Annotated in this window: 47 protein-coding genes (1 of these 47 running past the window's edge); 16 read left to right on the top strand and 31 right to left on the bottom strand. The window is 46.0% G+C overall.

Translation table 11 applies throughout. The annotated features are described in order from the left end of the window. The 4 genes from KNP88_RS11920 to KNP88_RS11905 form a co-directional block, all read right to left on the bottom strand. Positions 1-118, bottom strand: partial view of an ABC transporter ATP-binding protein gene (locus KNP88_RS11920; protein WP_214893928.1) — the 5' portion only. 1,751 nt of this gene lie to the left of the window's left edge; the window shows 118 of its 1,869 coding nt (coding positions 1-118); the start codon lies at positions 116-118; its stop codon lies off the left edge, out of view. Continuing rightward, entirely contained in the window at positions 115-1,839 is a 1,725-nt protein-coding gene (locus tag KNP88_RS11915; protein ID WP_214893926.1) for an ABC transporter ATP-binding protein, read from the bottom strand. Before KNP88_RS11915 ends, KNP88_RS11920 begins: the two co-directional genes overlap by 4 nt. Continuing rightward, positions 1,832-2,320, bottom strand: a complete 489-nt coding sequence (locus KNP88_RS11910) for a MarR family winged helix-turn-helix transcriptional regulator (RefSeq protein ID WP_214805559.1) — start codon at positions 2,318-2,320, stop codon at positions 1,832-1,834. Before KNP88_RS11910 ends, KNP88_RS11915 begins: the two co-directional genes overlap by 8 nt. 208 nt (positions 2,321-2,528) lie before the next feature. Further along, positions 2,529-3,398 carry a cation diffusion facilitator family transporter gene (locus tag KNP88_RS11905; RefSeq protein ID WP_088838402.1) on the bottom strand — a complete coding sequence of 290 codons (870 nt, stop codon included), beginning with the start codon at positions 3,396-3,398 and terminating at the stop codon, positions 2,529-2,531. Positions 3,399-3,704: 306 nt separating this feature from the next. Here KNP88_RS11905 and KNP88_RS11900 point away from each other — a divergent pair, with 306 nt between their 5' ends. Beyond that, a complete protein-coding gene (locus KNP88_RS11900; protein WP_214893924.1) occupies positions 3,705-4,028 on the top strand; it encodes a thioredoxin family protein in 324 nt (107 codons plus the stop codon). A gap of 43 nt (positions 4,029-4,071) precedes the next feature. Here KNP88_RS11900 and KNP88_RS11895 read toward each other — a convergent pair whose 3' ends face one another. The 8 genes from KNP88_RS11895 to KNP88_RS11860 all read right to left on the bottom strand — a co-directional run bounded on the left by KNP88_RS11895 (position 4,072) and on the right by KNP88_RS11860 (position 13,533). Next, positions 4,072-4,371, bottom strand: a complete 300-nt coding sequence (locus tag KNP88_RS11895; RefSeq protein WP_088836165.1) for an excalibur calcium-binding domain-containing protein — start codon at positions 4,369-4,371, stop codon at positions 4,072-4,074. A 327-nt stretch (positions 4,372-4,698) separates the two neighbouring features. Beyond that, complete coding sequence (locus tag KNP88_RS11890) at positions 4,699-5,172, bottom strand: hypothetical protein (protein ID WP_214893922.1); 474 nt, start codon at positions 5,170-5,172, stop codon at positions 4,699-4,701. 127 nt (positions 5,173-5,299) lie between these two features. After that, complete coding sequence (locus KNP88_RS11885) at positions 5,300-7,687, bottom strand: carbohydrate binding domain-containing protein (RefSeq protein ID WP_214893921.1); 2,388 nt, start codon at positions 7,685-7,687, stop codon at positions 5,300-5,302. A gap of 64 nt (positions 7,688-7,751) precedes the next feature. Further along, positions 7,752-9,098 carry a GH1 family beta-glucosidase gene (locus tag KNP88_RS11880; protein WP_214893920.1) on the bottom strand — a complete coding sequence of 449 codons (1,347 nt, stop codon included), beginning with the start codon at positions 9,096-9,098 and terminating at the stop codon, positions 7,752-7,754. 26 nt (positions 9,099-9,124) lie between these two features. After that, a complete protein-coding gene (locus tag KNP88_RS11875) occupies positions 9,125-10,045 on the bottom strand; it encodes a carbohydrate ABC transporter permease (protein ID WP_214808707.1) in 921 nt (306 codons plus the stop codon). Between the two features lie 3 nt (positions 10,046-10,048). Beyond that, positions 10,049-10,945, bottom strand: a complete 897-nt coding sequence (locus KNP88_RS11870; protein ID WP_214893919.1) for a carbohydrate ABC transporter permease — start codon at positions 10,943-10,945, stop codon at positions 10,049-10,051. Between the two features lie 60 nt (positions 10,946-11,005). After that, positions 11,006-12,313 carry an ABC transporter substrate-binding protein gene (locus KNP88_RS11865; protein WP_088836159.1) on the bottom strand — a complete coding sequence of 436 codons (1,308 nt, stop codon included), beginning with the start codon at positions 12,311-12,313 and terminating at the stop codon, positions 11,006-11,008. Between the two features lie 206 nt (positions 12,314-12,519). Continuing rightward, positions 12,520-13,533 carry a LacI family DNA-binding transcriptional regulator gene (locus tag KNP88_RS11860; protein WP_214846009.1) on the bottom strand — a complete coding sequence of 338 codons (1,014 nt, stop codon included), beginning with the start codon at positions 13,531-13,533 and terminating at the stop codon, positions 12,520-12,522. Between the two features lie 213 nt (positions 13,534-13,746). Between KNP88_RS11860 and KNP88_RS11855 the strand changes: the two genes are divergently transcribed. Beyond that, a complete protein-coding gene (locus KNP88_RS11855) occupies positions 13,747-14,175 on the top strand; it encodes a VOC family protein (RefSeq protein WP_214893918.1) in 429 nt (142 codons plus the stop codon). A gap of 208 nt (positions 14,176-14,383) precedes the next feature. Here the strand turns inward: KNP88_RS11855 and KNP88_RS11850 are convergent, their stop codons facing one another. Continuing rightward, a complete protein-coding gene (locus KNP88_RS11850; protein ID WP_214893917.1) occupies positions 14,384-15,256 on the bottom strand; it encodes a hypothetical protein in 873 nt (290 codons plus the stop codon). 345 nt (positions 15,257-15,601) lie between these two features. On the opposite strand from KNP88_RS11850, the gene mntA reads away from it, so the two are divergent. From mntA to KNP88_RS11825, 5 genes are all read left to right on the top strand, one after another. After that, complete coding sequence (gene mntA, locus KNP88_RS11845) at positions 15,602-16,003, top strand: type VII toxin-antitoxin system MntA family adenylyltransferase antitoxin (protein WP_214893916.1); 402 nt, start codon at positions 15,602-15,604, stop codon at positions 16,001-16,003. Between the two features lies 1 nt (position 16,004). Further along, a complete protein-coding gene (hepT, locus tag KNP88_RS11840; protein ID WP_214893914.1) occupies positions 16,005-16,412 on the top strand; it encodes a type VII toxin-antitoxin system HepT family RNase toxin in 408 nt (135 codons plus the stop codon). Between the two features lie 6 nt (positions 16,413-16,418). Then, the gene (locus tag KNP88_RS11835) at positions 16,419-16,742 is read left to right on the top strand and encodes a GmrSD restriction endonuclease domain-containing protein (RefSeq protein ID WP_214893912.1); all 324 of its coding nucleotides are present in this window, start codon (positions 16,419-16,421) and stop codon (positions 16,740-16,742) included. A gap of 237 nt (positions 16,743-16,979) precedes the next feature. Continuing rightward, positions 16,980-18,194: a hypothetical protein gene (locus KNP88_RS11830; protein WP_214893910.1), complete on the top strand. Its 1,215-nt coding sequence runs from the start codon at positions 16,980-16,982 to the stop codon at positions 18,192-18,194. Between the two features lie 168 nt (positions 18,195-18,362). Next, entirely contained in the window at positions 18,363-22,547 is a 4,185-nt protein-coding gene (locus tag KNP88_RS11825; protein ID WP_214893909.1) for an AAA domain-containing protein, read from the top strand. Positions 22,548-22,649: 102 nt separating this feature from the next. Here KNP88_RS11825 and KNP88_RS11820 read toward each other — a convergent pair whose 3' ends face one another. Next, entirely contained in the window at positions 22,650-26,315 is a 3,666-nt protein-coding gene (locus KNP88_RS11820) for an immunoglobulin-like domain-containing protein (protein WP_214893908.1), read from the bottom strand. Positions 26,316-26,640: 325 nt separating this feature from the next. Here KNP88_RS11820 and KNP88_RS11815 point away from each other — a divergent pair, with 325 nt between their 5' ends. Both KNP88_RS11815 and KNP88_RS11810 read left to right on the top strand, forming a co-directional pair. Beyond that, positions 26,641-29,700, top strand: coding sequence for a hypothetical protein (locus tag KNP88_RS11815; RefSeq protein ID WP_214893907.1), 3,060 nt, complete (start codon positions 26,641-26,643; stop codon positions 29,698-29,700). Beyond that, positions 29,697-34,367: a DEAD/DEAH box helicase gene (locus KNP88_RS11810; RefSeq protein ID WP_214893906.1), complete on the top strand. Its 4,671-nt coding sequence runs from the start codon at positions 29,697-29,699 to the stop codon at positions 34,365-34,367. Before KNP88_RS11815 ends, KNP88_RS11810 begins: the two co-directional genes overlap by 4 nt. Before the next feature lie 61 nt (positions 34,368-34,428). Here KNP88_RS11810 and KNP88_RS11805 read toward each other — a convergent pair whose 3' ends face one another. From KNP88_RS11805 to KNP88_RS11780, 6 genes are all read right to left on the bottom strand, one after another. After that, positions 34,429-37,590 carry a type I restriction endonuclease subunit R gene (locus KNP88_RS11805; RefSeq protein WP_214893905.1) on the bottom strand — a complete coding sequence of 1,054 codons (3,162 nt, stop codon included), beginning with the start codon at positions 37,588-37,590 and terminating at the stop codon, positions 34,429-34,431. Positions 37,591-37,614: 24 nt separating this feature from the next. Continuing rightward, positions 37,615-38,871: a restriction endonuclease subunit S gene (locus KNP88_RS15835; protein ID WP_214893903.1), complete on the bottom strand. Its 1,257-nt coding sequence runs from the start codon at positions 38,869-38,871 to the stop codon at positions 37,615-37,617. Continuing rightward, a complete protein-coding gene (locus tag KNP88_RS11795; protein ID WP_214893901.1) occupies positions 38,861-40,453 on the bottom strand; it encodes a type I restriction-modification system subunit M in 1,593 nt (530 codons plus the stop codon). Before KNP88_RS11795 ends, KNP88_RS15835 begins: the two co-directional genes overlap by 11 nt. A 161-nt stretch (positions 40,454-40,614) precedes the next feature. Next, on the bottom strand, positions 40,615-41,100 hold the full coding sequence (locus KNP88_RS11790; protein WP_214893899.1) for a type II toxin-antitoxin system HicB family antitoxin: 486 nt from the start codon (positions 41,098-41,100) through the stop codon (positions 40,615-40,617). A 54-nt stretch (positions 41,101-41,154) separates the two neighbouring features. Continuing rightward, positions 41,155-43,467 carry a DEAD/DEAH box helicase family protein gene (locus tag KNP88_RS11785; RefSeq protein WP_214893897.1) on the bottom strand — a complete coding sequence of 771 codons (2,313 nt, stop codon included), beginning with the start codon at positions 43,465-43,467 and terminating at the stop codon, positions 41,155-41,157. After that, entirely contained in the window at positions 43,464-43,787 is a 324-nt protein-coding gene (locus KNP88_RS11780; RefSeq protein WP_214893895.1) for a nucleoside triphosphate pyrophosphohydrolase, read from the bottom strand. The genes KNP88_RS11785 and KNP88_RS11780 overlap by 4 nt, the downstream gene beginning before the upstream one ends. A 111-nt stretch (positions 43,788-43,898) precedes the next feature. On the opposite strand from KNP88_RS11780, the gene KNP88_RS11775 reads away from it, so the two are divergent. After that, entirely contained in the window at positions 43,899-44,288 is a 390-nt protein-coding gene (locus KNP88_RS11775) for a RidA family protein (RefSeq protein ID WP_214893893.1), read from the top strand. A 35-nt stretch (positions 44,289-44,323) separates the two neighbouring features. Here KNP88_RS11775 and KNP88_RS11770 read toward each other — a convergent pair whose 3' ends face one another. Together KNP88_RS11770 and KNP88_RS11765 are read right to left on the bottom strand one after the other, a co-directional pair. After that, entirely contained in the window at positions 44,324-44,707 is a 384-nt protein-coding gene (locus KNP88_RS11770) for a hypothetical protein (protein WP_214893891.1), read from the bottom strand. Beyond that, positions 44,704-45,078, bottom strand: coding sequence for a hypothetical protein (locus KNP88_RS11765; protein WP_214893889.1), 375 nt, complete (start codon positions 45,076-45,078; stop codon positions 44,704-44,706). The genes KNP88_RS11770 and KNP88_RS11765 overlap by 4 nt, the downstream gene beginning before the upstream one ends. 146 nt (positions 45,079-45,224) lie before the next feature. Between KNP88_RS11765 and KNP88_RS11760 the strand changes: the two genes are divergently transcribed. The 3 genes from KNP88_RS11760 (at position 45,225) to KNP88_RS11750 (ending at position 47,649) form a co-directional block, all read left to right on the top strand. Further along, complete coding sequence (locus KNP88_RS11760) at positions 45,225-45,938, top strand: Type 1 glutamine amidotransferase-like domain-containing protein (protein ID WP_214893887.1); 714 nt, start codon at positions 45,225-45,227, stop codon at positions 45,936-45,938. After that, positions 45,881-46,291, top strand: a complete 411-nt coding sequence (locus tag KNP88_RS11755; RefSeq protein ID WP_029332442.1) for an NUDIX hydrolase — start codon at positions 45,881-45,883, stop codon at positions 46,289-46,291. Before KNP88_RS11760 ends, KNP88_RS11755 begins: the two co-directional genes overlap by 58 nt. 254 nt (positions 46,292-46,545) lie before the next feature. Continuing rightward, complete coding sequence (locus tag KNP88_RS11750) at positions 46,546-47,649, top strand: DNA/RNA non-specific endonuclease (protein WP_214893886.1); 1,104 nt, start codon at positions 46,546-46,548, stop codon at positions 47,647-47,649. Between the two features lie 40 nt (positions 47,650-47,689). Here the strand turns inward: KNP88_RS11750 and KNP88_RS11745 are convergent, their stop codons facing one another. Then, entirely contained in the window at positions 47,690-48,781 is a 1,092-nt protein-coding gene (locus tag KNP88_RS11745) for a GGDEF domain-containing protein (RefSeq protein WP_214893884.1), read from the bottom strand. Positions 48,782-48,946: 165 nt separating this feature from the next. Here KNP88_RS11745 and KNP88_RS11740 point away from each other — a divergent pair, with 165 nt between their 5' ends. After that, complete coding sequence (locus tag KNP88_RS11740; protein ID WP_239456898.1) at positions 48,947-49,126, top strand: hypothetical protein; 180 nt, start codon at positions 48,947-48,949, stop codon at positions 49,124-49,126. A 66-nt stretch (positions 49,127-49,192) separates the two neighbouring features. On the opposite strand, the gene KNP88_RS11735 is transcribed toward KNP88_RS11740, so the two are convergent. Further along, positions 49,193-49,720: an NUMOD4 domain-containing protein gene (locus KNP88_RS11735; protein WP_214893882.1), complete on the bottom strand. Its 528-nt coding sequence runs from the start codon at positions 49,718-49,720 to the stop codon at positions 49,193-49,195. Positions 49,721-49,857: 137 nt separating this feature from the next. On the opposite strand from KNP88_RS11735, the gene KNP88_RS11730 reads away from it, so the two are divergent. Together KNP88_RS11730 and KNP88_RS11725 are read left to right on the top strand one after the other, a co-directional pair. Next, a complete protein-coding gene (locus tag KNP88_RS11730; protein ID WP_214893880.1) occupies positions 49,858-50,445 on the top strand; it encodes a DEAD/DEAH box helicase family protein in 588 nt (195 codons plus the stop codon). Between the two features lie 15 nt (positions 50,446-50,460). Continuing rightward, positions 50,461-50,757: a hypothetical protein gene (locus KNP88_RS11725; protein WP_214893878.1), complete on the top strand. Its 297-nt coding sequence runs from the start codon at positions 50,461-50,463 to the stop codon at positions 50,755-50,757. A 52-nt stretch (positions 50,758-50,809) separates the two neighbouring features. On the opposite strand, the gene KNP88_RS11720 is transcribed toward KNP88_RS11725, so the two are convergent. From KNP88_RS11720 to KNP88_RS11690, 7 genes are all read right to left on the bottom strand, one after another. Further along, positions 50,810-51,139 (bottom strand): hypothetical protein, encoded by a 330-nt coding sequence (locus KNP88_RS11720; RefSeq protein WP_214893876.1) that lies wholly within the window; start codon positions 51,137-51,139, stop codon positions 50,810-50,812. A gap of 2 nt (positions 51,140-51,141) precedes the next feature. Then, entirely contained in the window at positions 51,142-52,185 is a 1,044-nt protein-coding gene (locus KNP88_RS11715; RefSeq protein ID WP_214893874.1) for a DNA alkylation repair protein, read from the bottom strand. Continuing rightward, complete coding sequence (locus KNP88_RS11710) at positions 52,172-53,230, bottom strand: bifunctional transcriptional activator/DNA repair enzyme AdaA (protein WP_214893872.1); 1,059 nt, start codon at positions 53,228-53,230, stop codon at positions 52,172-52,174. Before KNP88_RS11710 ends, KNP88_RS11715 begins: the two co-directional genes overlap by 14 nt. 171 nt (positions 53,231-53,401) lie before the next feature. Further along, on the bottom strand, positions 53,402-53,653 hold the full coding sequence (locus KNP88_RS11705; RefSeq protein WP_214893870.1) for a hypothetical protein: 252 nt from the start codon (positions 53,651-53,653) through the stop codon (positions 53,402-53,404). Between the two features lie 251 nt (positions 53,654-53,904). After that, on the bottom strand, positions 53,905-55,275 hold the full coding sequence (locus KNP88_RS11700; RefSeq protein WP_214893869.1) for a copper amine oxidase: 1,371 nt from the start codon (positions 55,273-55,275) through the stop codon (positions 53,905-53,907). Positions 55,276-55,400: 125 nt separating this feature from the next. After that, the gene (locus KNP88_RS11695) at positions 55,401-55,853 is read right to left on the bottom strand and encodes a hypothetical protein (protein WP_214893868.1); all 453 of its coding nucleotides are present in this window, start codon (positions 55,851-55,853) and stop codon (positions 55,401-55,403) included. After that, positions 55,850-57,223 carry a PepSY-associated TM helix domain-containing protein gene (locus KNP88_RS11690; RefSeq protein ID WP_251137208.1) on the bottom strand — a complete coding sequence of 458 codons (1,374 nt, stop codon included), beginning with the start codon at positions 57,221-57,223 and terminating at the stop codon, positions 55,850-55,852. The genes KNP88_RS11695 and KNP88_RS11690 overlap by 4 nt, the downstream gene beginning before the upstream one ends. Positions 57,224-57,671: the final 448 nt, after the last annotated feature.

Below are 57,671 nucleotides of genomic sequence, written 5' to 3'. Positions count from 1 at the left end.
GGAACGTCGCTTTGAAGTCTTTCGGTTTCTCCCCCATCATCATCATGTTTCCACCGCCGGGACCGCCACCCGGTCCACCCGGAGGTCCGCCGGCAGGTCGTTTCGTTGTCTGACTCATGCGATTTCCTCCTCTGACAGTTGGGATTTGACGATTTCTTGATAGACATCGTTTGTTGCGTACAGTTCGTCGTGCGTGCCGATTCCTGCGACGCGCCCTTCTTCAAGAACGATGATTTGATCCGCATCCATGACCGTACTGACACGTTGGGCGACAATCAGAACGGTCGCTTGACGCGTTTCTTCTTTTAATGCTTTTCGGAGTGTCGCGTCCGTCTTGAAGTCGAGGGCGGAGAAGCTGTCATCGAACACATAAAGGTCGGGTTTCCGGACGAGCGCCCGGGCAATCGAAAGCCGTTGTTTTTGGCCACCGGAAACGTTTGATCCGCCTTGTTCAATCACGGAATCGTACCGGTCCGGCATCCGTTCGATGAAGTCGTTCGCTTGGGCGACACGCGCTGCATGTTCGATTTCTTCTAATGATGCATCCTGTTTTCCGAAACGGATGTTGTCCGCAATCGATCCCGTGAACAATAGGGCTTTTTGTGGCACGAAGCCGATTTTCGAACGTAATTCCTCTTGCGGGACGTCACGACTGTCGACGCCGTTGACTTGGATGCTGCCACTCGTTACGTCGTAAAAACGGGGAATCAAATTGACGAGCGTCGATTTCCCGGCACCGGTTCCGCCGATGACAGCGGTGATTTCACCAGGACGTGCTTTGAAGCTGATATCCGACAGCACCGGCGCTTCCGCACCCGGATAGCTGAACGTCACGTGATCGAAGACGAGCGTGCCCGGCTCACGGTCTGCTGAAGCGGTTCCTTCATCGACCATCGTCGGTGTCATCTCGAGGACTTCATTAATCCGTTTCGCCGAGACCGCAGCACGGGGAATCATGACGAACATGACGGATGCCATGACGAGGGCGAACATAATTTGCATGACGTATTGGATGAACGCCATCAGGTCACCGATTTGCATGCCGCCGTTATTAATCCGGATCCCACCGAACCAAATGACGCCGACGACCGTCAAGTTCATCACGAGCATCATTGTCGGCATCAAAAATGCCATGATCTTATTGACCTTAATCGAGACGTCCGTTAAGTCCGCATTGGCTTGCGTCAAACGGACTTTTTCTTCTTTCTCCCGGTTGAAGGCACGAATGACACGTATGCCTGTCAAATTCTCGCGTAAGACGAGATTTAACCGGTCGAGTCGTTTTTGGACTTGTCCGAACAGCGGCACCCCTTTCCATAAAATCAACAAAATCGAGACAACGAGGACGGGCATCGCGGCGACGATGACGAGTGATAGTTTCGCATCCTTTGAGACCGCCATGATTAGACCACCAATGAACATGATTGGTGCACTGACGACCATCCGTAACATCATGATGACGACTTGTTGGACTTGTGTGATGTCGTTCGTCGTCCGTGTAATCAGCGACGCTGTTCCGACCTGGTCGAACTCTTGCAGTGAAAAACGTTCGACGTGGTTAAAGACTTTCCGGCGAATGTCACGCCCAAGTCCCATCGCCGCTTTTGATGAATAATAACTTGCGGCAATTGCAGCTGTCGCACCGAGTGCCGTGATGCCCAGCATGACCGCACCGATTTTCCAGATGTAGCCTGTATCCCCGACGACAACGCCTTTATCGATGATGTCTGCCATCAAAGTCGGTAAATACAAATCGGACATCGACTGGGCGAAGACGAGGACCAATACGGCGAGGACCGCCCATTTATAGACTTTTAGATTTTTGAGTAACTTAATCACGTGTACAACCTCCGTTTCCTGGCGGGAGAATCTCTTTCATGCCACGGGCAATGATGTCATGGGTCGCAAGCATCTGCTCGAAGGCTTCCGGATCAATCGTTTCCAAAATTTTCTCGAGGCGTTGTTGCATCCCGGTTTCTTGTTGTTTCATCTCTTGAACGAAACGTTCTCCTTGTTCACTAAGCGACAAAATCACTTCGCGCCGATTTTGTTCGTTCGTCTCGCGGATAATCCAGCCGGACTGCACCAGTCCTTCGATCGATTGACTGAGCGTACTTTTCGGTAAGTGGGTCTGTGCTGCCAAATCTTTTTGGGTAATCGGTCCGCGCGGTGCAATCGTCATTAAACTATGAAATTGCGGCATACTGAGTCCATTTTCCTGTGCCGTCTGATGGGCAAAACGCATCAAGTGACGCTGGATGTTCCAAAACGATCTCATCATCGTTGCCGATCGTAAATTTTCCTGCTGTTCTGTTTCCATGGATTCAACTCCTTTGTTCAATTTCGAATCGTTCCATTTGGAATGATTATCTATGTAAACTAAACTACGCCGATTCATTCGTAAAGTCAACTAAATAACAATGTGAAAATGCACATAATATTTTTAGCAAATTCAACGAGTGACCACAGATTATGAATACACAAAAAAACGACCATTTCTCTACCTAGAAATGGTCGTTCTCTATAGTTCACTCCGGCTCCACATGGACATGAATGTCGTAGACGCCATATTCGTCCGTCAACGTATCTTCGACTCGTGTCGCGATATCATGGGCTTGGTGGATGTTGAGTGTCGAATTGACGAGAATCACGACATCGACGACTTCATTATTGCCGTAGTTCCGTCCTTTAATCGACTTGATTCCTTTGACACCTTCGAGGTCAAAAATCACGTCCTCATACATCTTCAGCTTTTGTTCATCAAAGCCGTCCGTCAGTTCGTGGGAAGCTTCCGAGAAAATGTCCCATGCCGTTTTACAGATTAAGAAACCGACGATGATCGCCGTCACGATATCAAGCCACGGCATCCCGAACTGGGAACCGATGATTCCAATCGATGCTCCGATACTGACCCAGGCATCCGACCGATTATCTTTCGCCGCTGCCATGACAGCCTTGCTGTCAATTTCTTCAGACAGTTTGCGGTTATACCGATAGACAAAATACATGACGACTGCCGAACCGATTCCGACATAGGCAGCTACGATATCTGGAGATTCTTGTTTTCCTTCAAATAAACTTGAAATCGTATCAATCAACACTTGGAGACCGACCGCCATCATAATGAAAGAAGCGACCATCGACGCAATCGTCTCACTTTTCCAGTGACCGTATTTGTGATTGTCATCTGCCGGACGACGGGAAATCCGTAATCCGATTAACACAGCAATCGATGCGATGATATCCGTCGTATTGTTCAAACCATCTGCCCGTAAAGCGGCAGAATCCGCTGAATAGCCGACAAGCAGCTTAATTACGGATAATAGGATATAGGCTGCAATGCTAATCATCGCACCGCGTTCGCCCCGTTTTAGATTATCGAATTTTTGTTCGTCCATCATTCCGCCCGCCCCCACTTACTCGCTTAATTCCGAAAACTTATCGTAGCAGTTCAATACAAGTGGGTCTAGAGAAATCATTTTGTTTATAACTAGATAATTAATAAATGACCAATTTTGTTTCCCATAGGCAAACTAACTCAAACCTTAATATCCCAACATTCTTGAACAAAAAAACCGCTTACATCTCTTGAACAACCAACTTTTTTGCGGAAATTTATTGAACAAAAAAAGCATAATCCGTGCATCTTCGTACTAGAGTCAGTAGACTAAAGACAAACGATCATACTATAGGGGGATTTACACATGAGTAACTACATCAAGAGTGAAGACACGTTCAAAGAGTTAATCGCAAGCGATACACCCGTCATCATCAAGTTCGAAGCCGACTGGTGCCCGGACTGCAAACGGATGGACTACTTCATGCCGGACGTCGAGTCACAATTTAAAGAACTTCCAATTTATACGATCGATAAAGATGAGTTCCCGGAAATCGCATCCGATAATGTCGTCATGGGAATTCCAAGTTTACTCGTTTTCCAAAACAACGAGAAGCTTGGTCACTTGCATAGCGCCAACGCAAAAACACCAGGAGAAGTGGCAGACTTCCTCAAAAAGAACTTCAACTAAACGCATGAAGCCCCACTTTCCATTCAGGAGAGCGGGGCTTTTTTTAGCGTTCGCAGGCGATGCCGTCTTTGTCACGGTCTTTTGACTTATTGAGATTATACGTCGCTAAGCTTACATGTTGGGCGTACTTTGTTTTCTTATAAATGGCTTTCCCATTTTTATCGTAACCCGTTCGGTTTTTCAAACCCTTTTTCTTCGAGACGCCACCTTTATACGTTTTTTGCATCTCCGTACAGTTTTTAAATGCCTTCGCCTTAGTCGCTGCGTCACTTTGACCAGATGTAGCGCTAAGTAATGAAATACTAAGTACACCTGTCATGACAATCTTTAATGCTTTTTTCATCAGGTTACCTCCGTTTCTAAAAAACCAAATCTTAGTGATAATTTGATTATAATAGATTTCTTTAGAAATAGTTTCCTATTTTTAAAATTTAGAGATATGACTTATCTGACAGTTCAAAAGACAAAAAAAGACCCGCTTCATAATGAAGCGGGCCCTAGCGTGTAGACAAACGCTTATTAAGTGTGAACATGCCGATTTGAGACGGATTGCGCCTCGCCCGAGGAAAGCAACGAATAAAGACGATTTATCTCCCGATAGCACATCGTTCGTTGTCTACAGTCTGAGACCCGCTTCGTTATGAAGCGAGCCTTTATTTGTAATTACTACTTAGTAACGTAACCGTTCAATCTGGATTTTTTTATACCGTAAGCTTAAACCGAAGGCGATCAAGAGATAGAGGGAACCAATTAAAAATGAAAAATCACCATATGGAATTGCAGTAAAGGCATTCCAACCAAACATCGGCACGACAAACAGAACATACAGTGGATATTGGATTCCTGACATCATGTCAAACCACGTCTGATCCCAAAGGTGATTCTCAAACAATGTAATCAAATAGACGACCATCCCGCCGATGAAACCAAAACGAAGATAGTTAAACAGAAAACGGATGAGCGATGTGTTTTTAAGGATGAGGATTGATCCCATCAAGAAAGCAAACCAGCCAATCGACGTAAGAATTTGTACTATACCAATCGAACCATCCGGATAAATTCCGGCTGGCCAGCCGTTCAATATAATCGAAACGAGTAATAGCGTACAAAAAAGTACGAGATAAGACTTTGTTCCCCTCGGCATTTTCAAATTCCTCCATTACTTTTGATATGAACTAGTATTCGACGCCCCTTTCGTCAAACCTTCCATAAAAAGTAAAAATATTTAATCACATAACAAACGAGCCCTAACAGGTCAGGGCTCGTCCGGTTTATTTTACTTCCAGCTTCACATCATCAATCATCACGTCATGCGCCTCAAACGGAGAGCCTGCCGCTTTTCCAAGCAAGAACTTTAGACCAGCTGTATCGTCTTGTCCCATCGTGAACTCGTACTGGTACGTGTTCACCGTCGGACTGACTGCTACGACCTGACTGAAGTAGCGTGTATACGCCTCATTTTCGACCGTCACTTCGAGCGGCCGTGCAACCGTCGACGACGCCTTAAACGTCAACTGGTACGTCTGTCCTTTGACGAGCGCTAAGTTCCCTTGTTCCAGTAAGACGCTCCATGGCTCCTGTCCTTCTGAAGCAATCGCGATTTTTGCAGCTTCATTCACCGTCGAGACGACCGCTTGTGCATCATAATGAACGTAGGAACTCCAGAAGTTCAGCCCTTCCGTGAACGAGCCGTTTTTTAACGGCGACTTGTCGATCTCGATCGGCGTCGTGTCAAAGAGTTCAACATCATCGATGGTCACTTCCCCTTTCTCTGATCCAAGAATGAACTGGAGACGACTTTTTAAATCCGTCGCTTCTGTCATCGTAAACGGTACTTCAAACGTCTCCATCTTACCGCTCAGCGCAATCCGTTGTTTCGGCAAGTAAGCCGTCGTTCCTGTCGCATCCGTCAACTGAACGTCCATCTTGTTCACTCGTTTTGCTGCTGCTTTGAAACGCAGCACATATTGATGGTCTTTTACGAGTTGTACGCCTTGTTGCGACAGTGTCGCGTTTTGTCCTTTTTTCGTATTCGTTTTGAATGTGAAGACGCGTGTTACCGGGTCGACCGATCCCGTCCCCTTCGTTTTCCCGGCATCAAACTGCCAGTACGTCAAATGATCCATCGCCCCTTGGTCAAACGTCCCGTTGTAGATTTGATTGCCGTCCGGTAAAGCCGGTTTTGTTGCCGCTTCATCGATTTCACCGCGTGGAATCTGTTCGACACGGACGTTACCGATTTTCACACCAGCCTGTTCAAGACCGAGATTGAACTCGAGCCGGGCCGCAAGATCCGTTTCACCCGTCATGTCGAACGTAAACGTGTAAGGCTTGACGGTCGTCGTTAAATCGATTGATTCTTCATTCGAGTATTTCGTATAACCGCGTTCAGCACCACCACCGACTTTGACCACCATCTTCCGCACCTGGTCGCTACTCGCGTCGAAGCTGACTTGATAACGGCCACCTTGTGCGAGCGACACGTTTTGAATCAATTGGTGCGAGTATGTCTGTGCCCCAGGCTTTGTGATCATCACGTCAGCAAAACGTGTTCCGTCCTGCTCCGTCACGTCGACTGATCCCGTGCCGCCAAAGTCAGGCAACGTCACATAGTTCCAGTAGGTCGGATCAAGTGTCTGCGCGCCGTCCGTAATCGCCTTAATCGCTTTTTCGTACGCTTGGTCATAGACGAGGTTTCCGTCTTCAAGCGGTTGCTTCGCCTCGGCCGGCAACGTCACGTCTTCATAGACCGGCTCGACCGGATCCCGGTAGGCGCGGTTCTTCAGGTCATAGACCCGGACGTAATCAACTTCCATTTCAGCCGGGAACTTCGTCTTCGCATCGACTTCCCCGTCGAACCAGCCGCCGACTGCGAGGTTCATCACGAGATAGAAGTTTTGGTCGAACGGTGCCGGATAACTGTAGTTCGTCGCCGTATTTTTTCCTTTGCTGTACCAATCGTTTTGTGTCTGATAGAGGTTTCCGTCGACGTACCAACGGAGTTCACCCGGCTCCCACTCGACGGCATATGTATGCCACTGGTCAATCCGTTCACCTTCCGGGAAATGATAATCCTTGCCGGTATATTTATTGTTCGGCCAATTTTCGCCGTAATGGATCGTCCCCGCGACCTTTTCAGGCTGACTGCCCCAGGATTCCATCACATCGATTTCACCGGATGATGCCCAGGCACCGTACTTGTCCTGCTCCGGCAACATCCAAAATGCCGGCCATAACCCTTTTCCCGTCGGCAGCTTCGCTTTGATTTCGTAACGGCCGTACGTCTTGCTGAACAATCCCTTTGTCTTCAATTTTGCCGAAGTGTAGTCATAACTTCCGAAGGCGTCCGTCGTCTTTTCCTGTTTTGCGCGGATGACGAGTTTTCCGTCCCGGATGAAGGCATTGTCTTTTTTGTCGGTGTAATACTGTTTTTCGTTATTTCCCCAACCGGATGAAACGCCGTTCCCGTCCGCATCGACGATCCAGTTTCCCGTGTCGTAGTTCCATTTCGTCCGGTCAAGTTGTTGTTTCGTAAACTCATCCGACCAGACCATTTTCCATTTCGTATTGTCCTTTTTGTCCGCTTTCTCGGCATGACCGGTTCCGGCATATGACAGAACAAGTCCAGTTCCAAGGGCGACTGCGAGCCATTTCTTCATCTAAAATCCTCCTTTGACAAAAAACAGGCAAGACCGATGTAATTCGACCTTGCCTGCGACTGAGTTACGCTTCCTGTGAGAGTGTTGCTTTATGTGTCTGGATGACATCGGCATACCAATGCGCGCTGTCCTTCCATGTCCGTTCCTGTGTTTCGAAATCGACGTAGATGATGCCGAATCGTTTGTCATACCCGAAGCCCCATTCGAAGTTATCGAGCAGCGACCAAAGATAGTAGCCTTCGATGTTCATGCCCTCATCGTTCAAGTCGGAGACTGCCTGCAAATGTTGCGCAACATAGTCGATCCGGTTTTGGTCATGGACACGACCATCGACGAGTTGATCGTCGAACGCTGCCCCGTTCTCCGTGATGAAGATCGGGAGTGACGTATATTCCGCGCGAAGGCGACGAATCAAGTCCTTGAACTCGTTTGGTGCGATGTCCCAGCCCATGCCCGTCTTGTCGTAGTCCGAGTACGCATCTTTGTGCAGGAAGTCATTCGCGGCACTGAACTCAACTAAGTTCCGGCTGTAGAAGTTGATTCCGAAGAAGTCACAGGCAACTGAAATCGTTGCCATGTCGCCTTCTTGGATGAAGTCGTACGTATGGACGTATTTTGAGAACAGGTTCATCATGTCGACCGGATACTGTCCCTTGAAGATTGGATCAAGGAACCAGCGATTGGCGTACCCGTCAGCGTTGTTCATCGCCAACTGATCATTGACGGAATCCGTCTTCGCGTACTTCGGTGCGAGATTCAATGTGATGCCGATCGGTGTCGCCGAATTAAACTCCCCTTTGAGCAGTTCGACCGCTTTCCCGTGTGACAACAACATGTGGTGAACGGCACGGACGGCTTCGTTCATGTCCGTGTGACCAGGTGCATGGTGTCCGAGGTGGTAGCTGAGGAAGCCGGCACACCACGGTTCATTGTGCGTGATCCACGAATCAACGATGTCGTCGAGTTCTTCGAAGCAAACACGGGCGAAGTCGAGGAACCAGTCGACCGAGTCACGGTTGACCCAGCCACCCTCGTCGTATGCCCACATCGGTAAATCCCAGTGGTAGAGCGTGACGGCCGGTTTAATCCCTTCTTCGCGTAAGCGTGTCGCGAGTGTCCGGTAAAATGCCATGCCTTCCGGGTTGTAGTGACCTTTCGCCGGGAAGATCCGTGGCCAGGCAATCGAGAAGCGGTACGTGTCGACGCCTAACTGTTTGATGTGCTGGATGTCTTCTTCAAAGCGGTGGTAATGGTCGCAGGCGACATCCCCGTTGTGTTTTTCGAAAACTTTTCCGTCCGTATCGCAGAACGTATCCCAAATTGATGGTGTCCGTCCCCCCTCGTCGTGTGCGCCCTCGATTTGATACGAAGACGTGGCCGTTCCGAAGACGAAGTTTGATGCAAATTTCATACGCGTACTCCCCTTTAACTAACAGATTATTCTTTGACGGCACCAGCAGAGATGCTGCTGACGATGTATTTCGATAGGAACAAGAAAGCGATCATGATTGGGACGACGGAAATCGCGATTCCAAGATAAAGTGCCCCTAAGTTTTCTGCGACTTGTGAACCTTTCAAGAAGCCCATCAAGACCGGTAACGTGTACTTTTCTGGTGAGAACAACAGGACGAGCGGCATGATGTAGTTGTTCCACGAACCGATGAACGTAAAGATCGACATCGTCGCGATCGCCGGCATCATCATTGGCAAGGCGATCGTATGGAAGATACGCCATTCGCTTGCACCATCCATTCGCGCCGCCTCAATCAAACTTGGGTGCATGACGGTCTGTAAATACTGACGGACGAAGAAGACCGTGAATGGACTGGCAATCGCCGGAACGATCAGCGGGATGAAGCTGTCGAGAATACCTAAATTCTTACTGAGTTCGTAGAACCCGATCAATCCGAGTTGTCCCGGAATCATCATCATGACGAGCATGAAGACGAACAGGACGTTTTTTCCTTTGAACTGATAAAAAGCAAATCCGAACGCTGTCATCGCTGAGAAGTAACCCGACAAGACAGTGACGAGGACGGCGATGATCAGACTGTTCTTGAAGCCGGACCAGATGTTGACGTAGGAGCTTAGCGCCGCATAGTTCTCAGCGAGCGAGTTGCCGGGAATCAAGGAGAAACCGGACAGGACTTCTTCGTTCGACCGGGTCGCGTTGATGATCATCATCAAAAATGGAATGATACAGGCGATGGTTAAAGCAATCAGGCTGACATAGATCAGGCTCTTGCCGAACCAGGCTTTTTTCTGTTTCGGTGGTGCCAACTTCAGCGGACGTTCTGAACGCTCCGGTTGTTCCTCCGTTTGCGGGACGATCCGCCGTGCTTCTGCATTTCGTTCCATCGGTCAGGCTCCTTTCGGTGAACGTTCTTTTCGGAACATCCCTTTGAAGACGATGATTGAAAAGACGAGCGTGATAGCAAACAATCCGTAGGCGACGGCAGCAGCGTAGCCATAGTTGTTGTACTTAAAGGCTTGGTTGTAGAGATAGAGGACCATCGTGTTCAAGGCACCATCCGGCGCACCGACACCGTCCGTGATCAACATCGGGAGATCAAACAGTTGCAGTCCGCCGATCAAGGACGTGATCATGATGTACAGTAAAATCGGTTTTAGCAGCGGCAACGTGATCCGCGAGAAAATTTGCCAGCGTGTCGCACCATCAATCAAGGCCGCTTCAAAATAATCTTTCGAGATTCCGGATACGCCGGCCATGACGACGATGAACGAGTGACCAAGCCACATCCAGGTCAGGATGAGCGAAACGGAAATCTGGGCTGTGACCGGTTGTGTCAACCAGTTGATTGGGTCGGAAATGATTCCGACTTTCATCAACATCATATTGAGTGATCCGTGTTGCCAGTCGAGTAAAATCCCGAACAACAAGGCAACCGAGCTGATCGTGATTAAGTTCGGCAGGTAGAACGTCGCCCGGAAAAAGGCGAGTCCTTTTAGTTTCAACTGTAAATCCGAGAAGAGTAAGGCAAGTAATAACGCCCCGCCGATTTGTAAGAGGAAATTCAGTCCCCAAATCTTGATCGTATTGAAGAATGCTTCAATGAAATACGTATCACCGAGCAAACGCGTATAGTTCGCGAGTCCGACGAGTTGTTCGCCTTCTGCGCCTGTGTAGTTCGTGAAACTGTAATAGAACGTCAACGCGACCGGATAGATGCTGAAGATCAAGAAGACGATCCAAAACGGTGCGATGAACAGATAACCATGGCGATCGAGTTTTTTCACAGGTCAAACCCCTTTCTTAAACAAGAAGAGGTGAAGCGAGGACCGCCCCACCTAAACTCCTTATTCCGGTACTTTGACGTCCGGATACGCATTTTTGACTTTTTTGTAGAATTCAGCAAGTGCTTCGTCTTTTGATTTTTTGCCTTGGACGTATTCCATGACTGACGCACCGTATAATGTATCGAGCTGTTGGTCGTACTTCGTCACGATACCCGGTGTGATTTGATCCGCTTGATCGAGGAAGAACTCATAGTTGTTCTGTCCGCCGAGGAACTCATCTTTGAAGTCGGTTTTGATTTTGTCGGTAACCGGTGTATACGCAAGGACGTCACCTGTTTCTTTCGCCCAATCTGTCAAGAACTCTTCGTCCTGCGTCATCATCTTGACGAAATCATACGCAAGTTTTTGTTTCTTCGAATCTTTATAGACACCTAACCATGTACCGCCCCAGAAGTATGGGCTCGGTCCGCTTGTGACGGCCCAGTCACCGGCTGATTTCTTCGCATTTTCTTTTAAGACACTGTGTAAGCCCCATGTTGGAAGGACATACGAGAAGATTTCTGTTTCTGTTTCTTTACCGTTTTCTTTGACTTTGACCGGCTTATCCATCCCTGCGAACCATGATGGTGACCACTCCGGTGCAAGTGCTGTGTATTGTTTCGTCCGGAGCTCTTTCGCGTAATCCATGTAGTTCTTCTTGTCTTCTGTCAAGACGAGCTCTTGCTTATCGTTGACCCAGGCCTGCGGATCATTACCTTGTGCGAACCAACGGATTGAACCTTCATCCGGGAACATTTTATAGCCTTTGCCTTTCATCTTCTCAGCGACATCGAAGACGCCGTCCATCGAGTTCATCATCGCACCGATTTCTTTTGGATCATCCGTACCGAGGACTTTTTTGGCGATGCTGCGTTTGTAATAGATACCACCCGGTGTTGTTTGCCATGACAGCGCACGGACGTTACCGTCTTTGTCTTTCCCCATGTCATAGACGTACGGAATGTAGTCATCTTTGACTTCGTCTGCGTTAAACGGTTTTTCAGATAGGTTCGCCCAGTAACCGGCATCGACCCATTGTTTCAAGAAGGCGATTTCACCAGTGAAGATATCCGGTGCACCGACGCCGCTTTCAAGTGCCGGTTTTAATTTCGTCGGGTAGTCGGCGATTGGAACGATCGTCAATTCGACTTTGACATCATTGTTCTCTTCGAACTTTTTGATTGGTTCTTTTAATTCATCCGTGAACGACCAGATTTTCAAGACTTGTTTCCCATCACTTGTCGTTGCTTCTTTACTATCTGAACATCCTGCTAAAACGCTTGCTGTTAACGCGCCGACTGTCAAAACACTGACTAACTTCTTCTTCATGTCATCCCATCCTTTTTCTGATGTACTCGCTCACTACTATAGTAAGCGGTTTCATTTCTTATCCGAAAATATCGAAAGCGCTTTCGAAAACTTCTAGAAAAAAGTTCCGAAAGCCCTTTCGGAAAGCTTTAAAAAAATATACTGTTTCGAAACCGCTCTCGCTTGTCCTCGCCTTCCACCTGCGAGAGCGATTTCGAAATCGATTGTTAGTCGTTGACGGGTCCCGTTGAATGGCGGACGATCAACTCGACGGGAATGATGTCCGTCGTCTTGAGACGTTGCTTGTTGACGATCTGTTCGATCAATAAATCCGCTGCATGTTGTCCGATCCGTTCCGTATCTTGCCGGACGGTCGTCAACTTCGGTGTGACGTATTTCGACATTTCGATATCATCGTAGCCGACGATTGAAATATCTGCTGGTACGTGTAACCCGGCTTCATGGATTGCTTCCATCGCACCGATCGCCATTTGGTCACCGGCAACGAATACTGCCGTTGGACGTTGTGGTAAGGCAAGTAACGTCTGCATCGCTTGTTTACCTTCTTCGACCGAGAAAAAACCACCGTTGATTAAGTAACCTTCTAAAATCGGTAGTGCGAGTTCAGCCATTGCCCGTTCGTACCCAGCAATCCGTGCACTTCCTGCGTCAATCGTCGTATCTCCCGCGATATGGGCGATTCGGCGATGACCGAGTTCATGCAAGTGATTGACAGCGAGTGCTCCGCCTGTCAGATTGTCTGAGAAGACGACGCTACAATCCGCGCTGTCCATATCGACGACGACGATTGGAATCGTGCTCTGAATTAACTCTTGGACGTGCTGGTCCATTTGATCGGAACAGATGACGACGATACCGTCGACCGCCCGGTGCTGAAAATGCTCGAGGTAACTCATGTCGCGGTTGCGGAGATTACGTGAAGCAAAGATTAAGTCGTATCCTTGTTGCTCCGTCGCTTGACGGAAGCTTTCGATGATCGCGTTGAAGAACGGATGCATCATCCCGACTTCGTTCGCTTCCGAGAACATGACCCCGATCGTCCAGGACCGTTTCGTCGAAAGGGACTGAGCATGCGCATTGGGTAAGTATCCCATATCCGCTGCCGCCTGAATGATTTTTGCTTTCGTTTTCTCACTGACATCGGAATAGTTGTTTAATGCCTTTGAGACTGTCGTAATCGAAAAACCTGTTATTTTTGCTAAATCATAAATTGTGCCCATCGTTAAAACCTCATTTCACCGAAAGCGCTTTCGATAAACTTAGTATAGACGGGAATTTGGAAAGACACAACCATTTTTTTCGAATTTATTTGGAATTTAAAAAATAAATGATATCGCTTTCATTTTTAATCAGAAAAACATATAAACAAGAACAAATGTTTGGTATACTATAAACACCAGTCAACCATGCTTAAAATGGAGAGGAGCATTATCATGCCGATTACCCCCTACCTTGTCTTCAACGGCAACACCCGTGAGGCGATCCATTACTACGCCAACATCTTCGGCCAGGACATCCCTGAGATCATGGAGTTTGGTCCCGGTAACAGTCCGAACGGTCAACCGTTTGAAAAAAACGTCCAGTCGCTTGTCCTGCATTCACAATTGATTGTTCACGGGACACGAATCATGTTTTCTGACGCGATGCCGCACGATCCCGTCACGATCGGACAAAATGTCACGCTAGCCCTACACCTGCCGGACATCCAGGTCATTCATGAGGCATTCGACAAGCTGGCGCAAGACGGTAAGGTCATCATGCCGATTCAAAAAACATTTTGGAGTGAAGCCTACGGTATCGTCGAAGATCCTTTTGGTGTTCAGTGGCAGCTCAATCATGAAGTGAGTGAAGTGACGGCGTAAGTTGTTTCGGCTGTCATGTTTCCGTTCTCACTCGCTTTCTTCTACGAGTCTAGTGAGGAAAAGTATTCCTATTGAAAAACAAGATCCAACGAAATTCGTTGGACCTTGTTTTTTACTACTTAAATAAGGCATATCTTCGTAAGTTCATTCATAGACTGTCTAAAATAATCTCTAAAAATCAACATCAATTTTATCAGAAAACATAGTTTCACTTTTTAAATTTGTTAAATACCCCTTGAATCCGATTTGTTTTTTCGACTGAAAGAGGTATTTCTAGTACGGATGTTTCTTCGGTCATTTTATTATTGGCTGAACCAGCTATTCCTGTTACTGTCCCAAACAAACCCTTCACCTTACTTGCCGCCTCACCTTTTGATTCTTCATATTTTAGCAACTCAATATCAATTCCCTTATGTAATTCTTCCATTTCAAGCATATATTTATGACTTTCGGATTGAGCTTTTGAATATCTGTCAACTAGTGCATTATATTCAGGTAATTTTCTCTTTTTTTCCGCTAAAGAAGCATTTCCAAAGAAAAAGTCTAATCCAGCGTAGACGACTGAATCATTTAATTTACGATTATGTTGATCCTCTTCTAATTGAATTTCTAAAATTTCTGCTTTAAGGTTCGAAATATCATCTTTAAACAATCGTTGACCTTCTTGTAATGAGACGATTGACTTCTCAATCCAATTTTTTGCATCTTTCGGAGAATCTATCATTAGCCAAGTGATACTGATGTAGGATTGAATAAAGCCCGTAAAATGAACATCAAAAGCTGTTTTTCTAAATTTTGCCCGCTGTACACCGTACGCTTTAATAAATTCTTGCAGAGCATTTTTTACCATCTTTTTAGATTCCCTCGGGCTTCGATGATCATCGTTTGCTTGCTCTAAATAGGTTAGACCTACATAAAAAGGCCCTTCTTGAATCGCTTTAATCTCATTCGTAAACATATCAAATAGACGCGTTTGCGCAGCTTCTAGTTCAATCAATTTGCTTGCCATTTCTTTTTTCTGCTGTACTCCGTTATAGACTTTAAATGCTTTTAACGTTCCTGAAAACACAAAATCAATCATTCATCATTCTCCTTTTATGTATGAGAGGTACTATCTAGATTGAACCTTACTTCATTTCATTTGTACTTCTTATAAAATTTTATCAAACGGCGCTAAAAATTACCAATAAATGGAGTCAATGTTCATTGTAAAAGTCAATTTTTATTTACTTTTACAATGATGGATATACATGATCAAAGAGGCTAGAACATAATTAGCTGACTTTAAATGAAAGAAGGAATTCCCACCGTCATAGATACGCAATCCCTTCTTTTTTGTTTACGAAACTGAGTTATGTCCCAATCTCTTTTAGTATATTTCCTTCATGGTATACTGTGTGAAAAAGGATTTGAAGGAGCGAATATTATGATATCGATGACGTTGCAACAACAACTCGTTCAAACGATTAATGTGCACGTTAATGCTCATTTCATTATCTTGTTCGGCTCCGCTGCTACAGGCAATATGACAGAGGATAGCGATTTAGATATCGCTTATTTAAGTGACCAAACGCTTTCAGCATACGATCGATTTCTATTAGCCGGTAAATTAGCACGAATTGCTGGTCGTGAAGTTGACCTCGTCGATATTAAGCAGATTGATACGATTTTTACGATGCAAATTTTCACAGAAGGTCAGGTCATCGACTGTCAAAATCATAACGAACTGACACGACAACAAATGCGCGCTTATAGCATGTACGCTGCTTTTTCTGAGGAACGCGCTCCGATCGTACAGTCGATTAAGGATCAAGGGAGTGTTTTCTAGCATGAATGATGTTTTGTTGAACAAAGTAACCACAATTGAACGATGCTTAAAAAGAATACAAGAGGTTTATGCAAATGAACCTAGTCATTTAAAAGACTACACAAAACAGGATAGTATCATTCTAAATATCCAACGCGCGTGCGAAGCAAGTATTGACATTTCCATGCATCTAGTAAGAAAACGCAAGCTTGGATTACCTAAATCGAGTCGTGATGGGTTCCAGTTACTCAAGGAAGCAAAACTTATTGATGCTTCACTTGCCACCAGCCTCATGAATATGGTCGGATTCCGTAACATTGCAGTACATGACTACCAGTCACTTAATTTAGACATCCTTCAAGCGATTTTAGATCAACATCTCAACGACTTTCTAAAATTCACTCGAATCGTCATTCAACTAGAAGATTGATTCGCTGTGAACAGCTCTGTACCAAGAGGCGACTCCATACCACGGAGTCGCCTCTTTCGTAAATTCTGTAACCTCACATTAATAACGGTTTCCGGGAACTCAAAGTTTTCAAATTTATCTCCTGTCAGTAAAATTGATTCTTATCCAAACCTAATCAAACAGAGTCTAAAATTAACAATTATGAAAGAAATGACGCGACTCGATGATGAAAAATGGACAAAAGAGAAGGTCATCAAACATCAAGATGAAATGTACGCTCTCTTAAAGAACAACATTACACAGAAGTCACCGACATTTGCTCAACCTTCCCAAGTGATATCAATAAATTAAATTTCAAAAAACTCTTTGTGCGAATCTACATCCGGGTGCGCTCAAAGAGTTTTTTGTGTAAGTCTTTTTTACTTCCAACACTAGTTTTCCATTACTAGAAAATCGTAACAACCATATTTTTAAATCAGAAAATATTAAATTTATTTTGATTTTTTATAATTAAATCGATTGATTTTAGTGAAACCTGGGGAAATAATACTATTGGTCTTTATCATTTTATGAAGAAAGGAGATTAGCATGCAGTACTTAATTCAGATTTTGCATTCCATATCTTTAGCGATTCTAGTTGCCACTATCATTTATCGCCTGCAAGTCGTCAAAGGGGAGAGACCTCCTGAAAAATTACCTGACGCGACGCTACTACTCTGGTTAAGCAGCATTTTGTTTCTGACTTCTCTCTTGAATGGTTACATCCTCTATCGTCAAAACGGTCAATTCGAAATCATACTGCTCCCCCTCTTATTTTTAATGGTTTTCTCTTTGTCGTTGTGGATTTTTTACTGTCTCTATAAATTTTCGAGACGGGGCCTCTCACTTCAGCTTGTTATTCCTACGGTTACTTTGTTTCTTTTATACTTACTAACTGCACTTGCGACTCTGTTTCATTTTGAAAATGTATTCTATGTCGTACTTTTCCTCGGTATCCTTAGTATTTTTATTAGCGGATTGTTTTTATTAAAACATAAGTCCTTTCAAGCAATACCACGTATCTGGAAGTATGCATTGCCCTTCGGTATTTTATTTATACTAGTTTCGTACGAAGTCATTTCATCTGCTCCTCCTGCAACGAGTTCAGAATCAACAGCAGCTCCCGCTTCAACCGACAACGCTACTGATGCCGACGCTAAAGATGAAACATTCTCTGAAGAACCTGTCGAAGAGCCTGTTACGGAAGAGGTAGAAGAAACACAAGAGATCTCAGACGATGTAGTAAACGCCTCCGAAGAAGAAATCTATGATCAAACTAAAAAGTATTACGCTTCCTACACACCGATAAAACTTCAAGATCCTAATGAAAAAATTGAACTTGCTCCAAGCTTCTTTTATGAAATCAATCAAATCGAAGTCGGTGAAGTCAATACTTACGAACCGTTCGTAAAGAAGTTCATGTTCAATGCCGAACCGACCTCTGTGTTGAAAGTATCTGTGACCGTTCAGAATAATACCTCAAAAGATTACTACTATTCTTTTGCCAGTACATTTATTAACAATGGAACAAATGAGTATAGTCCCGTTGGAAAGTTTACGTTAAATCAAAGCTACGATCCAAACACGGAGCTCCCGCTTCTTCGGGCGGGTACAAAAGATCGAGGTAGCTACTATGTTTTCATGGAAGAATCTGCAGATACTCTCGATTCCTTTGATTTTTTGATTGGTTTACCGACCGATCCTGCTACAGGTAACCCTGTTGATTCCTCTTCTAACAACACAATCACAATCTCTCTAGACTGACTTTCCGAAGAAAGATTCGGAAAGTCTTTTTTCTGCTCCATACTATTCTCTTCGTTCCATTTCCTTGTATACTAATAGTGTCCTAAAAACTAGGAATTAACATCTTTTTTCAAAAAAACACACTTTTATTCTAATGTTTTAAATTCTATATAAAGGAGTTTTCATGTCATGAGCACTACCCGGTCAAAAGCTATTAACTTATTCCAATTCATGGCTGCTGTTAAAAAACTTGGTTTGAAGACGCAGCATGATACGAAAACATATACAAGCATTTTAGAAGAGACGATGATGGACTATCCGAACGTCAAAGCGACGTCCGACGACAGCGGGCAGACCGTCGTCGAAGTAAAATTTCTTCCCGCCTTCTCCGTCAGCCGTCCTGTCCTCCCGAGCGGATTGAACGACTGGACTGTACAGAATGGCGAGGACATCACACCGAAGGCTTCACTCCCTGAAGAATTACGTCAGACGTGGACGACCTACGAACTCGCTGTCCGGGAATGGAAGGATAAAAAACGTCAACATGAAAAAGCTCAATCCTTATATGACCTCATGTACCGGATGTATCAATTCCAGTCGACCGATAATGACACGCATGAAATCGTCTGGACATTCGGCATGCTCCATTGGCCTTTGCACTACATACAACGTCCCTTGTTCGCTCGCCCTGCCGTGATTGAGTTCGATACGGAGAAAAGCGTCTTCCGAATCGAGACAACACCGACGCCTACAAAACTTGAACTCGATATGTTGCACTGGGATTCGGTCTGGATGAAGGCTGAACTTTCACAGTATGAACTCGACTTCAAGGAAGACCATGCCTTTGACTTCAATCCATGGAGCACAGACGAGGTGAAAGAACGAAGCGAACAAGTATTACGCCTGTTACATGCGGATCATGCTTACGGTCAAGAAGCTGATGTCTATGTCATGCCAAGCGTCCGACTTTACCGCCGACCAAAATCAAATCACGGCTGGATCGAAGAACACGAGCAACTGGCACAAGCCATCGAGGAAGAGTTGCCGATTTCTCCTGCACTCGAACAATTTTTCACATCGAATGATGCGGAGATTGCGGCACTCGATCAACAGGACCGCCCACAATGGACAGCTGTCGGGGAAGAAATCCTGTTCCCTCTCCCCTACAACGAAGAACAAAAGCGGATTTTGCAACAGTTGAGCAACAATGCAGGTGTCGTCGTCCAAGGACCTCCCGGAACAGGGAAAAGTCATACGATTTCGAATCTCATCTCGCATTTGCTCGCCCACGGAAAACGCGTCCTCGTCACGAGTGAAAAAGAACATGCCTTGACCGTTCTGCGTGATAAGTTACCTGCTGAAATCCGTGAACTTGCCGTCTCTGTACTTGGGGCTGACTCAAAGACCATCAAGCAGACCGAGACTTCTCTCCACGGGATATCAACGTATCTTAACAAGACATCCGCCGAAGAACTTGCTCAGCAGTCGACGACGATTCGTGCGCACCTTGAATCGATTCGACGGGATATCGCAAAAACACGACGGGCGATGATTGATCAAGCCGTCCTCGAGCACGAGAGCCTCGCAATCGGAGGCGAAACGAAAACACCTCTCGAATGGGCAAAATGGATCAGTCAATCCCAGGCGCAGACACTGATTCCGACGCCAATCTTGACGGAAACAATTCCGCTCAGCGCACCAGACATTCAGGAACTTTATGCTTTGATGCAAGACCAAGAAGCACTTGCTGAATTGAAGGTCCTCGGGCGCCGTCCAGCGCGAACGGCATTCTCGGAACCACTCCGCTTTGAAGAACTCGCCCAAGAAGTGGCGACCTTACGCGCGCTCGAAGCAGAAGCAGCCCCTGTTGATTGGATGCGCCCTGCGTCAGAAGAGACGAAGGTGCAGACGCTCGACTGTTTACACCAAGCTTCTACAACGTATCCGACACTTGAATCTTGGACACATACTTTGTATCGCCACTGGCTAGCCCATCCGTCTGACGCAGAAGATTTGGAGCGAGAACGTGCCCAGTTCGAACAGACATTGCGTGAAATCGAACGACTCGAACGGACCGTCTCACTGCATGACTTCTCGCTTCCGACGACGGCCGTCGACCTCTTCTCGCTCGCGACCGAACTCGTCCCACTCTTCGAAGCGAACAAAGTCAACGGGATGTTCTTTAAATGGACGAAACGGAAGAACTATACGGTCATCCTCGACAAGGTGACGATTGACGGGAAAAAAGTATCCCAGTCATCAGATGTCGCACTGTTGCTTGAGCACCTGACCTATACGGAAGAGCTACGGAAACTCGAGCGGACGTTTACCCACCGATTCGCTCACCATGCCATCGAGATTCCGGTCGTTTCTTTAACGACATACCGGAAGGCGCTTGACGTCATGCGTAAGCTCGACACAGTGCTTAATCACTTCAAAGAAGTCGTCCGTCCGCTTCGAGCAGTCTATGCGACGGCGACGTTCTCGTACGAGCAGGACTGGTTGACGGCACAAGCACATGCCCTTGAAGTCTTGTTCCGTCTCGAACGGCTCGATGAACTGAATCACCAACAGCAAGCTTGGCTCGCAACACTCGAGAATACCGAATTCACGCACCCGATCACGGCACGGGTGATGCAAGCGATTCGTGCATGGGATGCGTCACAGTATACGGAAGTCTATGAAGAGCTCAGACTCTTAGAGACGAACGAGCATCGCGCGAGTCGTCTGCAGGAGCTCAGCGACCTGCTCGAACAGGCAGCACCGAACTGGGTGACGGCACTGCGAACAAACAGTGCCCCGACCTTCCACGCCCTCGAGCTGCATGACGCCTGGCACCTTGCTTATGTCAAAAGCCGCCTCGACGACTTAAGTGATGCCGATGAGCGGGATCACTTGTATCGATTGGAACAGGAGGAAGGTCAAACTGTCGCCCGCCTCTGTGCGACACTCGCGTGGAAGGAACAACTTAAACGGATGACCCCTTCGAAGCAGGAACAACTCAACAGCTGGGCGACCTTGATTCGTAAAGTCGGGAAAGGAACAGGGAAACACGCCTCCCGTTACCGAAAGGAAGCGGCCAAACAGATGATGCAGGCGCAGGATGCGATTCCCGTTTGGATCATGCCTGTCAACCGTGTCCTTGAATCGTTCAAGGCAGCGAGTGATTTGTTCGACGTCATCATCTTTGATGAGAGTTCACAAAGCACGATGGATGCCATCTCGCTCCTGTCACGGGCACGTAAAGCCATCATCGTCGGCGATGATCGCCAAATCAGTCCGACAAGTTTTGATAACCGGGATAACGTCGAAGAGAAACGGAAAACTTATTTCGGGGATGATCCAACGATGACGCTGTTCGATGGGACGAGTAGTCTGTATTCGCTGGCCTCGGTCAAGTTCAGTACGAAGGTCGGCCTACGGGAACACTTCCGCTGTGTACCGGAAATCATCGGCTTCAGCAATGCCCATGTCTATGAAGGAACAATCGTCCCGCTTCGTCTGCCGCAACGCGCGGAACGGCTCAGTCCCGCCGTCAAAAGTCACTTCGTCAGTGACGGTTATGTCGACGAACGGACGACGGATAAAATCAACTTGCCGGAAGCACGCGCCATCGTCGCGGATCTCAAGCAGATGATGCAGGACCCGCTTTACGCAGAGCGGACGTTTGGTGTCGTCTCTTTACTCGGAAACGCCCAAGCGAACCAAATCGAACGGATCGCGACGGCTGAAATCGGAATCGAGACGTTAATGAAACATCACGTCCGTTTCGGGGATGCCTATACGTTCCAAGGCGACGAGCGAGACGTCATGCTGCTGTCGATGGTCGTCGCTCCGAATAAACGCTTCATGGCGATGACGAAGGAAACGGATAGTCAACGTTTTAATGTCGCAGCGAGTCGTGCCCGCGATCAAATGATTCTGTTCCATTCGGTCTCGTTGAACGATATCGGCAATAGCAACTGCATGCGTTATAAATTACTTGGTTATTGTCAAAATCCACTCGGTGACCAAGCTTCACTCGAGAGTATTAAACATCGCTTCGACTCCCCGTTCGAAGAAGCCGTCTACCGTCGCCTCGTCGCTCGTGGCTATCTCGTCACGCCACAAGTCAAGGTCAATGGCTACCGGATCGACCTTGTCGTCGAAGGCGAACACAATCGTCTTGCCGTCGAATGTGATGGCGAACGCTGGCATGGACCGGATGCGTATGAAGCAGACATGTTCCGGCAAAAAGTCTTGGAACGAGCAGGTTGGAACTTCTGGCGTGTCCGTGGCCGTCATTTCTATCAAGACGCCGACCGGGCGATGGAATCGTTATGGACGACGCTTGAAGAGATGGAAATTAAGCCGACTTTGCTTGAATATGTCTAAGGCATACACACGATAAACAACTTGTACACCATCAAAAAAACACCTTTCATTGTCGGCTTGAGCAGTTCAAGCGACTTTTGAAAGGTGTTTTGTTTTACTTGCTTATTTAACAATAATTTTACGTTTTATGCTCGTCAGGTTCCCTGCTTTATCCGAGACACGATAAGTCAGGTAATAGGAACCTTTCTTTTTCGTATTGACGGTTCCGCTGACTTTTATCTTCTTCGTCAAAGAGCCATCCAGGTTATCTGTCGCACGTACACCCGTCATCGGGTTAAACGACGATTTGTACTTGATTGATTTTGCTGTTGCCCCGGTGATGACCGGTTTTGTCAAATCTTTCACAACGACTTTCCGAATGATGGTCGTTTTATTCCCCGCCCGATCACTTACACTGTACGTTAATTTGTATGTCCCGACTTTCTTGCTGTTGACACTACCGCTCACCTTGATTGATTTCGTTAACGTCCCGTCGACATTGTCTTTGGCTGATACGCCTTTTCGTACATCAAACTTTTGATTCAGAGCAACTGTCGTACTCTTCACCCCGCTGATCACCGGCTTGATCGTGTCCTTGACCGTAATGACGCGGCTTACTTTCGTGACGTTACCTGCTTGATCCGTCACGGTGTAGATCAACGTATAGCTGCCTGCTCGTTTCGAATCGACGGTTCCTGTAATCTTGATTTGACTCGTCAAGTTTCCGTCCGTTTCATCAGTAGCCGTCACGCGATCAGATGGATTAAATGTTTGCCCTACGTCGATCGTTTTCTTCGTCGCACCGGAAATGACCGGTTTGATGACGTCACTCACCCGCTGTTCGACCTGCTCACTCTGATTGTTCGAAGCGTCTGTTGCACTGACGCGAATCACCGTACCTGCAGGAAGAACGGTTGTCGAATGAGCGAATCGTCCCGATTGATCGGCCGTCAATGCGACCGTCGTCTTCCCGATAAGAAGTGTGACGTACGCACCAGGCTCCACCTGCCCTGTGATGCGTGTTGATTGATTGGTCACTTGATCGACGACTGGTTTCGCCGGTGCCGTCACATCTTTCAACGTCACCTTCTGTAGCTTACTCACGTTCCCAGAAGCATCGGTCGCGACGACATACAACATGTTTCCTTGCGGACGTTCGAATGAAATACTGAACTTCCCGTCCGCTCCGGCCGTCCCTTTACCAAGTTGCTTGTCTTTCGATTCATTTTCGTAAATCGTGATCGTCGCGCCTACTTCTGACTCCCCTTTGAGCTGAAGGACATCGTCCGTTGTCTCGAGTGGGAGTTTCATCGTTGGTGGGACATGATCCTCTACCACGAAGCTATACTCCTCGTTGATTAGACCGTCGATTTCAACTTTAACAGCTAACCGTGTGCCGATTTTTTGTTGGTCCAGCTTTAATTCAAATTGTTCAGAAGCACCTATGACGGTTTTTGCGACACTTTTTCCTTCTTTTAAAACGGTAACACTCATTCCGTTAGCGCCACGCCCTTTAAGCGTGCTCGATTCTTCTAAGAAAAAATCTACTTTATACGTATAGAATTGTTGCTTATTGATGTCCGACTGAATATTAAGTGCATCAATGGCGACATATCTAATAGTCATACTATTTTTAAGTGGAATGGTATCAGTAAACACTGGACTCCCTGATGTAGGTGTCGATCCATCTAATGTATAGTGAATTTTTGCACCTTTTGTCGCACTTAAGACAACCTGCTCTCCTTCAGTATAGATTCCACTCGATAACGAAGAGGTAACAACAGGCTTCGAACGATCTAAAACACTGTACGATTTAGTCCATGTATTTCCGAAAATGTCACGGAACGAAAAGTCCAACTGACGCTTTGTTCCAATTGGATAGTCTTTGACACGGAATGTTCCATCGGAGTTAATATTTAATTTTTCACCTTCCAATGTCACATCGACTACAGGAACAGTAGCACCAGAAAACGTGACTTTCCCATCCGTTTCGACGATCGGGTCTTCATAAAGTTTAAATGGTACATTTCTATTTAGCGGGTCACTACTTGCCGTCATACTCGATACACTATTGCTGCCGCTCATGACGACTCCACCTTGATAAAGCGAACCTGAACCGTAGCTAAAACTATTAGCATAAATCGTCCCAGTGACACGGACGCCACCATAAATCCGCATCGCTCCAAGTACATACACATTTCCATAGACAGTAGTTCCGTTTAACGTCGCAACAGCCTTTGGTCCGATATAAAGATCTCCAGAAATTGTTCGGTATGTTAAGGATGTACTTTCTGTATAGAATGTGTTGGCTAGTGGCTCGATTCGTTTAAATACCGTAAATGTATGGCTGCTTAATCTTTCAGTCACAATTGTTTTATTTCCGTTTAAGTCTTCCACTTCAACAGAACTAATCTTCCATTCACCAGCATCTAAGCCTTCAGTCAGTTGAAGAGATGTTTGGTATTCATCTACCTCTGTCGAAGGAGAGAGTGTAACGATTTGTTCTTTCTGAGAAGAACTATGTCGATATGCCACCTTAACGCCTTTTACTTTCGTATCATCCACTGCTGTAACCTTTATTTCTAATGGCTGTGTTTGATCAAGAAACGATTGGCTGAGTGATAGTGACTTGAATACAGGCGGTATTTTGTCGTTTTGATAATCGTTTAGATTGAACTCACCTAAATTGTTAAACGCGCCCTTCGAGGAATAAAACCACGCTTCATTCTCAGCGTTATCCTCGATGTATAAAGAGCTTGGCTTCCACACACCTGACGGTTTATCTTCCGTCATCATAAGACGCGCAACATAGACTTTCTTCTCACTATCGTAACTCATGTTTAAGAGTTCCGATTTATCAGTCTGGGGCACTTTATAAAATATCATGATGCGCTTGATCCCACTCTCAGCATCACTCGCCTTGACCGTTATCGTCACTTCTTCCCCAACCTTCACGTCCTTTTTATCTACTGACAGGCTTTCAAAAACGGGCTTTGTTACATCGGCAGAAGTGCCGGACAACGTAAAGTCGCCCGATTCATCGAATACTCCCTTCGAGGAATAAAACCACGCTTCATTCTCAGCGTTATCCTCGATGTATAAAGAGCTTGGCTTCCACACACCTGACGGTTTATCTTCCGTCATCATAAGACGCGCAACATAGACTTTCTTCTCACTATCGTAACTCATGTTTAAGAGTTCCGATTTATCAGTCTGGGGCACTTTATAAAATATCATGATGCGCTTGATCCCACTCTCAGCATCACTCGCCTTGACCGTTATCGTCACTTCTTCCCCAACCTTCACGTCCTTTTTATCTACTGACAGGCTTTCAAAAACGGGCTTTGTTACATCGGCAGAAGTGCCGGACAACGTAAAGTCGCCCGATTCATCGAATACTCCCTTCGAAGAATAAAACCACGCTTCATTCCCAGCGTTATCCTCGATGTATAAAGAGCTTGGCTTCCACACACCTGACGGTTTATCTTCCGTCATCATAAGACGCGCAACATAGACTTTCTTCTCACTATCGTAACTCATGTTCAAGAGTTCCGATTTATCAGTCTGGGGCACCTTATAAAATATCATGATGCGCTTGATTCCACTCTCGGCATCACTCGCCTTGACCGTTATCGTCACTTCTTCCCCGACCTTCACGTCCTTTTTATCTATCGACAGACTTTCAAAAATAGGCTTCGTTACATCAACCGCTGCTTCAACTTTCTCCACAGGAATAGAACCGATTAATAGAACTATTAAAAGTAAATATGAAATCCATTTTTTCATCATTTTTCTCTCTACCTTCTTCTTTACATATTTTTAGTTTTTTAGAAATTCGATTTCATTACAAAAGCAAAGATATTTACAACTCAATATTACTTTATCAATTAATTCCCAATAAATGATTTTCTAACTTTAGGTCAATGCTTTTTACTACTTAATTATTTTAGAAAATCCACAATCTAAAATACCTTAATATTACATTATTTAAATTATAATGGTATATTAAGTGTGAACAGTTTTTTAATTATGGATGGAAAATAAAGAGGTCTTTTTAGATATTTATAGAAAATATATATACATTATGTAGTTTATTGAGAAGGAGGATTTCATCATGGAATTTCACGTTTCTCAGAAGGAGGCGGAGTGGTCTTCTTACTGGCAGGAGCATGACCTCCAGTTCGCGCATGAACTTCCTTTAAAAAGTGAGGACATCGTGGCACTTCAGAAATGGATGAATAAACAATTTCAAAGTAGATGGCATGATTCAAGCCGTCGTATTGTAAACAGGCTTTGGAGTCATTATCCCTTCACTTGTTTACTTGCTACATCGACTATCGCGCTAGATCAGGAAGATGCAGGGTTTTGGACATTATTTGCTAACTTCTATTCAGTAAACAGCAATTTCGTTAATGATTGGAAAGAAGAAATGGACATCGCTCTACTCCGAAACTCAATCTATCGATCTGTGGATAATCATCGACGCTACTATCTCACGGCTTTAATCCATTCAGGTGTCACTTCAATTTATGCTTTAGAAAATATATACAATTATTTTATTAGCCAAGTGATTGAACAAAGAAGACAATTACCCAGTGCCATTCGTCAAGTTATGAACGGACAATGGCAATGGTCAGATCAATTAAAAAAACCAATCCTCCTTTATATCGAACAAAGTTTACGGAATCCAGAACCTCTTTTTCGCTTAAAAGAATTCTTCATGGAAAAGCGAACAATTAGTTCCTTTCCACCCTATATGCATAAAAATCTAAAGGCAATTCAAAAAATTGCTCAGGTAGAACGAAAAAAACATTCTCGGCGACAATTTATTTTTTGGGATGAAGTGCGTCACCGTCCACGTCTTAAGCTTCCTATCGTTGAACGAGAAAATGCTCGTCGTGCCTATTGGATGATTGGAAATCAAACGATTCCTTGTCAACGTGAAGCTACTGAGCATTCAGTTCGTTTTCACCCTGTTGATACTGAAATTGATTATTCTCCAAGCCAAAAAACACTAACACTGATGATTGACTCAGAAGAAGAAGTCTACGAATTAACATCAACTTATCCCTATTACTTCAAGCAAAAGTTAGAGACGAGTCACTATGATTTATTACGAGGAAACTACGTTGAAGCTGGAACAGAAGTGGTTATCGTCAAACCATCGAATTTTTCAACGAATGAATCCTATCGACCTGTTTCTCATAAGTCTTGGAGTGGTTTTGAATATAAACGTTTTTCGATTCAAAGTGATACCGAACTTTACTTCCAATCAGAAGAGGGTTTCATCAGAAAACAATTCGTCACAACGTCAAAAGTAGAAGTCACTTTAGATACACCACCACTTTTTTACTCGACCGAAAAGCATTATGCGGAATTTCCAAAGTTACGATTCCATGACCTTGAAAGTTTTCAGGATTTATTAAATTGGTCTTTACAAGTCAATAATTCGCCCTTCACCTTTGAACAATTTTCAGACGGCTTGATGCAACAAGGAGAAGATTTGATTTTAGATTTGCAAAAATTAAATATTAATCGGAATTTACTACAACGGGTTACCTTACATCTAAAAGATCAATATAAAGACCATACTTACAATTTAAGTTTCGTACTTTTTCCACGAGATTTTTATTATCGACGTTATCAAGATCATATTCGTTTTTCCTCACGACATCTTCAAAAAATTCGTATTTCGACAAAGACATTCAGTTCAAAAGAACAGAAGATTGATATATCGAATGATTACTTAAAGGGATCTACACCTTTGACATTCACAATTGCTGGTCACCCTCTTTATAGTGTCGACTTCAATAAAGTATTTTTCGAATATGAAATCCTCTCTAAAAATGGTGTCGGTAAAGTATATACACCAGAAGAAGTAGATGATATCTCAATCCGAATCACTAGACTTTATCCATCACAAGAAATTCTTCATGCTTATTTATCAGTTAGTAACTCAAAAAAATCTGAACAGATACCAATTTCGATTAAACGTAATCATTATACGAATGTCATCTCCCTTAACATTTGCCATCATGTACTAAAACGTTTCGAATCTGGCAGCATCACACTCGTTATTAATGATCAATCCGAATTCATTTGTCATTTTACAGATGAGCTTCACCCTTTACTCCACATGGATGAATCATTCACTGTCCATCTGGAACATCGCCTTGAATATGATATTAAATTCAAAGTTTTTCATCCATATAGCTTAGTCGAAAATGAAGCAATCTTTATTCTACCTCAAGGTTCCAATCATCTCTGCCTGAGTCCCTTTTCTGACCACGACGTCATTGTCAATGGAATCAAGGATGAGACAGATTGGTTCGGGGGCGATGATGATATCATCACCTTCCCGAAATTGCAAAGAGCGTTATCCACCGAAAAACTAATCTCTTTAGTTCATTCATTAGACGAAACAAATTGGGCATCTTTCATCCATAAATTGAATACGTATGGAACAGCCTATTTTCAACAGCTCACCGACATCCAACCGTTCCTATTAAAACGAATTATAGAATCTTCAAAGCTAGCAGAATTAACAATTGCTACAATCGATACGAATCATGTTTCATGGGAAAACTGGGTCGACGCCTTCAGTATCTATTTATGGCCATTAAAACACCAACAATCATTCTATACAAAAACTGGAACGACAAGGCTCACCGATGAGGCATTTGGTCACTTAAGGACGTTCTCGCAGCTAAATTTATCTGACCGACATGCACTACGTCATCAATTCAAACGATTTAACCCTGAAAATTTACATCCTCTTGATTTCAACATCATTGATAGCTGCAATCCTTATCTCGATGATCGTTTTTATCAAGATCCGAACGAAGTCATCTTATATAAACTGCATATTGAGAGTGAGCTCAAGTGGGCAGACTCTCAAATTCAAAAATGGATTAAGGCGGACAAGCTTCCACTCAAGGTACAAAAGTTGATTAATGAACGAGAGTTTCCGATAAGTGTCAATATGAATCAATTTCCGACACTCTTTTATATTACTTTACGAACAAAACTATTGGCTTTAGGGCTTTCACCTCGTTTAAACACACGTGCCAAAAAACGAATCAATCAAAAGCTAAGAGATCTTCCAGCTGTATCTATCAAAGACTTGAGTCACGACAGCTATCATCTTGTAACCGCTTGGGAGGAACGAACATGAGTATTCATCCGATAAATGCCACTGCACGTCTCCAAAATCGATACATGGATTATTTGACGTCTTTTTTTAAGATCAATAATCAAACGTTGCACGAACAGTTCAAACAAATCCTTCGTCTTAACAATCAGTTTTTAAAGGGTCCCTATTTAGAAGCAACGCTCCCTTATAAACCTGGTAAAACGATCACAGAGCTAATTCAAGAAAATATCGTCCATCCAGATATCGCACGTTTCTTGCCTGGTGGAGATACGTTTCGTTTATATCGTCATCAAGAACGTGCCATACGTCTCGCTAAAACGAAAAAATCCTTTGTCGTCGCTACTGGAACCGGGTCTGGTAAAACAGAGAGCTTCATGTTACCAATTTTTAATCACCTTCTCGAACAGAACGAAGCAAACGTTCTGACAGACGGTGTCCGTGCGCTTCTGCTGTATCCGATGAACGCACTTGCTAATGACCAACTTGATCGTCTTCGTGAACTGTTAAAAGATACGCCAGAAATCACATTTGGTCGATTTACTGGTGAAACAGAAGAAAAGAAAATAAATGCTCTTCAATCTTACAAGGCACAGTATAAAAAAAATCCACTTCCGAATGAACGATTGTCACGTGAAGAAATACGTCGTAATCCACCACACATCCTGATTACGAACTATGCGATGCTGGAGTACTTGATGATGCGTCCAGAAGATAACACCCTTTTTTCAGGACGATTTAAGAAAAATTGGCGTTTCGTCGTTTTGGATGAAGCACATACGTATGATGGTGCGACAGGTGCTGAAGTCGCTATGCTGCTTCGACGATTAAAGACCGAAGTAGAGCATGAATCGCCTTTACAGTTCATCGCTACTTCTGCGACACTCGGATCATCCGAACAAGCAAAAAGAGATGTCATGTCATTCGCAAGTAAACTGTTTGGTCAAGCTTTCTCGTTAGAAGCAGGGCAATTGGTCATGTCTGAACGGATTGACTACGACGAACTCTATTCAGCAATCGAACTACCTGACTCGACGATTTATCTTGAATTACAGACTTGTTATGCCGAAAATCGTCTACCCGACTTAAAACGCTATGGTTATCTAAAAGATTACTCTGGGCATCCTAAACAGGTGATTTATGATTTACTCGCACACGATCGACGGTTGCATACCTTACGCAAAAAATTAAGTGATGTCCATCTGTTGATTGATTTAGCAGATGAAATCTTCTCGGAGTTGAAGCGAGAAGATGCAATCGAGCGTTTAATCGCACTGATTGATATCGCGACGCTCGTCCAAGATGAAGCTCGTCCCAAACTGCTACCAGCTAAATATCATACTTTTTTCCGGGCTCTTGAAGGTGCTTATCTTGAATTTCATCCACAAGAAAAGCTCCATCTATTTCCAAAGTATAAATCCGAATCTGGTCATCCTATTTATGAGATGGGTGTCTGCCGCCGTTGTGGAGAAGTACATTGTTTTGGACACTCCCCTCATTCCGGTCTACTCGTACCCCAAAGCTCGAACGGAAAAGTCTTGAACACGATGTTTTGTTTTAAATCGACTGATGGGATGTCTTCTGATTTAGAAGACGAGCCAGTTGCAACCATCTCTCAAAAGGATTGGTGTCCGTCTTGTGGTAAAACAAGGTTTGCTTCTGAGACTTATTTACCTTGCGAATGTGATGTTCCTCTTCGTCAGATTTCAACGATTGATATTTCTGAACATTCTGCGTCCTGTATGTCATGTGGTCTTCCTTCCCATCGTACTGATGCGATTCGTCGTTTTTATACCGGAGCAGATGGTGTAACTTCAGCACTCGCAGCCCAACTGTATCAAGAACTTGTCTATGGCAATCCAACAACATCCACTGGACAAGCTAACAATGCTATCGAAGATGATTGGTTCGACAGCGATGAACCTATCGTGATAGAAGAGCAAAAAGAAACATATGAAACTCAGAACTTGATTGTTTTTTCCGATTCTCGACAGGATGCTGCCTTCTTTGCACCTTTCTTGGATCGAACATATCGTAATTATCTGTGGCGTTCTTACTTTTGGCGCGCCATTCAAGGAACGACTGACACCGTCTCTATCATGGAATGGAAAAACCTTACCCTCCATCTAAGTGGTGCACGCTCGATTCATCTTTTTGATGATTTGACGGTTGATCAAGAAATCAAGCTTCGACTTTTCCGTGAATTCATCTTAAGTGATGATGATTTTTCATTAGAGAACCTTGGAATGATTGGATTCGACTTACCTTTAGATTCGGATGATAAAATAAAGCTCGAAACCATCATCTCAAAACAGATGCAAATCAAACCTGAACATGCTTGGTCTTTCTTAATGACCATCTTTTATTATTTACGTCTTCAGGCAATCGTCGGAATTTCAAAAGATTTAGATCGAAGACACGTTTTACTAGCGCCGAAGGACCATGTTTATGGCATCGTAGCAACCGGTGGTCATCCAACGACGTATATAAAGAATTTCGTACCCGAACGAACAAATGTGTTTTTGCAATGGTTTGAGCGGTATTATGACCGCTATGAGATTCCTTATACGACAGAAAGTATCAAAAACACACTCATGAATTTATTTAATAAAGTACTTGTTAATCCAAAATCACCGCTTCATAAAGTTTTTGATCATTACGACTCTGAGAAGAATCAGTCTGAACGTTGGGTTTTACAGGCAAATCATTTTCACGCGTATATCCCAGAACACCTCTATGTCTGCACGCTTTGTAAGGCAGTTCATACACACGATGCTGGTATCTGTAAAACACGCAACTGCAAGGGGCATCTCGAACAGACTACAATTACTACACTCGAGCAAGGTGCACATTATCGAGAAATGTACCAGACGATGCTTCCGATTGATATGGTCGTCAAAGAACATACGGCCCAACTATCAAATCGTCTCGGACAAGAGTATCAGAATAAATTCATAAAAAAAGAAATCAACGTTCTTTCTTGTTCGACGACCTTCGAGATGGGGATTGATGTCGGGAGTCTAGAATCCGTCTTCATGCGCAACGTACCTCCGAAGACAAGTAACTATATCCAGCGGGCTGGTCGCGCCGGACGAAGTTCGTCTGCTGCCGCATTTGCCTTAACATTTGCTCAAAAGAAATCGCATGATTTAACCTATTTCGAGAATCCGAAAAGTATGATTGCTGGCGACGTCAAAGCACCGATATTCTCAATCGATAACGAAAAAATCATTCGTCGTCATATTCATGCGACCGCGCTATCTTTATTCTTTAAGGAGCAATCACACTTTTATGGTAATTGTGAGCGCTTTTACCGACTAGAAGAATCGGGTGATAAAGGACACGAAGCGTTCATCGAGTGGTTAAAGACACATCCGGCATTATTGAAACAACAACTTTTCTCTATCGTTCCAGTTGCTCTTCAAAAACATCTTGGAATCGAAAATTGGGATTGGATTGATGTCGTTGACAGTCAGGAAGAAGCCTTTTGGACTGCTTCCTTACAGTACGCAACAGATATCGAAAGCTTAAATACAATTTATGAGGAGCAATCTGCTCAACGAAATAGAGTGGATTCGTACGGAAAAATGATTACGACACTTAAAGAAGAGCAATTGATCGGTTTTCTCTCTTCGAAAGGTTTTTTACCGAAGTATGGATTCCCTGTCGATACGGTCGAAATGAAACTGCTCGATTCAGACTATCGTTCGAAACTGCGTTTACAACGTGATTTGAAACTAGCGATTTCTGAATATGCGCCAGGTAGTAAGTTAGTCGCGAATGGGATGTTAATCGAATCCACAGGTGTGAAGTTGATTGAAGGCAAGCAATTGCCAGTACATCACTATACACATTGTCGTCACTGCAATAAATATAGTTATGTCGGTAAGTATGGTGTTAACGATGACCGCGAGACGGACTGCGAAAAATGCGGAGAGCCACTTCAAGTTAAATATTATGCCATTCCGAAGTTCGGCTTTTACGGAAAAGCCAAGCCTCTCAGTACGGAGCGGCGACCAGAAAAAGCATTTGGTTCGCGTGTCTTCTTTGCAGAGTATGGAGAGAGTCAGACACCAGAACCCATTCATTTAGAAGGGAATCGTTATGAACTCGACTATATATATTCCCATTATGGAACGCTCTCTGTCGTCAATGATAATAAAGGTCAACAGTACTGGATTTGTTCGACATGTGGCACACAAGTCGAGGGGAAAAAAACTCATAAAACTCCTTTCAACGGAACCTGTCGTTCGCATCATCGGATGACCGTCCATCAAGCACCCGTTTCACTTGGCCATCACTTCACAACGGATGTCTTACGCCTATCCTTCCGATTTTCGAATGGAATCCGTCTCTATGAATCGTACCAGTCCTATTCCTTACTATTTGCGTTGATTCGTTCTGCAAGTTTCCTCTTACAAATCAATGAGGATAATTTAGGTGGCGTCATTCATTATGAAGCTTCCACAGGGACGTATGATTTGATTTTATACGATGATGTCCCGGGCGGTGCTGGATTCGTCCAGGCAGTCAGCCGGAAACTACCAGAAATCATGGATCATGTGCGAACAAGTATCCAACATTGTACGTGTGATGTAAATACAAGTTGTTATACATGTCTCCGTTCATATCGTAATCAGTTTCTACATGAGCAATTGCAACGACAATATGTGATTGACTTGTTTAAGTGAATATTTTATAAAAAAATACCTTCCATTTCTGATTCACATCAGCTTTGGAAGGTATTTTTCGTTAACGTAGTTCTTGATCAAGCGGGATGATTTCTTCATCCAATACGATACGCCATGAACGTTTCATGCCTGGACCGTATTTTAATAAGATCGCTTCAGGATGTGTGTCTTTATAACGCGCAAAATCTTTACTCTCGATGATTCGTCCTACATTCGGTATTTTCTCCATCCCGATATGATACTGGACAGCAGAAGTATACAGCTCTTGCTCATCGACACACCACTCTAAAGCAAATGTTTCAATCTTTTCTTGATAGGCTTGTTTAAAATAGCGTCGCTTTACGACAAAGATATCTTCATCCGGTGAAACGACTTCGTTATCAATCGCATCTAAAATCGTATGATAGACCGCCTTCACGATTTCAGATTTCCCGAGTTTTTGTAGCGCCTTTTCAATCTCCGAACGAATATCTTCACTGTTAGCAGAGTACGTACCTAATAATTGATTAATATAGGTCGAATCGATGTCATAGAGCTTAATTGAATTCTCTGCGTAAAACTCGATTTCGGAATAATCAATTCGTTCTTCATCACTGTCATCTTCGTCTTCAATCAGAGACCCTTTTACCGTTTCATAAATACCAGCAAAATCCGTAAGCACCTGTACTTGATCCACTAAAGCTTTTGATTTCTCCATATCATCATTGTATTCATCGTATGTAGCCAACGCTTCGAATACTCGATTGAATTCTTGATAAGCCTTAACGAACTCTACACGTTCGTCAATCGGAGAATGTTCATCAATAACGTCCGGTGATGGAGCGATATCCTTTAATACTTTGTATCCTTTTTTGAATCGCTTCTTCGATTCATCGTATGTTGGATAAATCAGGCTCGTGTCTTCATTTTCATTCGAATAAAGACGAGTCGCTGCTCGCACGTTCTCTTCCATCGTCGCTGGTCGACGGAACGTCACGACTAATCCTTTTGTCTTGTCCGGATACGTCCGATTCGTCCGTGAGAACGCTTGTATCAAGTTCGCGTAACTAAGGTTTCGGTCGACGAACAACGTCTGAATCGTCGGTGCATCAAATCCTGTTAACAACCGGTCAACGACGATGACAAGATCAATCTGTTTTCCGAATTGCTTAAACTCGGCTTTTTTCCGGGCCAATCGATTATTGATATCGCCGTTGTAACGCTCGATGTCTTCGAGTGACCAAGCTGTTCCGTAGTATTCGTTATACTCGCGAATGACCTGGCGCATTTCCTCTTGGACTTCAGCAGCGTTCTCCATGTTCTCTTGCATCGAGTAGGTGATTGCAATCCGCGGGAAGTCTGGATCGTCAATTGTGCGTCCTTTTCGAAGTGGATGACCTGCAAAGTGTGTCTCCATCCAATCTGGATCCTGCTTCATCCCTCGGATGGCATGGTAATAACGCTTCGCCATCGCAATCGAACTTGTCGTCAAGATGGCCGATTTTTGTGGCCGACCGTTCTTGAAGTCAAACTTTGTGTAGGCATTATCTGGCCGTAACATCTTCTGCAAGACTTTCTCGATATGCGCCTCACGTTCATACAAGTCATTCGGGATATACGCCTCTTTCGTCATCTCATCCATCTCTTCGATCAATGTACCAATTTCTTCGTCGGTCCGGTCAGCATGCTTAGCGTCTGCTCGTAGATTCGAAAAGATGTGGTTGTAGAGAGAGACGGGCTCAATCGTGTCCTCGTGTTCAACTTGGAAGCCGAGAACAGATCCATCCTCGAGCGCGTTCTTGATCGTATACGTATGTAAAACCTCACCGTATTGATCCCGTGTCGTCCGTGCCAATTGTCCTTGTCCCTGCTTCTTATTTTCATTGAAGATGGGTGTTCCGGTGAAGCCAAACCAGGTCGAGTTCGGGAAGAAGCCTTTGATGCCGTCCATTCCTTCCGCGCTCAAAGCACGATGGCATTCATCGACGACAAAGACAATATGCTGCCCGATTAGTTTTTGGAACCGTTGTGTTCCTTTTTCAGCTTCTTGCTTTTGAGCATAACGTAACGCTGCCTCGAGCTTTTGACGCGTCGTGATGATGACGGTATTGGAGTTCGTATCCGACAGTAGTGTCTCACTCAATTTTTTCGAACTCGATGTGCCAATGATCAAGCTATTCGCGGAACCTGTCCCCGTCGAGATGCCTGTATTGAACTCCGAAGCAAACTTTGTGAATTCACTTGTCGTCTGATTATCCAGGTCTTTCCGGTCAATCAGCATAATCGTCCGGTCGACACCTGGTTTCCGGGCCAACAACTTCGTCGAGACGAAACTCGTTAAGGTCTTTCCGGATCCCGTCGCGTGCCAAACAAAGCCAGATTCATGACGCATCGCCGCCGTAAAGAGTGCTTCGATCGCATGAATCTGATACGGATGGAGCACCATCAAGGCTTTATTGTCTTGGTCCTCACTGACGATCGTGTAGTTCGCAATCAAACGATGTGCATCAGGAATGTTCAAAACTTGTTTGACGAACTCATACAGATTATCGACTTTCTGATTGTTCGTCGTCCGCCAGCTGAAGATGAACTTCCGGTGCATATCTTTCGGAAGAGCATTGGCAAAGTAACGTGTCGTTTGTTCATTCGAGATAACGAACAGCTGTAGTGTCGAGAAGATGTTATTTCGGAACAAGCCTTCTTCCGCATATTTCTTGATTTGATGATGCGCTTGGAAGACGCCGTCCTTCGCCGTGACTTTCTTCAACTCGATTTGAACGATCGGTAAGCCGTTAATTAAGAGCGTGACGTCAAAGCGACGATCGCGTCCGTCCTCCGTCGATCGTTGTTTTGCAATTTGATGGACAACTTCGTATGTCGAAATGCCACCACCAATATCCTGATTGGAATAAAGAATGAGTGACATCGATCCAAGTGAAGCATCTTCGCGTTCAATCGTAATGCGAGAGATACCATTTTCTCCTTTTAACCAGCGTGCTGCATCAAATGGAGTCTGCGTCTTCGACAACAACTCGGTCTTAATCTTATCGAACTCTGCGTCTGTAATTGGGTATTCGCCAATCTCCGATAAGTTATTTCGCGTTATCTTGTGGCGTAGATTTTGCCACAGATCCGCTTCTGATTTTAAGTCCGGACGATAGTTCCATTGATTATGTCCTTCGCCGAGAACTTCAATTAATCGTCGCTCAACAGTCAGCTCATCATCGTATGTTAGTTTCACCACGATTCCTCTTTTCTTCTCAGTCGATTATACAAACATCTTTTGAAGGAAACCTTGTTTTGTTTGATTTAAAGATTTTATTTCTTTCTCCTTCAGTTCTATGACTTGATCTATTTGTTTAAAAAACTTACCTATTTCGACCTGTTCTTCAATATTTGTTAATTGAATTATTAATTCTGAAAGTATTTTTTTATTTAAACCACCTCTTGTACCGCCTCCTGATGAAACCATTCTTAACTCTTCATATCTCTTTCCAAGACTTTGATATAAGAATTCTGCATCAAGACTTTTTTTAGGTGTGAGTGCAGCTATTGATTGATTAGTAGTTAAAGGAATCTCATTTATTGCTACAGTTCCTCTAGTCTTGCCTTGTCCCGCTAGAGCTATTAAAACAGAATGACTTTCAACCCAACGAGCACTAGAACTATTCAAACCCTTTTTTGATATCTTATTATTTGTATATCTTATTCTCTTTTTGTTTACTTCTCCTGATGATAGCCATGGAACTTCTTTTGGAAACCACAATTCTGTATTATTTGTTTTTGGAGTTCCTCCAGTCAAAATTGTTACATGATTTTCTAGAGCTTCATCAGTCCAATCCGCTGTAAATTCAGAAAATCGAATTTCTGGTGTAGTTTCTCCGTCTTTTGAAAACATCTTTTGCAAGAAACCTTGTTTTGTTTGTTTGAGAGCATCGAGTTCTTGCTGATGAAGAGAAATAGTATCGTCTAAATCTCTAAAAAATTTACCGATTTTCCTTTGCTCTTCTTTATTTTCCGGAAAATTGAAAAACATTTCTTTTATAGCAGTTCCTGATGTTAAAGCTCTAGTTGTCATAGAACTTTTTTTCTTCATTTCTTCTCTAAAGGAAGCAGTAAAGAAAACGTAACTTTTAAAATTTAAAGTAAGTGGATCTTCCCCTACCGCCCGTCCTCTCAATACAAAACCACTAAACACTGTGTCAATTGCATCATTAATCATTACGGAGGGAAATCCTATTTCATTAATTGTCTCAGATGTTCTTGTGAAAAAAATATCGCCCTGCTTCACATTGTAATTTTGAATTTCTTTTGTTGATAATTGAACTTTACCTCTTAATTGTTCAAAAAAGATTCTTCTGTTATGAAATACATCGGTAAAGTTTACAATTGGTGTACCAGAACCGAAAAATTCTTTTTCTTTGTTTAGTCCGTTTTTAAATATATAAAAATCTCCGATTTTCTTTTGTTCCCACTTCTTTGAAAACGATGAGAATCTAATTTCAGGTTGTATATTATTTTCCACGTTTAAACACCTCTAATGCCCCTTGAATCCATTCTTCGTTTTCCTCGTCATATCTAAGTGACGAAATCATCTCAAACAGACTCGCTTCTAGTTCTTCTTTCTTCTCACGAATCGCTTTTAACTCCTTCCCGATCGTTGCCAAATCAATTTGTTCTTCATCTTCAAATGTATCGACATATCTTGGAATATTCAGATTGAAATCATTCTCTTCGATTTCATCGAAATTTGCGACATAGGCATATTTTTCAACAGTTTCTCGCTTTTTATATGCTTCAAAGATTCGGTCGAGGTGTTCGATTGAAAGTTTATTCTGATTCTTCACTTTGATAAAGTCTTTACTTGCATCAATGAAAAGCACATCACGTGTTTCGCGATTCTTCTTCAATATAACAACTGTCGTTGGTATAGAGGTCCCAAAGAACATGTTTCCTGGCAACCCAATGACTGCATCAATACTACCGTCTTCTAGTAATTTTTTTCGAATGACACCTTCAGCTGCTCCGCGGAATAGAATACCGTGTGGCAAGACAATTGCCATTGTTCCTGTATCTTTTAAATGGTAAAAACCATGCAGCAAAAACGAAAAGTCAGCTTTCGTTTTCGGCGCCAGTTTTCCATAACGATTAAAACGAGAATCATCTAAGAAGGTTGCATCTGCTGACCAGTGCGCTGAATACGGAGGATTCATCAATACGGCATCAAATGTATAAGGTTCATCCGTCGGCCAGTCTTTATTCAATGTATCCCCATTACGTAGACGCATATCTTCACTTTTGACACCATGTAAGATTAAGTTCATTTTCGCTAAGTTAAATGTTGTGGTATTCAACTCTTGTCCGTGATATTTCACAGTCTCTGGATGATTTAAGTAATTCCGTACATTCAACATTAAGGAACCTGAACCCATCGTTGGATCTAGGACACTAAATAGCTTTTTATCTTCATGATCGATCGTTACAATACGTGCCATCATATCCGAGACTTCATGTGGAGTATAAAACTCTCCCGCCTTTTTCCCTGCTTCTGATGCGAATTGACTAATCAAATACTCATATGCATCACCAATCACATCTCTGCTCTGACCCAGTAACTCAATGTGATTCAATTTCTTCAATACTTCAGTAATCGTTATATTTCGTTGTTGGTCATCAGATCCAAGCTTTTTGGACTGCAGATCGACATCGTCAAATAATCCATTGAATTGAATATACTTCGTTGAAAGATTATTGAACGCTTTGGCTAAATCATTCAATTGGAACGTATTCTGTTGTGCTTGATCTGCCAAGACATTAAATAGATAAGCAGGTGCAATTTCATAACCAAGCATATCGACAAGCGTCTCTACTAAATCATCTTTGATTTCCTCATCAGAGAGCAGCTCTACGTATAACAATGTTTGTTTTGCTTGCGTATCATAATCCTCAAAAGACTTATCCGCTAACGTGACCACTCTTTCTAAGACTCTGTCTGATAAGTACTTATAAAAAATCAATCCGAGTAAGTAGTTTTTGTACTCCGAAGCATCCATCTTGCTTCTCAGGCTATCTGCTGCGCTAAATAGCTGTTGGTTCAATACTGACATGTTTAATTCTCTCCATTCCATGAGCTACCAATAGTAGCTCTATTAAAAAAAGTGTTCTTCTACTATCATTATAGATTAATAAGTTACTATTTTCTTCTAATTGCAGTTCTTATTTGATTTATGAACCGATTAGTTATATTTCCATTCATCTTATGTCAGTGTCAATTTACGATTCGCCCTGTATAAAACACCTCATCTTCATCTATATCGTAATCTGCTAGAGAAATGATTGTTCCACCTGCATCCAGTACGCGAGTAATAGACTCCATCAAACATTTACTATCTAAACCAATCGCAACGTCTTTATTTCTCGCATCCACATACTTCAATAAATAAGAGTCTGGTGTCGCTAATTTTGAATCGGGTCGCGGTTCTACATCCACTTCAATCAATTCGATATGAACTTCTTTCGAATCCTTAAGATTTAACTGCTGTAGTGTAGATGGCGTATTAAACGATTCACCATGCGTCAACATACTCTCTAACATTAATTCGAGAGCATCTTTTGCCATGAATAGTGCATGTTCATACGTCTCTCCATATGTGAATACATTATCTAAATCTGGAAAAGAAACATAATACCCATCAGCATATCTTTCATCATCTTCTATTTTCGTCAGTACCGCATAATACTTATATATTGCCATTCATGTTCTCTCCCTTGATTCTTCTTATATTCAGCTCACAGCGTGTCTAATCCATTAATTCGAAAAATACATGTGCAGTCGGAAATGAACTATGTCATTTATGACGTTAAATAGCTCCTTCCCTGACGTCTGCCATTCGATTGATAATACATCACCATCAAATGCAAATGGCTTCCCCATCTTTGAAAATGGCATTTTCTTTAACAGTCTTTCTACTTTAGTTGCATCAAACGGTCCTTTTAACTCCGCCGTTTGCGCATCCTTCAACTCCCGATACTTCTCCGCATGCAAATACTCATAAAAGAATGGTGCGACTTCAGCTGCCGTAATCGGCTCCATCCAGCGTTCTTCTCCCCGCTCGAGCATCGCCAGCAAGACGACCATCTTGTAACTTCGATTCATCTGTGTCTTCTCGACCTGTTCAATCAGTTCCCGATTTGCGTCGTACACCACGACTTCTTCTTGAGACAATTCCTGTTGTTCCTTCAAGAAACCAACGTAAGAGCCCCATTCCTGTTTATAGCCTTGCGGAATTGCTGCATACTCCCCAATCTCAACATACGATGGCCGACGACCGAGCTCATATTTGAGTTGTTCGTATTGTTCGATCAGCCGCAACTTCCGCTGACTTGGTTGCCGCAGTCGATGAATCAATTCTAGTGCTCGCGTATCGAACTCAATCACACAGCCTGGCGGTGGCGTAATCGGTTCCGTCTCCCCACGTTTGAATGATTCTTTCATTGTCCCAAGCAGTTTCAGTTTCGTCTCGACGTTATGATAGTTCCCAATCAAGTCGATGATGACGCAATGCGATTTGTCTTGTGCCAAACGTAAGCCGCGTCCGATTTGCTGCGTGTAGATGGCTACTGATTCCGTCGGACGACAGAACAAGAGTGTATCGACTTTCGGAATATCAACACCTTCGTTGAATAAATCGACGGTAAAGAGGACGTCAATCTCTCCTTGCTCGAACGCTCGCATGTACTGCGTACGATTGGTCGTCTGTCCTGTCAGTGCAAACGCCGTCGTTCCTTTATCCCGGAAGACTTGCGCCAGATATTCCGCCTGCTTGATCGACGAACAAAAGCCGATTGTCTTCGTTTGCCGACATTTCTCCCATGAATGATAGATATTATCCGCGACCTCTCGATCAAGTTGTCGATGCTCGAGCTGCGACGCATCATAGGTCCGACCGATTCGTCGAATCTGGGAATAGTCGATCGTGTCATGAATACCGTAATAATGAAACGGCGTCAAAAACCCTTCAGCAATCGCTGCCGTGAAGTGCATCTGGAAAGCCACGTTATGGTGACAGATCGCATAGACATCGGCACCGTCCATTCGGTCTGGTGTCGCCGTCAGACCGAGCAGGAAACGGGGCGTGAAATGATCGATGATCTTCCGATAACTCGTCGCTGCCGCGTGATGGAACTCGTCAACAATGATGAGATCAAACTGGTCGGGTGTAAAGCGCTCCAAGTGACGCTTTTGTGCCAGCGTCTGGACGGACGCGAAGACGATTTCCGTCGTCTCTGTGACGGTCCGGTCACTGCCGATATAAAAGCCGGTCTGCCACGCCGGATTGACTTTTTGAAACGAACGCTCGGCCTGTATTAACAGTTCTTTTTGATGTGCCAGGAACAGGACCCGGGTAAAGTCTCCCGCAAAAAATGCACTAAGGTAAGTCTTTCCTAAGCCTGTCGCGAGCACCGTCAACGCACGTGTCCGTCCTTCCTCCATCGTTTCCCGTAACGCGTGCAGCGCTTCTTCCTGCACCCGGTGTGGCAGGATTTCCGGAGCAACGACGACGGTCCCTTCGTCATATTCGACTTCCGGTTCCGCCACATATTGCCGTGAAGCGTACGCTTGACGATAGGCTTCTAAGACGACCGGATTCAGTTCTTCTGCCGACTCACTGAGGTAAAGATCCATGAAGGCATCAATTGCGTCATCAAGGATCTGTGGAGCGACAGCTTGTGGTAGATGGACGTTCCATTCGATACCGGACCGAAGCGCACTGTTCGAGATGTTCGACGAGCCGACGATCGATAAGCCGGTCTCCGCGTTTCGAAACAGATACGCCTTTGGATGAAAGGAGCGTCCGCCTGACCGATAAAAGCGGACCGATAACCCGTCAAGCGCAATCAACTGCGCCAGTGCTTCTGGATCGGTGATATGTAGATAGTCGCCAATCAACAGCCGAATCTCGGCGCCCCGTTGCAAAGCGCGCCGAAACGCCGGGACGAGCAAGGCGACGCCTGACTTCTGGGCAAACGCTGCGACGATATAGACTTCCTCCGCCTGATCGATGGCATCGACGAGTGAGTCATATAAATGGTGTGTCGTCAGCTTCGCTTCCGGAATCAATCTTCTACCTCGACAAGATAAAGCCGTTCTTCAAAGCCGCCTCGCTTTTGCTGTTTCGCCTGTCGGACGGCTTCCAGTTCTTCGACTGTCGTTCCATGCGTCTTCGCTAGTGCCTGAATCAGTTCCAGCAGGTCAGCCAGCTCCTCGACTGCATCCGCGTCCGTCACCGCAGCTTCATATTCCGCGACTTCCTCATGGAGCTTTCGTTTTGCTTCCACTAAAAACTCTTTCGGCTCAAGCGTACGGAACGTCGCCTGTTTTCCGGTTTTCGCAATGATGGTTGGAATTTCGTCTCGGACTAACTTATGATAAAGAGGCATTTTGCTTCACTCCTTGTATGTAATAGTAACGTTGTCAAAATTATCCTACAGTTGATCGTAAATCGCACGCCATATCCCTATTCACTATCCAAAATCATAGGAGGTTTTATCATGAACGCATTCAAAAAAATCAACACAGACCAGGCACCCGCTGCCATCGGTCCCTATTCCCAAGGTTTCATTGCCAACGGTACGTTCTATGCCTCCGGTCAGATTCCGATTGACCCGGCAACCGGTGAACTGGTCGCCGGTGGCATTGCTGAACAGACGGAACAGGTCATGAAAAACGTCGATGCGATCTTAAAAGAAGCGGGTCTGACACCGGACCGTGTCGTCAAGACAACCTGTTACTTAACGAGCATGGATCATTTTGCTGCCTTTAATGATGTCTACTCGGATTACTTTGCTCCACACAACCATTTCCCGGCCCGTTCATGTATCGCTGTCAAAGAGTTGCCTAAAGGTGCTTTGGTCGAAGTCGAGATTTTAGGATTAGTCTAATGCCTTGCAACACGTCACTGTTGGTGGCGTGTTTTTTATTCTGTCATTCGTTTTTTCATCCGTCGTTTCGCTTCCCGCGACATCGCGACGACCACCGCAATTAACTGCGGAATGAGCATCAACAGACTGACAAACAGAATCAGTTGTTCTGCTGTCAGCGGTTTAAAATACCCGTCCCAGCCGAAGTCGTTCCTCTGTCCCGCAAAATAAACCGAGACGAAATAAGACACGAGATTGCCGAAAACTACAAACAACAGATGACTAAAACGTTGTCCGACAAAGGCGAGTGCCGTAAACATGACCAGTAACAGCAAATAACCAAGTAACGTTCCCGTTTTGAAATCTTCCAATAATGCAAAATAAACGAACGGAACCGTGTACCCGATTAGGACGATCAGTCCGACCAGCCCTTTTTTCATCTCGTTTCCTCCCCGCTTTCTGTACATTCTCCATAGAGCCAGTCCCGCAGCACATCCCACTCTTCCGGAAAGGCATTACTGCCGCGAGATGCCCCGTCTCCACTTGGACCGCTCCAACTGATTTCCCAGTCCGTCCCGTCGAGAATCAGCCACTCCGTCTCATAAATCGGTTTCCAGTCGGCTACCTTTGCTTGCGTCAACCGTTGTTCAAGCACCGTTTGTTGCTTTAACGAGAGCCGCTGGATTTTAGGTTCTACCCGTCCGTCCTCTTCGTATCGCAATTCCCCGGTCGCCCTAGTCCAGAAAAACGTTTGCCCTTGCCCCATCCCGGACTCCCGGTAGCGAAATCGATTTATCTGCTTTTGGTTCATATCCAGCTCTCCTCGCTGTACTTTCCCTGGTATTCCCATTGTAATTCATTTTCCGTTTTCTACCTATCACAAAAAATAAACAGGTACCCTTTGTCGTACATTTCTAATACGATAAAAGAATACTTTTTTTGAAGGAGGTCTTTCCCATGACCAATCAACATCTCTTCTTATTCGGCGGTGGTCCACCGTTTACGGAAGGACTCGCCCGTCGTTTCGCGAGCGTTTGCGCATCGGCCGGTCCCATCGCTTTACTGTACGTCCCGCGCGAAGGTACGTCATGGATGTCCTACGCCCCCGTCTTGACCGGTCCGCTCGAAGCGCACGGGAAGACGGACTTTTTCCACTTCCCGCTCTCCGGGCATCCGACCTTGTCTCAGCTTGCGACGCTGAAACAAAGCGCCGGGATCATCATCGCCGGTGGTGAAACGGAGCGGTATCAACAGTTCATCGTTCACACACCAATCGGCGCCGTCATCCAAGAACGGTATCAGTCTGGTGTCCCGGTCGCTGGTTTTTCTGCCGGGGCATTACTCGCACCGGACGAGTGCCGGATACCGGCGATTGACCAGCGGGACGGTCGGGACTTAGTCCTTGAAGGACTCGGCCTCTTACCGGATGCCGTCCTCTCCGTCCATTATGACGCTTGGGATGAAGCTGCGAATTTACACCAGGCATTCACTATGACTGAAAGCCAGTCCGGCTATGGTTTACCGGAACGGACAGGAATCTACCTCAAAAACAATCAACTCGTCCAACAGGAAGGCCCCCTGCCTGTCGTGCTCAAGCGAACGGAGGAACACACATGCCAACCATCGTCACCGCCGTCAAAGGCATCATCCGGTACGACAACCAAATGTTAATCGTCCAGCGCGCCGCTGCCGACTCAGGTGGCGGGACCTGGGAATGCCCGGGCGGCAAAGTTGATTTCGGAGAACACCCGGAAGCGAGTCTGCTGCGCGAAATCCGGGAAGAGACCGGTTTGACGGTCACAGTCGACCGGATCGCGTATGCCTCAAGCTTCCTGACCCACCCGGACCGCCAAGTCATCTTAGTCGTCTATTTCTGTACGGCGGAAACCGATGCTGTCAGCTTATCGGACGAACACGACGCCTATCTTTGGGCTGACGAAGCATGCGTCCGGAAACAGATTGCACCGAACATCCTGAGTGAGTTTGAGCGCCACCAGATTTTCCCGCAACTCGTCTCAATCTGAGAACACGTCACCGTGCTGTGGCGTGTTTTTTTGTTGTCTTGCCCACCAGGACAGATTGTCTTTTGCCTGAAATGCAACTCCCTTGATTGCATCACGTCACGAGGTTGACGTCGTCATTCCTTAAGTAAATTTACATATTTGTTTAATCGCACCCAAATATATATTAAGATTGTTATATATTGAAAATCAGCTTAGCGCCAGCTTCAGGGATGTTGAGAAAACAGACGGGTGTGCTTAAGTGAAAGGAGTGCGGCATGAAAAAACGAATGTACCTTGCATTACCGCTAGCGGCCCTGTTACTGACGGGATGTGCGAGCGACGAGGAGACGGTTTCTTCGACGGACACGAAGACGGAGGAACGTGCTCCAAAAGAAGAGACGCCGCAGACGAGCGACGTCAAAGAACCGACAGCGGACATCGTTAAAGAAGACGCGAAACAGGAGACGCCTCCTGCAGAGCCGGTCGCGAAAGAGACGACCGAAAAAAAATCAGACACGACAACGGATCAAAAAGAAACAGAAGACAAGCCCTCGGTCACGGCGTCCAGCAATGATCCGTTCGCCGGATACAAACAGATTCAAGTCGATGGCGGCGACCAGTCCGGAGACCGTCAGGCGAACGTCGTCGTCGATATCGGGTTCGGGGACCGTGAATACTGGGCATTTACGAACAAGCATGGACAACTCGTCAAAGTCATCGCCAAAAAAATCACCTTACAAAATGATAAAACGGAAGACGTGACGTCAGCCGGTCGCTACTATCATGACGAAGCGAAGGTTCCGGGTGTCGAACACCGTGATCTCGATGAAGGACATGTCATCGCCGATTCGCTTGGCGGTGTCTCGAACGCCTACAATATCACGCCGCAGGACAGTACGCTCAATCGCCACGGCGATCAAGCGTACATGGAAGATACTATCCGTAAAGCCGGTGGTGCGACGAATTTCGAAGCGATCATCCGCTATGAAACGACGAAAACGCAAATTCCTTCGAGTTATCAGTACACGTACACAATCAAAGGCAACGTCATCGTCGACAAGTTCGATAACGTCAACCCGGATGGCGTCAACGCGTCGCTCGGTCTGACCGAGAGTCCGGAAAGTAAACCGAAGGCTGAACCAAAGGCAGCGCCAAAGGCAACACCAAAAGCTGAACCGAAGGCGAAAACGCCTGCCGCTTCGACACCAAGCACGACGCCGGAAACAGGCGGTGACGTCTCAAGCGTCGACACGAACGGAAACGGACAAGTCACAATCCAGGAAGCGAAGGATGCCGGTTTCAGCATGCCGATCCGGAGTGACCACTGGCTCTATCCGTACATGCGGGACAACGATAACGACGGCATGGTCGGTGAATGACAGCACGAAAAAAGGCAGGCTCCGTGGAGCCGCCTTTTTTTTAATTATGTGTCACATCATAACCGACGACTTTGTTGCGCCCCGTCTGTTTTGCCTGATACAGCGCCTGATCGGCTTTTTGGACGACTTCGAACGCCGTCTTGGCTTGATCAGACGATGCGACACCCATCGAAAGCGTGACATGGAAAGCCGGATACGGTTTGAAGATGAAGTGTTGATCGGCGCACGCCGTCCGAATCCGTTCCCCGAGTTGCTCCGCTTCACGGTGCGAGATATCCGGCAGGACGACGACGAATTCCTCGCCGCCATAACGTGTGACGAGTCCCGTTTCCGGACAAAACGTCGTCAACAGATGACTGAGTTGCCGTAAGACGACATCCCCGCCATCATGTCCATATTCGTCATTGACCGACTTGAAAAAGTCGATATCGACGATCAGGACCGAGAAGGCATACCCGTGTTTGTCATAGTCGGCTAACGTCTCATCCAGTTTCCGCCGATTGGCGAGATTCGTCAGACTGTCCGTCAAGGCAAGCTCCTGCTGGGCTTGGACGAACTGGAAATGTTTCCGTAACTCCTGCAGGAAACGAAACGTCACGTACCCTCCGAGGAGATTGAAGATGATGTAGACGAATGACATCTCGAAAAACCGAATGAACGTATCCGTCAACAAATACAGGGCCGGTAAGCTGTAGCCGATCCCGATGCTCAGTAGGACAAGGTAGTCTTTGAACGTCTGGGCAGCAAAGCGACGGTAAATACTTGCCGTGACGAGTAAAGCAAGACAAATCAGCGTCGCGAGAATCAAACCTTGGTAGACACCGGGTGGCGTGACGAGAAAGCGGGCCCCGATGACGGCGACCGTCGTCAATGCGCCGCTGATCCAGCCGCCGTAATAATACGCCGTGACGAGCGCGACGAGTCGTAAGTCAATTTTTGCCCCGTCGTAGGAGATACTGTTTAAGACGAGCAGTGCCCCGATTATACTCGCGATCAATCCGACGGCAAGCCGGATCCGGATTGAGGAGTGCGGTGAAATGCGTTTGATGTTGCGCATCGGTAAGAAGGCGAACAGCAGGGACGTAATCAAAAGGGAAAAGTTTAATAGAAACTGGTTGAACTGACTCAACACGACGATCGACATCCCTTCAAAAAATAGCTTTTTCTGTCTATATCTTCTTTATCGTCTTACCGGAACCCTTTTTCTAGCCGTTTCGCAGGTTTTCCATTTTCTTAAAAGGGAATCATTATGACAGACGCATCTGTTAATTCGTAAAAGGGGGAACTACCTGTGGACATGAACGAAGAAAAACGAAAAAGTAAAATGCCTTTCTTCATCGGGCTCGTCATCGTCATCTTTTTAATCGTCGCCGCTGCGTTAATCATCTACGTCACGTCTGAACCGAAAGAGGAAACGCAACAGCTCCTCCAACTGACGGTGAGCCAAATCACGCCGTACTTACCACTTGCCGGCTAACGACACCTTACTTTTTTTCAACCAAAAGGGCAGACCGATTTTCTTCGGACTGCCCTTTCCTTTTGCCTACATGACATACCGCGCCTCTTTCTTATCGATGATATTGCGGACCCGGTTTTCAGTCACCCCGTACACGAGCGCAAGCTTTCGAATCGATGCTTCGCCCGCCCGGTAGCGCCGCCGGATTTCCCGAATCTGCCACGCCGACAATTCGACATGGTCCGTCAACAGCAAATCGAATTCAGCGAGCAAGGAAGCATAGGCTTGACTCGGTGAAGGCTTGACGGACAGATTATCAATCTGGTCGTTCAACCGGTCAGCGTCTGCCCGCACGAGACGCTCCTGACAGGCGGTCGGGTCAAGAAACGCCCGTGCGACAAGTTCACCGACGTAAAACCGTTCACCGCGTCCATGCTGATACAACGTCACTTTCCGGTAACCCTCCTGATTGATGCGCGGGCGCAGGACGACACCCGTGCGCCGCTGTTTGACGCCACGGCTCGTCTCGACAATCCGGTCGAGCGAACGAACATTTCCCGACGTCGACACTTGATAACTCCCTTCATATCCTTGTACCATCTTCCAATGTTCCATATGAGCAATGACCTCCATTCGGTCCTAAAACGCCAACAGTTCTTACTCCCATTATACTACAAAGCGAACAAACGTTCTAATTACAACGTGCTGAACGGGTGTGGTAATCTAACAAAAAAAGGAAACGGGGTCTTTCGATGAAATTTGTTTTGCTGCTCGGTCCTCAGGCCGTCGGAAAGATGACGATCGGTCAGGAACTGGAACGGTTGACCGGGATGAAGTTATTCCATAACCATCAGACGATTGATTTGTTGTTGCCCTATTTTGATTTTTCAAAGCCCGCCCATCACAGACTGAAAGACTTAATCCGCCGGGAGATGTTCAAAGAGATGGCGGTCAGCGATCTCGAAGGTGTCCTCTTCACGTTCCTCTGCCTGTTCGGGGTCGAAGGCGGAGGGATTGAGTTCATTGAGGAAACGGTCGCATTGTTTGAAGAGGCCGGTGCCGACGTCTATATCGTCGAACTCGAAGCCTCTGTCGCAACACGTCTCACGCGGAACAAGACGGAAAACCGGCTTGCCCATAAGTTTACGAAACGGGATCTCGCCGCTTCCGAAAACGACTTGCTCGAGACGGCAGACGGCTACCGGACGTCCTCCCTGCCAGGAGAACTTCCGTATCCGAACTACCTTCGCCTGGATACGGAAGGACGCTCTGCCGCAGAGAGTGCCGAAGCAATCTGCGCCCGCTTCAGCTGGTCTTATAACCCCGTCGGTCAAAAATAGAGAGGAGAATGCCGTTTGACGTCACAACCGAAGGAATACCGTTCACTGATCCTGACCTTCATCCTCTTGATCGCCAGCATCCTACTGTTCTTCGGGCTGAACGGACGGACGTTCCCGAATATGAGCCTTTGGGTCCCGATCAGTCTGTATTCGCTCGTCGGCGTCGGCTATGTGATCTCACTCCTGATCGCGCTCCGGTTGAAAAACACCGTCATCAAGACCTTCAGCCTGCTTGCCACTCTGATGCTGTTGCTCCCGCTCGTGATTTGGGTTTATCTCCTGCTGCTTGCGAACGGCATCTCGGAACCTTAAAAAAGAGGACAAGCCGTTCGCAGTCTGCGACGCGGATTGTCCTCTTTTTCATTTAGTGCGTCAAGGCTAACAAAAATCCATCATCCGTTCTCTCAAATCCACTCTTCTCCCAGACAGCGCCTTCCCCGTCGTTGCCCGTCACGGACGGTAACAATAATGCCCGTGCCAAATACGCCGTGATGACTCTCAAGGCTTCTTCAACGTAGCCGGCGGCGTCAGACGGATCGATTGCGTCATAGCTGAGTTGCTGACCGGCTAACTGCATCGTCGCAACCTGTTGGTGCTCGTCCCGCAGCTCCAATGTCCAAACACAGCCGTCTGTCGTATCCATCGCTTCGATGTGTAAGCGGGACGTCGTAAAGTCCGGATGGCGTCCGTTCATCTTCATTCCTCCCCTGTCACGTCAAACGTTGCCGTTGCGTAAGCTTGCCCATTAATCAAGATGGTCACACGATGCGTCCCCGGATAGTGGACGCGTGTCGTCAAGTTCCGAAACGATTGCCGTTTTGTAAACGTCTCCCGTCCAGCCACCTGTCGTTCACTAATCCGAAAGACCTTTTGACTCATTCCCCGCTGTTTGACATAGTCAATCGCATATTCAATCCGCAGGACTTGCGGTTCCGTCGTCGTGAGGCTAAATGTAAACGACAGCTCGCCTCCGATCGGCAGCGACGGTGTCATCGTCAAATCATCGACTGTGACCGTGCCGCGTGTCACGAGACCAAATGCCTTTAGGACGTCCGGGTGTCCTTGTTTGAGCAACGTCCGTGAAGCGTGACGCAACACCCAGTCCACACGGGGATCGGTCCCGAGCTGATCGAGTCGTTCAATCACAAGTTCCGGGTGCGTCTTCGTGATGTCGTTCAAGTGATTGGCGACACTCTTGCGGACGTAAAGTGAGTCGTCGGTCAGCAACCGGTCGAGCAGCGGCAGAACGGGACGCGGATCGGCAATCAACGCCGGGATGGCCTGTCCCCACGGCAGCCGTGGTCGTGTCCCTTCCGATGCCAGGCGCCGGACATGTTCATCGTCCGACGTACTCCAGAGCAGTGCCTGTTGTAAGTACCGGTCTTGGTCGCTCAGTAAAAACCGCCGGACAGCGAACTCCGCCGTCGAATACGGCGTCAGCCGTTCGAGTGCCAGCAACGACCGGTCCCAGTCGTCGCCGTAGAGCTCGATATAGTCGGGAAACACGATCCCGGCGAGTCCCGTGAACTCCGGGGCAATCCGTTCGAGTTCTGTCGCTGCCACATCAAATTCACGTGGCACATACGATCCAAGCGACGTCGAAATCCGGCGGACCCGTTGTTTGAAGGCGAGTTCCTCCCAGTCGGCTTGTTTGATGTCCTGCTGCAACCGCGGCGCATCCAGCGCCCGACTCAGGCGGCCGAGCCAGTCGTCCGAAAAGACATCTTTAATCAGTGCCATGTAAAATCAAGTCCTTTCGTCGTTCGGTTTCGAGCAATGTCGCTTTCCGGGCGAGCCCGCCGGCATACCCGCCTAGGTCCCCGTTTGCCCGGATGACACGGTGACACGGAATGACGAGTGCCAGCTGATTGGCACCATTTGCCCGGGCGACGGCCCGGACGGCAAGCGGATTACCGATCCGGATGGCGAGTTCTTGATAGGAAATCGTCTCTCCGGACGGAATTTGCTCCAACTCGGCCCAGACGCGGCGTTGGAACGGCGTTCCGTAGAGGGCACGTGGTGTCTTGAACTGAAGCAGTGTCCCGGCGAAATAGTCGGTCAGCTCCTGTCCGATTTGCTCAAAGATGATTGATTCCCCCGGGACGATGACGGCACGTGCCGCGAGACGGAGCCGTTCGATTTCCCGTTCCAGTCCCCGGCGATCGACGAATTCAAGCAAATGAAGGGCTGCGTCGTCTGCAATCGCGAGCATCGGACCGAGTGGCGTATCGAGCCATTTCGCCTGCAAGTAAGTCCCGTCCCAGCGTTTCGGTGTCGCACCCATGATTTTTGCGAAAGCATCCCGAAAGCCGCTGCTCGATTCGTAGCCACCCGCGAGCTGGGCCTCGATGACCGGTTTCCCGGTCCGGATTTCTTTCATCGCCAGTCCCATCCGACGTGAGCGGGCATACTCGACGAACGTCATTCCGAAGCGTTTTTTGAATTGGCGGCGCGCCGTTGACGCATCGAGTCCAAGTTCCCGGAAATCGGCCTCCTTAAAACGTTTTTCCGGTGTCGCTTCGACAGCGGCAATAAGACGGCTGATGATGTCACTCGCACCGGGGTGCGACAAGGGTTTACAGCGGAGACACGGGCGATACGAAGCGAGTAAGGCTTCTTTCGCCGTCCCGTAAAATTCACAGTTCTCGCGTTTCGGTTTCCGGGCCGGACAGGACGGCCGGCAAAAGATGCCTGTCGTCTTGACGCCGACGAAGAACCGCCCTTCATAGGTCGCATCCCGGCGGACGAGTGCCGCATAATACTCTTCTGTTTGATGGTCCTCCATGCAATCGCCTCCTTCTTTCCTTCAGTATACCGAGTTCTTTCGTCGCGATGTCGCCGAAAATCAGGCATCGATGTTTTTGTTTTTGCATCATGTCTGATCCGGACGCGTGTCCACTTCAAAAAAATCCGCCTCTTCAGCCGCAGGTGGCTGAGAAACGGATCGTGCTTTCACTTAACGCTTTGGTTTACGTCGCAGGAGGAGGAACGTCACGAAGGCACTGAGCAATAGACTACTGACAATCCACGGTAAGATACGCGGGACGATACCTGGCTCGACTGCACGATCTTCGACCGGGATGACTTCGCTCGATGTCAATGGATCCTGCAACAGATGTTCAACTGCCACTGCATGCAGTTCTGGTGTCATGAGAGCGATGAAGACGACGAAGACGAGTACTACTACCACGCCGATGGTTCGTTTCATTGTTCCTCCTCCTTTCCTGACTTCTATTCTAGTGACCGTCCTCTAACAGAGATTCGTTTTCCGAAGAATGCGGGAGTAGGAATCGAATCTTGAATCCTTCAAAATCATTGAGGCTGCAATCTAATGCGACTGACTTAAACGTCAGTCTTTACAGAGGCAAAGGTGGCCGATGTTACATCCGCCACCCTCCTCTCGTCTAAAAGAACGCACGCGCTTCAGGCGACTTTTTTGAGTCATCTCCGTCAGACGGCTTATTGTTGTTCACGACGACCGCGGAGTGCAAAAAATCCTAGAAGTGAAGCGGCTGCAATTCCGAACAGTGACCATAAGATACCGGCTGACGATTGAGTTTCAGCGGTTCCACCAAGACCTGTGTTCGGCATGCTTGCTGGCGTCCCTTGGAATTTATCCGGGAATTGATCGACGATTGCTGTCGCTGTTCCTTCACCGACTCCGTACATATGACCGTAAGCTTCACGAATTGCCGGGTACGTTTTATCGTAGTCTTTTTCATTGTAGCTATTGAAGGCGAGTAACAATTGATCAACGTGCATCTTCAAGCCTTCTTCCAGGTCTTTTGACTTCAGGCGACCTTCCGTCGCTGCATCAAGGAAAGCCGCTTGTTCGACGCGATATTCGTCGAGCTCTTTGACGGCCATGTCGCGTGCGTCTTCATCTTCCGCCCCCGTTGCTTTGACATAGTCGACGAAGTAGCCGATGTGGCTCGACCAGATTTTTTTGAATTCTTTCGCTGCATCACTACCGTAGACCGAACCGATTGATGCTGTCAGGTCGTCCGTGTTTTCACTGAGTGCACCGGCTGCGGCATCAAAGTCTTTTGCTCCTTCAATCCCTTTTTGCATCGCAAGTATTGCGAGTGCCGCGTGTTCCGAGAAGTTGTGGTTCAGACCGGCACGTAAATCGGCTGCGGGTGTATCGACTTTCGTATTTTCAAATTTATCCGGGTATTGATCGACGATTGCTCCCGATAATCCTTCCCCGACCATGTACATATGCTCGATTGCTTTTCGCAAATTGCTGTACGTGGCGTCATAATCACCTGCAACGTAACTGTCGAACGACGTCAAGAGTTGGGTGACGTGGACTTTTAAGCCACCTTCGAGATCAGCTGCTTTCAATCGCCCTTCCGTTGCTTTATCCAAAAAGGCTGCCTGTTCGACGCGGTACGAATCGAGGTCATCGAGCGCTTTTTGTTTTGCTTCCTCATCTTCTGCCCCTGTTGCTTTCACGTAATCGACGAAGTAACCGATGTGACTTTTCCAAATTTCTTTAAAGGCTTCTCCGCCTTCATCCCCGTAAACTGATCCGACGGCTGCTGAGAGATCATCGGCATTTTGATTCAGTGCACCTGCTGCTTGATCAAAATCATCCGCCCCATCAATCCCTTTTTGCATTGCAACGACTGCGAGGTAGGCATGTTCCGATAAAAGCTGATCGAGTGTCGCCCGGAGGTCGGACGCTGGTGAGGAGACATCGAGAGACATGTTTCCGGAGCTGGCCATCTTGCTGTGATCTTCATGACCATGGGCACTGACGCCGGCTGCCGGAATCAACAATGCGGCACTGAGTGGAACTGCGAGAAACGACTTTTTCATTTTCATCTTGTAAACACCCCTTTATTTTTTTGGACTACACATAGATAACGTAAGAAGTTCACAAATAGTTTTGATTTTTAATATTTTTCCCAAAAAAATAAAGACTTCGGCAGCGAAGTCCTTATTTCCCATTAATGATGTCCATGATGATCCGTCTGTTCCCCTGCCGGTACGGCCTGTTTCAATAAGCTCTGTGCCGTCTCGAGCTCTTTTTCTGACACATCCCCCACTTGAACGAGTGCTTTTGGTGTGTAGACATGCGAACCGACATGGACCATACCATTGACGAGATAGACACCGGCTTTTTTAAAGGGAATACTGCTGACATAATGTCCCTGTTTCTGTTCTGCCATATACGTTTCTGTCTCGTCACTTCCTACTGGCGTAACTTGAACATGCACCTGATCGATGGCTTGTGGGTTCTCAATTTCAAGCGCGACCGTCGTGTTCGTGTCTGCTGCGATTTTCTCCGGTGCGTAAAGTCCGACTTTCATCGCAGGCGCAGCCGCTTTTGTCTCGAACTGACAGCCGGCCAGTAACACCATACTACTGGCGAATAAACCTGTTAATACGATCCGCTTCATGCTGCCGCCTCCTTATTTCCTTTACGTCGACGCGTGAAAATCAAGAAATCGAGTACGAGGATCGTCATGACCGACAGTGCCGCGAGTGGCATCGTCAAACTGATCACTACAATCAAACCGACAACGATTTTTTGCACGCGTTGATCACTCGCCCGTTTTGGTGCCACTAGTTTTCCTGCACCATTTCGGCGTTTCCACCATAGAACAAATGAACTGACGACGATGAAGATTAATCCTAGACACAGTGCTAATCCGACAAGTTGATTCAAGAAACCAAACAACCGTCCTTCATGAAACCCAATCCCAAGCGTAATGCCCTTCGCGAGGAGTCCGTAGTCTGCATAAGAGACATTGGATAAGACCGTTCCCGAATATTGATCGAGATTAATCGTCGCTTCTTTGGTCGGCGCACTTTGAAGAGAGGACAACGTATAGACCCCTGTCTCCCCTTGTGGAAGTGTAATTTGATATGGGCGTCCCATCCCTAACTGTTTCGCTTCAGCCGCGACTTCCGTCACAGACAGTGTCAACGGTCGGGCTGGTCCCGAACTCGGAACGACGTCGTTTTGTGTCGCCCAAGGAATATCCGTCGCAATGTCCTTCGTGACGATTTTTGACACCATACTTTCATCCGGTCCGTACGCAAACTGTGGATAGTTCGAATTGGCTTTCGTCGCAATCGTATTGATCCACTGACCTGCGACACCCGACCATGCGAGTCCGGAACCGATGATCACGAGTAATCCAATCGTCGACCAGACGGCAACTGAACCATGAAGCCCCTTCCAAAAATTACGTGATCCGTTTTTCTGTCTGAAGGACGGGAAAAATACACGCTTGAAGCTCCCGGTTTTCCCTCGTGGCCAAAAGAGATACGTTCCTGTGACCAATAAAATGATTGCCCAGCTCGCTGCAAGTTCGACGAGAAGATTTCCGGCTTTCCCAGCAAACAATTCCCCATGAATTGTTTTAATAAAGCCGAGTGGTCCTGCCCCGAGTCGTCTCCCCGTCACTTCACCCGTGTATGGATCAACATAGACATATCCCGATTCCTCTTTGAACGTCACGCCAATCCGTGTCGTCCGGTCTTGTTGCTCAAACTGACCAAGCGAAGAAATACCCGCCTTTGGATATTTGTCCGCGACAGCTTTCATCTGATCTTCGAGCGGCAGACGTTGCCCTGTCTCTTCCGTGAAGATCATGTCACGGTACAACATATCCTCCAGTTGCGGTTTAAATAAGTAAATCGATCCTGTGACGGCAAGTATGATAAAAATCGGTGCAAAAATAATGCCTGCATAAAAATGCCACCGCCACATCGATTGGTACCAGCTCTGCTGCACGCGCGAAGCTTGATTCCGTTGTTTCATGATCATATCCCCCGTTCTTTCCTATATATGTCCCACATGTGAACACGTCTTTAATTATAAGCGGTTACATCAAGCTAACTTTTAACACACTATGGCGAATTCTTGCCAATCCGGTGTTGTTTCTGCGTAGTCCCTATGAAGAAAATGCACACATACTGGAGTCTTTTTTCATAGATTCCACAAATGACTTAAATAAGATTTCACTTTTTTTGCTTTTTTTAAATCCAAACGAAATCCGGGTGCGTATGCTGTTCAGAACGATGAGGAAACGAATTACCAGATTGGTTAAAATAAAACCCAAATTTGAAAGGATGATTACAAATGAAACACACTAAAAAATTCGCAGCATCAGCAATGGCAGCAGCACTCGTATTACCAGGAACGGCGGCGTTCGCATCAGGCGGTTCAGACGACATGATGCATGAGGACAAAGCAAAAAACGTCACGG

This window comes from Exiguobacterium sp. H66 (genome assembly GCF_018618705.1).
GTDB lineage: Bacteria > Bacillota > Bacilli > Exiguobacteriales > Exiguobacteriaceae > Exiguobacterium_A > Exiguobacterium_A oxidotolerans.
Note: the sequence above shows the minus strand (reverse complement) of the source record. Positions and strands in the feature narration are given on the sequence as shown.

Coding starts and splice junctions, on each gene's coding strand:
- KNP88_RS11910 (WP_214805559.1), bottom strand. CDS start 2,320: ATGGAAACAGAACAGCAGGAAAATTTACGATCGGCAACGATGATGAGA.
- KNP88_RS11905 (WP_088838402.1), bottom strand. CDS start 3,398: ATGGACGAACAAAAATTCGATAATCTAAAACGGGGCGAACGCGGTGCG.
- KNP88_RS11900 (WP_214893924.1), top strand. CDS start 3,705: ATGAGTAACTACATCAAGAGTGAAGACACGTTCAAAGAGTTAATCGCA.
- KNP88_RS11895 (WP_088836165.1), bottom strand. CDS start 4,371: ATGAAAAAAGCATTAAAGATTGTCATGACAGGTGTACTTAGTATTTCA.
- KNP88_RS11890 (WP_214893922.1), bottom strand. CDS start 5,172: ATGCCGAGGGGAACAAAGTCTTATCTCGTACTTTTTTGTACGCTATTA.
- KNP88_RS11885 (WP_214893921.1), bottom strand. CDS start 7,687: ATGAAGAAATGGCTCGCAGTCGCCCTTGGAACTGGACTTGTTCTGTCA.
- KNP88_RS11880 (WP_214893920.1), bottom strand. CDS start 9,098: ATGAAATTTGCATCAAACTTCGTCTTCGGAACGGCCACGTCTTCGTAT.
- KNP88_RS11875 (WP_214808707.1), bottom strand. CDS start 10,045: ATGGAACGAAATGCAGAAGCACGGCGGATCGTCCCGCAAACGGAGGAA.
- KNP88_RS11865 (WP_088836159.1), bottom strand. CDS start 12,313: ATGAAGAAGAAGTTAGTCAGTGTTTTGACAGTCGGCGCGTTAACAGCA.
- KNP88_RS11860 (WP_214846009.1), bottom strand. CDS start 13,533: ATGGGCACAATTTATGATTTAGCAAAAATAACAGGTTTTTCGATTACG.
- KNP88_RS11855 (WP_214893918.1), top strand. CDS start 13,747: ATGCCGATTACCCCCTACCTTGTCTTCAACGGCAACACCCGTGAGGCG.
- KNP88_RS11850 (WP_214893917.1), bottom strand. CDS start 15,256: ATGATTGATTTTGTGTTTTCAGGAACGTTAAAAGCATTTAAAGTCTAT.
- mntA (WP_214893916.1), top strand. CDS start 15,602: ATGATATCGATGACGTTGCAACAACAACTCGTTCAAACGATTAATGTG.
- hepT (WP_214893914.1), top strand. CDS start 16,005: ATGAATGATGTTTTGTTGAACAAAGTAACCACAATTGAACGATGCTTA.
- KNP88_RS11830 (WP_214893910.1), top strand. CDS start 16,980: ATGCAGTACTTAATTCAGATTTTGCATTCCATATCTTTAGCGATTCTA.
- KNP88_RS11825 (WP_214893909.1), top strand. CDS start 18,363: ATGAGCACTACCCGGTCAAAAGCTATTAACTTATTCCAATTCATGGCT.
- KNP88_RS11820 (WP_214893908.1), bottom strand. CDS start 26,315: ATGATGAAAAAATGGATTTCATATTTACTTTTAATAGTTCTATTAATC.
- KNP88_RS11815 (WP_214893907.1), top strand. CDS start 26,641: ATGGAATTTCACGTTTCTCAGAAGGAGGCGGAGTGGTCTTCTTACTGG.
- KNP88_RS11810 (WP_214893906.1), top strand. CDS start 29,697: ATGAGTATTCATCCGATAAATGCCACTGCACGTCTCCAAAATCGATAC.
- KNP88_RS11795 (WP_214893901.1), bottom strand. CDS start 40,453: ATGTCAGTATTGAACCAACAGCTATTTAGCGCAGCAGATAGCCTGAGA.
- KNP88_RS11790 (WP_214893899.1), bottom strand. CDS start 41,100: ATGGCAATATATAAGTATTATGCGGTACTGACGAAAATAGAAGATGAT.
- KNP88_RS11780 (WP_214893895.1), bottom strand. CDS start 43,787: ATGCCTCTTTATCATAAGTTAGTCCGAGACGAAATTCCAACCATCATT.
- KNP88_RS11775 (WP_214893893.1), top strand. CDS start 43,899: ATGAACGCATTCAAAAAAATCAACACAGACCAGGCACCCGCTGCCATC.
- KNP88_RS11770 (WP_214893891.1), bottom strand. CDS start 44,707: ATGAAAAAAGGGCTGGTCGGACTGATCGTCCTAATCGGGTACACGGTT.
- KNP88_RS11765 (WP_214893889.1), bottom strand. CDS start 45,078: ATGAACCAAAAGCAGATAAATCGATTTCGCTACCGGGAGTCCGGGATG.
- KNP88_RS11760 (WP_214893887.1), top strand. CDS start 45,225: ATGACCAATCAACATCTCTTCTTATTCGGCGGTGGTCCACCGTTTACG.
- KNP88_RS11755 (WP_029332442.1), top strand. CDS start 45,881: ATGCCAACCATCGTCACCGCCGTCAAAGGCATCATCCGGTACGACAAC.
- KNP88_RS11750 (WP_214893886.1), top strand. CDS start 46,546: ATGAAAAAACGAATGTACCTTGCATTACCGCTAGCGGCCCTGTTACTG.
- KNP88_RS11740 (WP_239456898.1), top strand. CDS start 48,947: ATGAACGAAGAAAAACGAAAAAGTAAAATGCCTTTCTTCATCGGGCTC.
- KNP88_RS11735 (WP_214893882.1), bottom strand. CDS start 49,720: ATGGAACATTGGAAGATGGTACAAGGATATGAAGGGAGTTATCAAGTG.
- KNP88_RS11730 (WP_214893880.1), top strand. CDS start 49,858: ATGAAATTTGTTTTGCTGCTCGGTCCTCAGGCCGTCGGAAAGATGACG.
- KNP88_RS11720 (WP_214893876.1), bottom strand. CDS start 51,139: ATGAACGGACGCCATCCGGACTTTACGACGTCCCGCTTACACATCGAA.
- KNP88_RS11715 (WP_214893874.1), bottom strand. CDS start 52,185: ATGGCACTGATTAAAGATGTCTTTTCGGACGACTGGCTCGGCCGCCTG.
- KNP88_RS11710 (WP_214893872.1), bottom strand. CDS start 53,230: ATGGAGGACCATCAAACAGAAGAGTATTATGCGGCACTCGTCCGCCGG.
- KNP88_RS11705 (WP_214893870.1), bottom strand. CDS start 53,653: ATGAAACGAACCATCGGCGTGGTAGTAGTACTCGTCTTCGTCGTCTTC.
- KNP88_RS11700 (WP_214893869.1), bottom strand. CDS start 55,275: ATGAAAATGAAAAAGTCGTTTCTCGCAGTTCCACTCAGTGCCGCATTG.
- KNP88_RS11695 (WP_214893868.1), bottom strand. CDS start 55,853: ATGAAGCGGATCGTATTAACAGGTTTATTCGCCAGTAGTATGGTGTTA.
- KNP88_RS11690 (WP_251137208.1), bottom strand. CDS start 57,223: ATGAAACAACGGAATCAAGCTTCGCGCGTGCAGCAGAGCTGGTACCAA.